This is a genomic window from Type-D symbiont of Plautia stali (genome assembly GCF_001485335.1).
Classification (GTDB): Bacteria; Pseudomonadota; Gammaproteobacteria; order Enterobacterales; family Enterobacteriaceae; genus Pantoea; species Pantoea vagans_C.
The window spans coordinates 1-54,175 of the sequence record NZ_BBOC01000032.1; the positions used below are offsets into that span (position 1 = coordinate 1).

General features: G+C 51.2%; 51 protein-coding genes, 1 tRNA gene and 3 pseudogenes. 19 read left to right on the forward strand and 36 right to left on the reverse strand.

Going from position 1 to position 54,175, the window contains the following annotated elements; translation table 11 throughout:
- Positions 1-157 precede the first annotated feature (157 nt).
- The 8 genes from PSSD_RS11940 to PSSD_RS26570 form a co-directional block, all read right to left on the reverse strand.
- Positions 158-1,045 (reverse strand): hypothetical protein, encoded by an 888-nt coding sequence (locus PSSD_RS11940; RefSeq protein WP_058972391.1) that lies wholly within the window; start codon positions 1,043-1,045, stop codon positions 158-160.
- Between the two features lie 443 nt (positions 1,046-1,488).
- The gene (locus tag PSSD_RS11945) at positions 1,489-2,049 is read right to left on the reverse strand and encodes a pentapeptide repeat-containing protein (RefSeq protein WP_058972392.1); all 561 of its coding nucleotides are present in this window, start codon (positions 2,047-2,049) and stop codon (positions 1,489-1,491) included.
- Between the two features lie 221 nt (positions 2,050-2,270).
- Positions 2,271-3,503 (reverse strand): ATP-binding cassette domain-containing protein, encoded by a 1,233-nt coding sequence (locus tag PSSD_RS28415; protein ID WP_304949833.1) that lies wholly within the window; start codon positions 3,501-3,503, stop codon positions 2,271-2,273.
- Between the two features lie 101 nt (positions 3,504-3,604).
- Complete coding sequence (locus PSSD_RS11960; protein WP_235589220.1) at positions 3,605-4,708, reverse strand: YcaO-like family protein; 1,104 nt, start codon at positions 4,706-4,708, stop codon at positions 3,605-3,607.
- Complete coding sequence (locus PSSD_RS11965) at positions 4,692-5,228, reverse strand: SagB/ThcOx family dehydrogenase (protein WP_235589221.1); 537 nt, start codon at positions 5,226-5,228, stop codon at positions 4,692-4,694. Before PSSD_RS11965 ends, PSSD_RS11960 begins: the two co-directional genes overlap by 17 nt.
- The gene (locus PSSD_RS28115) at positions 5,182-5,499 is read right to left on the reverse strand and encodes a hypothetical protein (protein WP_235589222.1); all 318 of its coding nucleotides are present in this window, start codon (positions 5,497-5,499) and stop codon (positions 5,182-5,184) included. The genes PSSD_RS11965 and PSSD_RS28115 overlap by 47 nt, the downstream gene beginning before the upstream one ends.
- A complete protein-coding gene (locus tag PSSD_RS11970; RefSeq protein ID WP_058972393.1) occupies positions 5,500-6,354 on the reverse strand; it encodes an McbB family protein in 855 nt (284 codons plus the stop codon).
- Between the two features lie 58 nt (positions 6,355-6,412).
- Entirely contained in the window at positions 6,413-6,625 is a 213-nt protein-coding gene (locus PSSD_RS26570) for a microcin B17 family TOMM (RefSeq protein WP_072214973.1), read from the reverse strand.
- Positions 6,626-7,376: 751 nt separating this feature from the next.
- Here PSSD_RS26570 and PSSD_RS27160 point away from each other — a divergent pair.
- Positions 7,377-7,978 (forward strand): annotated as a pseudogene (locus PSSD_RS27160) (DUF4113 domain-containing protein); the annotation flags it as partial.
- A 45-nt stretch (positions 7,979-8,023) separates the two neighbouring features.
- Here the strand turns inward: PSSD_RS27160 and PSSD_RS26580 are convergent.
- The 6 genes and pseudogenes from PSSD_RS26580 to PSSD_RS11995 all read right to left on the reverse strand — a co-directional run bounded on the left by PSSD_RS26580 (position 8,024) and on the right by PSSD_RS11995 (position 11,641).
- Positions 8,024-8,557 carry a hypothetical protein gene (locus tag PSSD_RS26580; protein WP_072214975.1) on the reverse strand — a complete coding sequence of 178 codons (534 nt, stop codon included), beginning with the start codon at positions 8,555-8,557 and terminating at the stop codon, positions 8,024-8,026.
- Between the two features lie 45 nt (positions 8,558-8,602).
- Positions 8,603-9,811 (reverse strand): annotated as a pseudogene (locus tag PSSD_RS11980) (conjugal transfer protein TraF).
- A gap of 196 nt (positions 9,812-10,007) precedes the next feature.
- Positions 10,008-10,487 (reverse strand): hypothetical protein, encoded by a 480-nt coding sequence (locus PSSD_RS11985; protein WP_058972395.1) that lies wholly within the window; start codon positions 10,485-10,487, stop codon positions 10,008-10,010.
- Positions 10,477-10,686, reverse strand: a complete 210-nt coding sequence (locus PSSD_RS11990; RefSeq protein WP_058972396.1) for a hypothetical protein — start codon at positions 10,684-10,686, stop codon at positions 10,477-10,479. Before PSSD_RS11990 ends, PSSD_RS11985 begins: the two co-directional genes overlap by 11 nt.
- A 54-nt stretch (positions 10,687-10,740) precedes the next feature.
- Positions 10,741-10,905 (reverse strand): hypothetical protein, encoded by a 165-nt coding sequence (locus PSSD_RS27735; protein WP_167347670.1) that lies wholly within the window; start codon positions 10,903-10,905, stop codon positions 10,741-10,743.
- Positions 10,906-11,080: 175 nt separating this feature from the next.
- Complete coding sequence (locus tag PSSD_RS11995; RefSeq protein WP_058972397.1) at positions 11,081-11,641, reverse strand: hypothetical protein; 561 nt, start codon at positions 11,639-11,641, stop codon at positions 11,081-11,083.
- Positions 11,642-11,845: 204 nt separating this feature from the next.
- On the opposite strand from PSSD_RS11995, the gene PSSD_RS12000 reads away from it, so the two are divergent.
- On the forward strand, positions 11,846-13,408 hold the full coding sequence (locus PSSD_RS12000; protein ID WP_058972398.1) for a TraI domain-containing protein: 1,563 nt from the start codon (positions 11,846-11,848) through the stop codon (positions 13,406-13,408).
- 33 nt (positions 13,409-13,441) lie between these two features.
- Entirely contained in the window at positions 13,442-14,386 is a 945-nt protein-coding gene (locus PSSD_RS12005) for a tyrosine-type recombinase/integrase (RefSeq protein ID WP_058972399.1), read from the forward strand.
- 290 nt (positions 14,387-14,676) lie between these two features.
- On the opposite strand, the gene PSSD_RS12010 is transcribed toward PSSD_RS12005, so the two are convergent.
- The 5 genes from PSSD_RS12010 to aspA all read right to left on the reverse strand — a co-directional run bounded on the left by PSSD_RS12010 (position 14,677) and on the right by aspA (position 20,321).
- A tRNA-Phe gene (locus tag PSSD_RS12010) sits at positions 14,677-14,752 on the reverse strand.
- A gap of 135 nt (positions 14,753-14,887) precedes the next feature.
- Positions 14,888-15,466: a division control transcriptional repressor DicD gene (gene dicD, locus PSSD_RS12015; RefSeq protein WP_058972400.1), complete on the reverse strand. Its 579-nt coding sequence runs from the start codon at positions 15,464-15,466 to the stop codon at positions 14,888-14,890.
- Positions 15,467-15,532: 66 nt separating this feature from the next.
- Entirely contained in the window at positions 15,533-17,233 is a 1,701-nt protein-coding gene (locus tag PSSD_RS12020; protein WP_058972401.1) for a protein-disulfide reductase DsbD, read from the reverse strand.
- Between the two features lie 83 nt (positions 17,234-17,316).
- Positions 17,317-18,618 (reverse strand): anaerobic C4-dicarboxylate transporter, encoded by a 1,302-nt coding sequence (locus PSSD_RS12025; RefSeq protein WP_039337152.1) that lies wholly within the window; start codon positions 18,616-18,618, stop codon positions 17,317-17,319.
- A 266-nt stretch (positions 18,619-18,884) separates the two neighbouring features.
- Positions 18,885-20,321 (reverse strand): aspartate ammonia-lyase, encoded by a 1,437-nt coding sequence (gene aspA, locus PSSD_RS12030; protein ID WP_058972402.1) that lies wholly within the window; start codon positions 20,319-20,321, stop codon positions 18,885-18,887.
- Between aspA and PSSD_RS27740 the strand changes: the two genes are divergently transcribed.
- The 5 genes from PSSD_RS27740 to PSSD_RS12050 all read left to right on the forward strand — a co-directional run bounded on the left by PSSD_RS27740 (position 20,320) and on the right by PSSD_RS12050 (position 23,994).
- A complete protein-coding gene (locus PSSD_RS27740) occupies positions 20,320-20,742 on the forward strand; it encodes a hypothetical protein (RefSeq protein WP_167347669.1) in 423 nt (140 codons plus the stop codon). The genes aspA and PSSD_RS27740 overlap by 2 nt on opposite strands.
- Positions 20,696-21,148 (forward strand): FxsA family protein, encoded by a 453-nt coding sequence (locus PSSD_RS12035; RefSeq protein ID WP_039327422.1) that lies wholly within the window; start codon positions 20,696-20,698, stop codon positions 21,146-21,148. The genes PSSD_RS27740 and PSSD_RS12035 overlap by 47 nt, the downstream gene beginning before the upstream one ends.
- A gap of 192 nt (positions 21,149-21,340) precedes the next feature.
- On the forward strand, positions 21,341-21,634 hold the full coding sequence (locus PSSD_RS12040) for a co-chaperone GroES (RefSeq protein ID WP_021507766.1): 294 nt from the start codon (positions 21,341-21,343) through the stop codon (positions 21,632-21,634).
- A gap of 45 nt (positions 21,635-21,679) precedes the next feature.
- On the forward strand, positions 21,680-23,332 hold the full coding sequence (gene groL, locus PSSD_RS12045) for a chaperonin GroEL (RefSeq protein ID WP_039327426.1): 1,653 nt from the start codon (positions 21,680-21,682) through the stop codon (positions 23,330-23,332).
- 314 nt (positions 23,333-23,646) lie between these two features.
- Positions 23,647-23,994, forward strand: coding sequence for a DUF4156 domain-containing protein (locus PSSD_RS12050; RefSeq protein WP_039327428.1), 348 nt, complete (start codon positions 23,647-23,649; stop codon positions 23,992-23,994).
- A 43-nt stretch (positions 23,995-24,037) separates the two neighbouring features.
- Here the strand turns inward: PSSD_RS12050 and epmB are convergent, their stop codons facing one another.
- The gene (epmB, locus tag PSSD_RS12055) at positions 24,038-25,066 is read right to left on the reverse strand and encodes an EF-P beta-lysylation protein EpmB (RefSeq protein ID WP_058972403.1); all 1,029 of its coding nucleotides are present in this window, start codon (positions 25,064-25,066) and stop codon (positions 24,038-24,040) included.
- 41 nt (positions 25,067-25,107) lie between these two features.
- On the opposite strand from epmB, the gene efp reads away from it, so the two are divergent.
- From efp to epmA, 4 genes are all read left to right on the forward strand, one after another.
- Entirely contained in the window at positions 25,108-25,674 is a 567-nt protein-coding gene (gene efp, locus PSSD_RS12060) for an elongation factor P (RefSeq protein ID WP_039327432.1), read from the forward strand.
- A gap of 56 nt (positions 25,675-25,730) precedes the next feature.
- A complete protein-coding gene (locus PSSD_RS12065; protein ID WP_039327661.1) occupies positions 25,731-25,865 on the forward strand; it encodes an entericidin A/B family lipoprotein in 135 nt (44 codons plus the stop codon).
- A gap of 105 nt (positions 25,866-25,970) precedes the next feature.
- Complete coding sequence (locus tag PSSD_RS12070) at positions 25,971-26,105, forward strand: entericidin A/B family lipoprotein (RefSeq protein ID WP_058972404.1); 135 nt, start codon at positions 25,971-25,973, stop codon at positions 26,103-26,105.
- A 157-nt stretch (positions 26,106-26,262) separates the two neighbouring features.
- The gene (epmA, locus tag PSSD_RS12075; RefSeq protein WP_058972405.1) at positions 26,263-27,240 is read left to right on the forward strand and encodes an elongation factor P--(R)-beta-lysine ligase; all 978 of its coding nucleotides are present in this window, start codon (positions 26,263-26,265) and stop codon (positions 27,238-27,240) included.
- A gap of 23 nt (positions 27,241-27,263) precedes the next feature.
- On the opposite strand, the gene degS is transcribed toward epmA, so the two are convergent.
- The 3 genes from degS to zapG form a co-directional block, all read right to left on the reverse strand.
- Entirely contained in the window at positions 27,264-28,343 is a 1,080-nt protein-coding gene (gene degS / locus PSSD_RS12080) for an outer membrane-stress sensor serine endopeptidase DegS (RefSeq protein WP_039327438.1), read from the reverse strand.
- Between the two features lie 86 nt (positions 28,344-28,429).
- Positions 28,430-29,800 carry a serine endoprotease DegQ gene (degQ, locus tag PSSD_RS12085; protein WP_039327440.1) on the reverse strand — a complete coding sequence of 457 codons (1,371 nt, stop codon included), beginning with the start codon at positions 29,798-29,800 and terminating at the stop codon, positions 28,430-28,432.
- Between the two features lie 102 nt (positions 29,801-29,902).
- A complete protein-coding gene (gene zapG, locus PSSD_RS12090) occupies positions 29,903-30,307 on the reverse strand; it encodes a Z-ring associated protein ZapG (protein ID WP_039327442.1) in 405 nt (134 codons plus the stop codon).
- 184 nt (positions 30,308-30,491) lie between these two features.
- On the opposite strand from zapG, the gene zapE reads away from it, so the two are divergent.
- From zapE to sspB, 5 genes are all read left to right on the forward strand, one after another.
- Complete coding sequence (gene zapE, locus PSSD_RS12095) at positions 30,492-31,619, forward strand: cell division protein ZapE (RefSeq protein WP_058972406.1); 1,128 nt, start codon at positions 30,492-30,494, stop codon at positions 31,617-31,619.
- Positions 31,620-31,856: 237 nt separating this feature from the next.
- Entirely contained in the window at positions 31,857-32,285 is a 429-nt protein-coding gene (gene rplM / locus PSSD_RS12100) for a 50S ribosomal protein L13 (RefSeq protein WP_039327446.1), read from the forward strand.
- Between the two features lie 15 nt (positions 32,286-32,300).
- A complete protein-coding gene (gene rpsI, locus PSSD_RS12105) occupies positions 32,301-32,693 on the forward strand; it encodes a 30S ribosomal protein S9 (protein WP_034826648.1) in 393 nt (130 codons plus the stop codon).
- A 326-nt stretch (positions 32,694-33,019) separates the two neighbouring features.
- Positions 33,020-33,661, forward strand: a complete 642-nt coding sequence (sspA, locus tag PSSD_RS12110; protein ID WP_039327450.1) for a stringent starvation protein SspA — start codon at positions 33,020-33,022, stop codon at positions 33,659-33,661.
- A gap of 3 nt (positions 33,662-33,664) precedes the next feature.
- Entirely contained in the window at positions 33,665-34,150 is a 486-nt protein-coding gene (gene sspB, locus PSSD_RS12115) for a ClpXP protease specificity-enhancing factor (RefSeq protein WP_039327451.1), read from the forward strand.
- A gap of 134 nt (positions 34,151-34,284) precedes the next feature.
- Here sspB and PSSD_RS12120 read toward each other — a convergent pair whose 3' ends face one another.
- The gene (locus PSSD_RS12120; protein WP_039327453.1) at positions 34,285-36,039 is read right to left on the reverse strand and encodes a sulfite reductase subunit alpha; all 1,755 of its coding nucleotides are present in this window, start codon (positions 36,037-36,039) and stop codon (positions 34,285-34,287) included.
- Between the two features lie 66 nt (positions 36,040-36,105).
- A complete protein-coding gene (locus PSSD_RS12125; RefSeq protein ID WP_058972407.1) occupies positions 36,106-41,637 on the reverse strand; it encodes a glutamate synthase-related protein in 5,532 nt (1,843 codons plus the stop codon).
- 886 nt (positions 41,638-42,523) lie between these two features.
- On the opposite strand from PSSD_RS12125, the gene arcB reads away from it, so the two are divergent.
- Together arcB and mtgA are read left to right on the forward strand one after the other, a co-directional pair.
- Positions 42,524-44,860 (forward strand): aerobic respiration two-component sensor histidine kinase ArcB, encoded by a 2,337-nt coding sequence (arcB, locus tag PSSD_RS12130; protein ID WP_058972408.1) that lies wholly within the window; start codon positions 42,524-42,526, stop codon positions 44,858-44,860.
- 897 nt (positions 44,861-45,757) lie between these two features.
- Positions 45,758-46,480, forward strand: a complete 723-nt coding sequence (gene mtgA / locus PSSD_RS12135) for a monofunctional biosynthetic peptidoglycan transglycosylase (protein WP_039327459.1) — start codon at positions 45,758-45,760, stop codon at positions 46,478-46,480.
- Positions 46,481-46,486: 6 nt separating this feature from the next.
- On the opposite strand, the gene npr is transcribed toward mtgA, so the two are convergent.
- From npr to PSSD_RS12190, 11 genes and pseudogenes are all read right to left on the reverse strand, one after another.
- Positions 46,487-46,759, reverse strand: coding sequence for a PTS phosphocarrier protein NPr (gene npr / locus PSSD_RS12140; RefSeq protein ID WP_039327462.1), 273 nt, complete (start codon positions 46,757-46,759; stop codon positions 46,487-46,489).
- Complete coding sequence (gene rapZ, locus PSSD_RS12145) at positions 46,756-47,610, reverse strand: RNase adapter RapZ (protein ID WP_039327464.1); 855 nt, start codon at positions 47,608-47,610, stop codon at positions 46,756-46,758. Before rapZ ends, npr begins: the two co-directional genes overlap by 4 nt.
- 52 nt (positions 47,611-47,662) lie before the next feature.
- Positions 47,663-48,145 carry a PTS IIA-like nitrogen regulatory protein PtsN gene (gene ptsN / locus PSSD_RS12150; RefSeq protein WP_197063293.1) on the reverse strand — a complete coding sequence of 161 codons (483 nt, stop codon included), beginning with the start codon at positions 48,143-48,145 and terminating at the stop codon, positions 47,663-47,665.
- Positions 48,146-48,307: 162 nt separating this feature from the next.
- Positions 48,308-48,595 carry a ribosome hibernation promoting factor gene (gene hpf, locus PSSD_RS12155; protein ID WP_039327466.1) on the reverse strand — a complete coding sequence of 96 codons (288 nt, stop codon included), beginning with the start codon at positions 48,593-48,595 and terminating at the stop codon, positions 48,308-48,310.
- A gap of 21 nt (positions 48,596-48,616) precedes the next feature.
- Entirely contained in the window at positions 48,617-50,050 is a 1,434-nt protein-coding gene (gene rpoN / locus PSSD_RS12160; RefSeq protein ID WP_058972409.1) for an RNA polymerase factor sigma-54, read from the reverse strand.
- A 48-nt stretch (positions 50,051-50,098) separates the two neighbouring features.
- Positions 50,099-50,824: an LPS export ABC transporter ATP-binding protein gene (lptB, locus tag PSSD_RS12165; RefSeq protein ID WP_039327471.1), complete on the reverse strand. Its 726-nt coding sequence runs from the start codon at positions 50,822-50,824 to the stop codon at positions 50,099-50,101.
- 5 nt (positions 50,825-50,829) lie between these two features.
- The gene (gene lptA / locus PSSD_RS27965; protein ID WP_201023812.1) at positions 50,830-51,378 is read right to left on the reverse strand and encodes a lipopolysaccharide ABC transporter substrate-binding protein LptA; all 549 of its coding nucleotides are present in this window, start codon (positions 51,376-51,378) and stop codon (positions 50,830-50,832) included.
- Positions 51,364-51,930, reverse strand: a pseudogene (gene lptC / locus PSSD_RS27970) (LPS export ABC transporter periplasmic protein LptC); the annotation flags it as partial. The pseudogene lptC and the gene lptA, both read right to left, overlap by 15 nt.
- Positions 51,927-52,493, reverse strand: coding sequence for a 3-deoxy-manno-octulosonate-8-phosphatase KdsC (kdsC, locus tag PSSD_RS12180; RefSeq protein WP_039327477.1), 567 nt, complete (start codon positions 52,491-52,493; stop codon positions 51,927-51,929). The gene kdsC and the pseudogene lptC, both read right to left, overlap by 4 nt.
- Before the next feature lie 13 nt (positions 52,494-52,506).
- On the reverse strand, positions 52,507-53,487 hold the full coding sequence (kdsD, locus tag PSSD_RS12185; RefSeq protein WP_039327479.1) for an arabinose-5-phosphate isomerase KdsD: 981 nt from the start codon (positions 53,485-53,487) through the stop codon (positions 52,507-52,509).
- Positions 53,488-53,500: 13 nt separating this feature from the next.
- Positions 53,501-54,175, reverse strand: a 675-nt coding sequence (locus PSSD_RS12190) for a calcium/sodium antiporter (protein WP_058972411.1), incomplete at its 5' end; no start/stop codon positions are given.

Sequence of the window (54,175 nt, forward strand, 5' to 3'; positions counted from 1 at the left end):
GGTCAAAGCAGTACTCACTGACTCATCCTCAACGGTTTCAAGTATGGGAAGGGGTTTATTTGCTGTGTCATTTCGGTTGTGGGTTTTAACGGTGAAAAGCTCGACTTCTTTCTTAACATCTTCATTAATATAATCGAGTGTCATTGAAAGTAAACAGTCATGCATCTAAGTACCCCTTATTTAAATGATAATTGTACATGCAGTTGCAGCGCGGAGAAAAAGGAACAGTAATGTCGCTCTTTCTAAGGGAATGAATATTAAATATTCGTGACTTATTGACATCACAACCCGTAAATGCGCAGCGGCCATCTCCTGTCAAAGTCAGTATGTATTGCTTGAGTTCCCTCATAAGGTAGTAGAAATCCAGTTCATCAGTTTTGGCAAGAGGGCAAGGAATGTTGTAATTGCTGTTGATATAGTCAATCACACTGGAAAAGCTATTGTTTTTACTATTATGATCCGAGAAAACTCTCTCATTTATGTAATCGTGTAAACATAAAATACAGGGCTGCAAAATTTTCTTTGTGTAAGAATGACTGATAACAAAATGATCGGCTATCTGGAAAAGGAAAATTACCACGCAATTGGGATTAATGGCATTCAGAATTTTTTCGATTCCCTCAGTCGTTGACTCATTGATATAGTCTATAAAGTATATTTTATTTACGTCACTGTTAATCCTGTCAAGAAGATTTCCCTTGTCAATAATGGAACTTCTGTCAAAAAGCGCGGTAACAATTGTTAAAGGCATGCTTCCTGATGTCACAAAACAGGGTTCAGGAACCGCAAATCCTTGTCGTAATTCAATTAATATCATCGTTTCTTCGGTGAGATAAAGAATTACGTCCTCTATGCTGAAGTCTCTGCTACCGTGTGTCTCCCAAAGATCATTTAACTTTTTATCGTCTGTAAAAGAAACGCCATCCAGAATTCTGAGCAACCTAATCATACTGTCATTATCGACAATAAAAATTCCCTTTTGGCTGTGTAATATTGTCTCTTCTACGGCGTAGGTTAAGCTATATGGTGCCTTGGTGTATTGCATTACCATCTTCCTTTTAACTGAACGGCCGTAGTTCATACGGCCGTGAGCAGAAAACAGAGTTAATATTTCAATGGTTATGCTTCTGAGCGAATACAGTTCGGACCTGCGCAGGTTGAGCAGTTTGCACAGTTTGCATTTGCACATGAAGTTGATAAATGATAAATCCCTTTTTTCATTGGGGATTTGAATGTGGCAAGTTTAGAGCCAAAAGATTTTTTTACTTTAGACATGGTTTATTCTCCATTAATCAAATGTTGATTTATCTCATTTAAAACGCCCTTGTCGAGCTTTTAAATTATCAATAATCATTTACGGTAATGCAATAGTTTTTTGTTTAAAATGTTCTGTATAAATTTAATATGCGTATTCCAGCCTATTCGATCACCATTTTGCATGGCCGCTCGATCACTGTTTTGCATCGGCTTTGTTGAATTTAATGAATTTCACGTAAGTGTTATACCCATCCTCTTTAGAATACGCTCACCCGCATCCTGAGGTATTTTCAATGATGTTATTTTATTAATCTCATGATTGAGGTCAAGCCCTTCTGTCAATGAAAAGTCACAATTTGAAAGATCATTGCGTCTGAATTCAGTATTAATGAAATCCGAACCAGAAAAGTCTGATCCCTGCAGATTGGTTTCTTCGAAAAGACAGTCATTAAAACTGCTTAAAAGGAAACTCGATTTCTGCAAGCGCAGACCAATAAAATCAACAAATCGCAACTTGCATTTGTTAAGTGAAAATGTACAGGGGAACATTATATCTGATACATTGATGCCCTGAAGTAAGCAGTTTTCAAACTCACAGTCTATAAGTTTGAAAAAATTTAAATTTATATTTCTGAATGAACAATTTATAAATCTGCACTGCTCAAATTCACATTCGCGAAAATTCATGCCGTCAAGTTGAATTTTGTTAAAAGTACAATAACTAAAATTCGTGCCGGAGATGTTATCTTCAGAAATTTGGCGCCTAGATATTTTTTTATTGTATACTTCCATAATTAAAATACCTTACTTTGTTAATTCTCTGAGGAAAGCTTGCTCAGGCGTGCTTTCGTTGTTGGTTTTCATAAAAGCGTTCATGTCTGAATGCCGACTGATACCAGATTTTGACAGCATGTAAAATGGAATTTCCCCTCTGGTGAGTTCGTCAAATATATGTGTGGAGAAAAAAACAGTTTTATCCTCACTGATTATTTTTGTGACAAGTTCCCACAGCATCATCCTGTACTGTATATCAATACCAACAGTCGGCTCATCAAGTAAAAAAAACGTGCGTTTTTACAAAGGGTAAGCATCAGAGATATTATAAGCCAACGCTTCTCTCCATAACTTACTGTATAAGTTCTTTTATGTCTGATTTTTTCATACCGGATAAAAAACTCATCGTTCCATTTTTCATTAAGTAGTGCCCACGCATGTTTTTTTGTGATTTTGTTAAAACAGCAAACAAGATCTAAAACTTCTTCACTCTTAAGAGTACCAGAAAGATTGATAATCTGCGGCAGACATACCATTTCAGCATCAGAAAAGTGACGTTTTACAGAGCCCTGATAGTTTTTTACCCCCCCCCTTATAATGTTGAAGAGTGTTGTTTTTCCCGCGCCATTCTCTCCAAGGAGGCCAATAAGCCTGCCCTGTTCAATTTCAAGGGATAGGTTGCTAAATACAGGATTTTGACCTTTGTATGAAAATTTAAGGTCTCGAATTTCAATAAGAGATTCCTTCATTGAGAACTCCACACCGGCTCTGTCCGGAATGTCATAGCTGAAACCAAGCTTAACATTAGCATCATGCCATAGAAGATAAATGTCAAAAGAGATAAGCTTTTTTTCAGCACCAAGAAGAGTTGAATATACGACAATCGGATTTATCTGGTTAAATATGTTGATAAACCCGTGGTCATATTTTAAAGAAACTATTCCAAATACCATGCATACTGTTATCAGCACAGAATAAATTGTACTTGCTGTCTGGAAGGTAATACGTAGTGATGACATAGCCGTCATAGAAATCATCATTAATGCATTTATGCACAACGTTTTAATAACCATAATTATCGTGAGAGTGTCAGGCTTAGCCTGAAAGCCCGCATAAACCACACCAACAAAAAAGCACACATATACAACGGACATCGTCAGAGAAGCTATTAACTGAGAGCGGATGAATAATAAACGTCCGGACATGTCGTGTACAAAAGTTGCTATAAACCCACTCTCTCTTCTACCTGTCAGATAAAGGCAATAATTAAAAAGAACAACAGAAAAAGAAATGTATCCCAGAAACCATGAAACCTGCCCACGGATCCATGACGAATCACCAGCATGAATCCCAATTTCATTGAAATGAAGGAAGAAGAATAGAACTGTAGGAGACATAATTGTCCAGACCAAGCTAAACGGCATTCTTATCTGTTCCAAGAAAAATATTGATGACATTTTAAATGTGGCCACTTGCTGTCCTTATGGAAATGGTACCATCACGGATTCTCTTTGCACTAACCCGATTCCCCGTTGATATATTTTATTATTGAAATTAAGTGAGCCTGAGCCATTCATATGCAGAAAAAAATCCGGACTGAGGATTTTCGTATACCATACAAGCCCTTCTCGCACTCTCTCTCTTGCATAGTAGACGAAAATATTATCTGAAATATTCTCGAGATATGAGTAAATGTCATGATTTTTTTCAAAAGGTCTAAGTCTGATACTAAACCTGAATTTTTTAAAATCGTGTTTTTACAAAGATCGAGATAAGTATCATAACTGTTACAGGACAAAAAATGACGTTGATAGCTGTCAATAATATCATTATCAGAATAGCCGCCATTAATAAAGTTATGGAGACAAATATATGATTGCCACAACTCTGTAACCGATTTAGATAACGCTTTTCTCAGATTTACTGAATAAGATAGTCCGGTGCTGTATTTTATCTCACTGTTTTTCCCTTTCGTGCCGTAAAGAGTCAGTATTGCGTGTCCTGGTGCTCCGGGAAGAGTAATGTCGAAGATCCTGAGCTCCCCTTCGACTCTGAGTGATGATAAGATTTCATCAACAAAGCTGATGCCGCTCACTATATCTTGAGAAATCTCAAAATTTGCCTTGCCGCTGAGCCAGTAGAGCAATAGAGACTGCCGCTCCATAAACTCATAAAGTGCGCCTTCTACAGCATTCTCCAAATTTCCGTGAAAACTGCAGCCACAGGTATCCCTGTCTGGATAAAATTCAAGATCTTGTGCAGCCGTTATGTTATCTAGAGCGACCAGAACCGCAGGAATTTCGATCTTATCAAGACTTAACAGGTTGTAAGCACGAACAGTTTTAAACTGGTGTTTTTTTACTCTGCTCTCACTCTTAGAGGATGTCTGCAATAAAGCTTCTGCAAAAGCACCTGCAGACTCAGGTGGCATCATCTCATAAAGTGTTTTTTCGGGACCCGCGACAATTTCATTGAAAAAGTGTCGCCGCTCAAAGTATTCCCCTATTGCTCCCTGTATGGATTTCATAGTTTCACCAGCTGCGCTGGCTGGTGTAATACGCTCATAATCCCATACCTGTGAAAAAGCAGGCATATTTCTATTTAGCTTAGGACTCATCACCATTGTGGCAGGCCAGGCTGACATGAGGTTGCTGTAAACATTAATCATCAGCGACATCTCCGAAAAATTGAATAATCACCGGGGCTGCTGTCCTCAAGTCGATGTTCATGGTCTTTGCCACATAGGTATCAGTAAATCCTGCCCAGACGCGATTCCTGAGACCAATCCGATCTGCGACCAGCCCGGCATTGTGATACATTGAACCTGTTTCCATTAATGCCATTCTGTAACCTCTGTATCTGTATTTGAACAGCGCTTTTTCAAATATGATGCAATAGACTAAAGCAAAATGAGGCCGGCCCAGTCGCTCAGCATCTCCTCCTGATAGACACCGGTAAAGCTCTTCCGTATCACCTACGGTAACGGGCTCTACTGCCCTACTTAGTGGAAGATAGTGATAAACGTTATTTCCTGAACGCCAGTTTTCAGTGTTTTCAGATAACCGGCACAAAAAAACCTCAATAGGATACTGGGCTCCACCAGAGGGATATGGACGCCTTACTGAAGCCAGATCATGTGGGCTGAATGCATTAAGAAGGAGTTTCTCGGTTTTCTTTAGAGCGAGTTTTTTTTTCATCGCAAAAAGCAATTCCTGATGGTAACCGGTCGTAACCAAAATTGCCGTCCATTGATATTTTTTCAGATAAATTAAAACCCGGTCTGAAAAGAATCTCTTTATTCTCAAATTTATCAAGCCTAGTAACTGGAACTGCAGATACAAATGTCCTGTCTGCGAATTCGGGAAGTGATGCAAAGTTGCCTTTTACATGAAAACTTTTTACATCATCAAGAACCTCAGGATCTGAATAATGTGTAACTTCTAGCAGTGAAAGTTCATGCTTAGACATTTATCTCTCCACGCAGTCACAAGCTTGCCAATGTATGACAGGTTCTTTATTTATAACGCAGGTAATGAGGTCTGTATTTATAGAAGACATGAATGTGTCCACATGGCTCTTGACCAGTGAAATGCCAATCAGTTCCTGGAGGCGACGTTTGATGAGATGCTGACTGAATCCCCTTTCTGAATTGCTCAGAGCCACGGCAGGCAGGGCTATTTGATGGTTTCTGAGTATTTGGAGAAGATTAGCCCAAGACATTTCGTTTCGCCTGAAGCTCTTTTCTTCTCTATTTAGCCATCGTTCAATGTGGCAGAAGTGGCAGGGTGTACCCAGTTCGGGGGAATAGACACCGTCTATCCGGAAACATTCTTTCAGATAGTAGCTTTGTATAAATCCTGCGCCAGTCGTCTTCTCAAATTTATTATATAGAGAGCTAATTATCTCTGGTTGATAATTCTCAAAATGGATCCAAGTAAGCGTATTAACTGGCATTTCAAATTCTGGAGCTTTTACATCCATTATCGCGTGAATATTAATGCCGTCTGCCTTCCACTGCTCCGAAATATCCTTAAAAAGGTGAGGGGTATCGCTAATTATCACCGCACTTTTCCAGAGAGATGAAGTGTTTGTCTGGTTTAATACACCGGTTGCAATAAGAAACTCTTTACCCCTTTCGACTTCAATTTTTTCTCTGCCCAGCAGCTCTTTGAGATTTAGCTCAGAAATTATCCCCCTGTTTTCGTTTAGCTTTTTAAGTACATTTTTCATTCCCTCATGCGCAACATCCACCGAGGATAGATATGTTATCAATAAGGTTTTATTCTTTCTGGATACGATTTCAAATGGCAGAATGTTCAGCATATTCATCCCTTTTTTTAAACAGGGAGCCTTTGGCCCCCTGAACGGTTACTTCAGCTCATCAGATATGTGATCCGCTTCCGCCACTTCCACCGTTTCCGCCACTGCAACCATTACTGCAGCCGCCACAGCCTCCGCCCTGACCACCAGAGCTACCGCCGCCACCGCCGCCTCCACTTCCACCACCTATTCCTACGCTTAGCGGGGACTGACGCGACATCTTAAGCGCATCAACGGACAGCACTACACCAAACTCATTAGCTTTTAATTCCATAACTACTCCTGTAATGAAAATTAATGCTTTGGTTAAGTCATGTATGTTGGCCAACACTGGTTTTTTGCCGTAATTAATTAATTTGATCAATGTAAATAAGTCGCGACTTTTATCTCTTGACTTTAAAATAAACCCAAATTTCATGCAGTTATGTTTTTCTGTGTGTTTATTACGCATAAAATTGTTACATAAAGTTATTCATTGAAATGTTTTTTTCGATAATTTTATTATTGGAGGGGAACTATTTGGTACCGGTATCAATTAGATTTACACCTATACTTGTTGAAGTTGGTCACGGATTTGAAGAATGATAAGTACTTAATATCGTCTTTAGTTAGGCGATTGATTATCCGGCTGCGCTTACACTGCACGTCTTCAAACCACCCTATCCTCATGCGCAGTTTGTCAAGCTGAAGCAGCGCGGTGAAACAGTCGCTGACGGGTTGGAACTCACGCCGTTGCGCATAGTCCCCTACTGGCCAGTAAACTACTGAGGTCTATACAAAAAAAGCTTGCCTTCAACGTTGTGGGCCAGGCTCGAGGTGCACGTTCATATGACCGAAACGGATGCAGTAACAATGCTGAAAAATATGTTAATCAGTACAAATTATAAAAATCATCAGTTGTGAACATATACCGGGATCACCATTCTAATGATTCAGTCATCCCGTATGAGCATTGAGCAACTAACGATCTGGCCACTTAATTACACTTAATACTCAGGAAAATCGATACTGACTAATCTGTGGACTCTCCATTCCACATAAATCATAGTCTTAGTCAGAGGGTGATGACTGCGCTGGAAGAGATAACGCCTCGCGTAGAACAGTATTCAATCGATGAGATGTTCTTGGCTCTGACTGGCATAGACGGATGCGAAGGATTTGAGCCTTTTGGCCGGCGGTTGCGCGCGCATGTTTTGTCCACAACAGGTCTGACAGTTGGGGGCGGCATGGGACTGACAAAACTTTAGCCAAATCAGCACAGTGGGCAAGCAAAGAGTGGCCGCAGTTTCGAGGAGTGCTCGCGCTGACGCAGGATACGCGAGATATTATTGAGGTGACCATGCGATCGCTCGACAGGTTCTGGCTAGATGGGCAACGTTACATGAAAGCGGGGGTTATGCTTGATGACTTCACGCCTGACGGCGTCAGCCAGTTAAACCTGTTTGATGAGGACAAGCCGCGGGCTAACAGCGCGAAACTTATGAAGGTCATGGACCGCATCAACCAGTCCGGGCTCGGGCACATGTGGTTTGCGCGTCAGGGATTCAGTAATGAGTGGCAGATGAAGCGGGAATTACTATCACCTGCCTGGACTACTCGCTGGAGTGATATTCCTCTGCCCGAATACTTTAGATTCGAGTTAAGTTTTGAGCTTAAGGATAATTTGATTCTTTTATTCAAGAGACCCGCTAGCGACGTCCGGAATTTGTTTCCACAAACGCGAGGTCCAAGTTTTTTTAAGATGCTCCGGATTAGAAGATGTATAAGTTGATTTAATAAAGCTCTCTTTGCTGTTCCCCCGAACTTCTAGCGTCAAACGGTCATCTACTGCCCAGTTCCGGCTCATACGATAGTAGCTGCCCGATTGTGCATCCCAGCTGGTGCCTTCCGAAATGGCTGATGCTGACCAGCCTGCATTTCCCTGACCGCTATTACGCGCGGCAGTGACATCGGTGTCCGATACAAAACCATAATGCAGTTTCAGGCGCACTGCAGCCGTATCGACAGGGACTGAAAGAGTGGCTGAGGTCCAATTCACAGAGTCACGCTGTGTCAATTCTGCGTTTTTACTAACAGGTTTTTGACTTTCAGGGTTTAAGAGCGAATTCAAATTGCCAATACCGAATTCGTTCAATGTGTTGTTGCCACAGCCTGAGAGCATTAACAGGAAAGTTGTGAGGGAGAAAGCAGTTAGCAATTTTTTCATTGTGTTGACCTTTAGGTTAGGGCTACCTGTAGCAGCCCGGAATTATCAGAATGTAAAGGTAAGCTGGGCAGCCGCTCCATATGTGCGGTCGGCGCCGGCCATACCTGTCAAGTCAAGATGCACGACGTTGAATGGTGAAATGCCAACACCGGCTGTAAAGACGTTATTCTCACCGTTTCGCATATCAGCCCGATAACCCGCGCGAAGCTTGGCCCAGTCCCAGGCATTGAGTTCGGCACCGATACCGGCATACTGTGCTTTTTCATCGGAGGCAAAGCCGCTGGCTGGGGTCAAATCAACATCTGTTGCCAGCGTGATGAAGCCATTGCTCCAGGAGGTACCAGCCGTGGCCTGCGGGCGGATTTGGAAAGTGTCTTGGAGACCATTCACTTCACGGGTGCTCACATTCCGTGAGACCAGGTTCTGTCCGGTCAGGCCCACCGTCCATTCAGGTGTCAGCTGCGCGGCTAAACCGATATCCATGTTGGCGCCACTTTCCGAGCGTTTCCATTCACCGCTGTGAAAGTCAGAAGTGCTGTAGTTATTAATGGCCACGTTATAGTTCCAGCTATCGACCAGCTGAAATTTTGGCGTGATCCCCACCGAAACCGGAGTGACGACCAGCGTGAACTGATGGGCCATGGCGAGGCCTTATTCACTAACCAGTGCCGCCACCCCTTCTGCACGAGAGGTCAGCTGGTCCAGATCGTCCTGCGTGGCCGAGAAAATGCCGGTCTGCGCGGCATCGAGATACTTCAGATCGTGATCGGTCACTACTGCACGGGCCTTTGCCTGTCCCCAGCCTTTCGCCACCAGGGCAAAGGGCAGCGTGTCGTTCGGAATGGCAATCACGGCCGACACGCCAGCGCTGGCGTGACCACTGTCACCTGAAACGTCCTGCAGAGATTTTTTGAGCGCTGCGGACTGTGCTGCACTGTTACCACTGCCGGCAGAGTCACTGAGGCGTTTCCAGTTGTCTTATACACGATCAAGGCCGTCCTGCAAGTTATCCGGATCGCTGACCTGTGCCCCGATGCCCGGAAGGATAATGCCCACATCGTCACTGGCATCATGGCGCGTCATCAGCGCCGGGTTGGCCAGCGCGGCCGCCGTGTAGCTGGATGAGGCCACGCCAGTACCGCCCATTGCGTCTTTACGCGCCTCGGTCCAGGAATCTGCTGCCTGAGCCGCCGGCAAAGCAGTCGCAAACAGCGCCAGTGTTATTCCGTGTGTAATTATGGATACTTTCATCATTTATTTTCTTTCATCGGTTATATTTTTGGGTAAAGCGAATCCCTGGTACTGACGCACCAATAAATAAGGGTAAATTCTGTTGCCGCCATTTAATAATGAGGGATGAAACAGCAATATATCGTTAAGAGTTAATCTTTTCCTTACGCCTGTGAGCTATTCAAGTGAGCGAGATTTTCCGGTCAACTAATTATTTTTTTCATTCCCAAGTCCACTGACAGTTAATACCCTTGTCTTTCTGTTCTTCAACAAAAGTTCTGAGTATTGAAAGCAATGAAACGGGTAATTCATTCCCTCGAATAAACTGAGTAAAGATATGCTCAGGTACTGATGCCGTTTCAATATCTCCCAGTCGGGATATTTCCCTTATCGTTTCGCAGAAAGTCAGAAAATCGTTTGTCTTATAATTATCTACAACCTCATGCGGAATAATGCCACTGCAGGTTACGACTCTCAGGGTTATTCTGTTAATCTGTTTCAGCTGACGGATAAAGACGACCGTTTCCATTTTACCGCCGATATGGTCAATACTACTGTCCTGACGAACAAGTGTAATGGCAGGAAGTACGGTTCCGGGGCAGACCTCAGGCAGGAGGCGATCTGCGACATCCTGCCAGCTGGTGAACGTCACCTGTTTGACAGTCTGTTTCTCAGCACCGTTAAGCCAGTCAGTAGACACGCCGAACCTGATGGATTACTGACGCCGTCAGATAGTCCAGCGTGCGCTCACGGCTCTCCAGTACGCTGAGCCCCATGTTCATCCCAGACAGCAGCGTGGCCACCCCGGTCACGCTCAGCCGGTGCGCGTCCATCAGCTGCAAGAAACGTTCATAAATCCGCGTTACCGTGGCCTGACGTGGGGCGAGCGTTTCCAGCATTATCCCCTCCATCAGAACGTTGACCAGTTCGGCGGTGGAAATACCCAGTCTCTGCTATACCCGCGAGATGAACTCCCGTACGGCAGGACGAAAGCTGATGGCCATGGGCGTGCCCGCTGTTTTTTTGCCTTCGACAAACTGTCGGACCAGCTGCTGCATTTCTTCATCCTGCTCCAGCGCAATACGGGAGAGGATGGTTGTCATAGTATTTCGCTTCATAAGTTCCCTGATGCTGGCTAACGTCATGATTTGACTTATGTCAGGCTCATCTGTAGCCGCTGTGATTACGTTACCTGGCTGTGCGGCACCTGTATAACGGATAAAATCGATCGTTCAGATCGAATACACGCATGTAGCCAGTGTGAGCTGCTGCGCAGGCCGGTGACAGGGGAAATTATTTCTGCCCATCAGAAGATTTTCGTTTCAGAACCAGCACAGGCCAGACACTTCGAAATTCCGTGCGCCAGCGCCATTGCCGGAAAAGGATTTCCAGCTGCATCACTGCCTTCCTGGCCGGGGTAAAGGGAATACTGTATGTCCGGCTGCGAACATCAAAGCCGCATTTCTCCAGGTGAGCCATCACCCTGCGGGCGCGGATGCCGGTCAGGAGATGGGAGGAGATGATGACGGTCTGGTGAGTTTGCAGCGCCTGACAGGCAGAAGTGTTAACGCTGTTCCAAAACTGGCCGACCTTCTCCGGCGTCAGATTCGTGGTGGGCTGCCAGGGAGCAAGATGCACCCAACCTCGCGTGCGTCTGTGGCTTATAAGCGTTAACGCCGGCCTGAACTGGCGTTCTACGCGGGCAAGTGGTTTCAGCATGAAAGGTATGCAGGCTAGCAGCGCCCAGACCGTGACAAAAACGCCATGTCTGCTGCCGCCAGTAAAGTTGCTGCTCATAAGACTGGAGAGGACCAGCCATGAAGTCAGAGTGATAAAGACAATCATCTGCTGCATAAATGAAACTCTGCACGATAGAAGGAAAGAGGGGACATTAGAACAGTAAGGTGAGTGGTTGACAGTCAGAAACCGTGAACCGGTTATGAAGATTTTTAGCAAGTGAGATTTCTGCTCCGGCTAATACCGGTTTTTTCATTGCAATTGTGGCAGGGGCTTTTAGCGTAACGTCATTTTATCAGGCTGAAACCTGAGGAGGTAACGGTGCGCGGACTAAACTGGTTAACAGGCAGGAACAGACAGCAAAACAGTGCTGATGCTTCGGCTGACTCTGATAACAGAGAGCAAATAAAGACATCAGAGGCGGGCTGGCATCCTGCCCAAAGCGCTGCAGCCTGTTTGGCATCAAGGGATCGACGTCAGCTCATCAAAGTATTGTCAGAAAACAGTCCGCTTTCGAAAACCGTAACAGACGCATGGTGGCTAAGTCCCCTTGAGCAGATGGCTGCCCGCGTTCAGGCGTGCCCGGCAGCATGGAACGGCCCCTTTTCAGGCCCCGGGGGATTTACCGACCTGAGTCTCACGGTGGCCACGCGCGCCGTCAGGCTGGTGCGCGGTATGATGCTGCCACCGGGAGCCTCGCCTGAAGAGCAGTCAGAGCAAGCCCCTGGCTGGGTTTGTGCTGTGTACTGGGCCGGACTATTTCATCACCTCAACTGGCTGTCGCAAATGGAAGGGGGGCTTGAGAACGGACGCGTCTGGTATCCGGGAATGAGTGTCCCCGACGTAGCCTGGCGGGTTCGTCCTGTGAAAAAAAAGGGGGGAGAGATGAGTGGTTTGTATATGGCTCTCAGCCTGCTGCCGGACGTCGGCATGCTGTGGCTGCAGCGCTGGCCAGTTCTGTCAGACAGCCTCCTGCTTTACCTGTCAGGAAGACGAAAGGAATCGGGGATACTAAACAGCATCATCAGTGATGTCATTATCAGCTGTGGCATGCCAGCAGGGCTCACCATGGCCGGAGTATTGTCATCTGAGTTGTCACCATCACCGGTGTCATCAGGATCAGATGATACGTCCCCAAAATTATATGAAACCGAAGCGATCCCGTTGTCCAGTCAGGGTACAGAAATCGCTAAATCAGTACCAATTGAAAGTGCGGTTGTTTCCTATAGTGCTCAGCACGTAGAAACGACAATGTCTGTAGCTGTGCCGCTACCTGAACTCAGGCTGGGGCTTGAATCTGCACTGAACAGGAAAGAAACAGAGGCCGAGCCTGAAGGGGAGATTTCGTCAGATGGAGCAGACCACCAGGCCTCTGCAGAAAACCTCATGTCAATGCTGGATCTGATGGCACATGGCCAGTCTCCAGCAGCGGGAGCGGTTCACTCCTTAACTCCCGGGTTGGCTCCTTCAACAGACGAGCTGCCTGCAGGTAAATCCTCGGACAGCGAAGCCCTCCCCGGGGAAATCTATCTGGAGTGGCTCAGGGACAGCGTTGAGGATGGCACGATAAGCGTTAATGAAAGAGACAGTGTTTTACATGTACTGGCGCAGTTTGTATTTCTGGTTTCTCCAAGCTGTTTTTACCGATACATGTCAGCAAAGGGTGAAGAAGCAGCTGATAAGGATCGGCTTCAGAAAAGCTTTGAGTCGCTGAGCATACATCATTCACGAAATGGTAAAGGGCTGTTCCATTACCATCAATACGATTCGCCGGATAAAAGCGGTCGTTTTACGAAAGTGTCAGGCTACATGATTAAAGCCGACATTATCTTCAAAAAAGGGTGCTGCCCTCCGGACAGCGTATGGCTTTCAGCCAGAAAATAACAAGCTTCAGACTAATTTACTAATGAGGGCGTAATGAAAAAGACATGTTCGTTTGAAGAACTGATTGAAGGATATTTTTTCAGTAAGACTCTGCGAGCTGCAACAGAATGGAGTTATAAAAAGGTGTTAAAGACCTTCCTTAACTTTGCGGGTGAGTCAATTAATCCTGCGGATGTTGATGATATAATTGTCTTAAATTGGAGAAGGCATGTAATAAATGTGGAGGGACTTACCAAAACAACATGGAATAACAAACTTACTCACATGAGAGCATTGTTTAATTTCGCGATTGAGGAAGGACTCGTTTCAACTAATAAGAATCCATTTAATGGAAAAATTGCCCGACCTGATGTGAAGCGTAAGAAAACGTTGACTGATACTCAAATAAACAAAATTTATCTTTTGATGGAGTCAAGGGAGTATGATGAACAGTTTGGGAAAAATTTTATCCAAAGGTCAGCGTTGAGGCCTGCATGGTTTTGGCTTACGGTACTTGACGCCTTACGAAGAACAGGAATGAGGCAAAATCAACTTCTGCATATTAGATTATGTGACGTCAGTTTTGAACATAACTGGATAAGCCTTCGTCCAGAAGGAGCGAAAAATCATAAAGAGCATTTAGTTCCAATTACACGTCACCTGAAACCAAGACTTGAAAGGCTTTATAACCTTTCTCTTGAGAAAGGTGCAAAAATGGAAGAGCAGCTTTTCAATTTATCGCGCTTTGATGGACGCAGAAATGAGATCAGTGAAAACATGGATAATCCCCCTCTTCGTGCATTTTTCCGACGTCTTTCAAATGAGTGCGGATTTGTTGTGAGCCCTCATCGGTTCCGCCACACAATAGCGACTAACTTGATGAGTATGCCTGATAGAAACCTTAAAATGGCTCAGGATCTTTTGGGCCATTCCACGCCAGCCGTTACTCTACAATACGTAGAAAGCGACATAAACAAGGTCAGAAGTGTATTGGAATAACTGGAAGTTGCCTAAGATTAATCTTAAGTCAAATCTTAACGATATGATTCTTAACGGAGAAAAAAACCGAGTTAAACCTTTACAAAAGATTGACAGAAAACGTTTCTAAAGGTAAATACGTTGCTGAAGTTTTTTTTAAGGACGTGAGAAATCCAGAGGATGCTCGAACATCCTCCGGACTTAAGTCCCGTGTTCAACTATGGTGCGGTAAGTAAACTACCAACATCATGCTGGGGACCACTGTCATGCCCGTTAAGGATCTCAACCCCTAACGAACAGGCTCTGAAGAGTGGTGCCCGGAGGCGGAATCGAACCACCGACACGGGGATTTTCAATCCCCTGCTCTACCGACTGAGCTATCCGGGCAACGGGGCGCATTAAACCTTAATGGCTCACAACCGTCAACGGCTTTCGTCAAAAAAACGGTGCAATCGTGACTGATTGCTTGCTTTTCAGGCAGGCTGACCAAAATATCACCCTGCGCTTTACCTCGCCCGTGGATCAGCTCAGTGCGCCGTTTTGGCGACACAACGCTATGCTCAGCACATCCTCGGCCAGGCGGCGAGCGGTCGCTACGTCCTGTACGTTACGCTTTACCAGCAGCTTGCTGAGGCAGCCCTCAAGGATCAGCTCCATTTGATCGGCCACCATGCTGGGGTTATCCAGCGCCAAATCCACCAGGATCTCATGAGTAAACTGCCATGAGCTGCGTTTTTGCTGCTCGGCAAGTTGATGCACCGGTTGATCGGGTTGCGGATAGAAACTACAGGCAGCGATAAACAGGCAGCCGGGGAAGCGCCCTTTATTGACGTGTTCACTCAACACTTCATAGCGCGCCAGCAGTTTTTGAGCGGGAGTGAGATGTTCATTGAGCTGCACCTGACGGCGCCAGCTATCGATTTGCTGGCCGTGATAACGCAGGGCGTCATACAGCAGGGCATCACGGTCGGGCCAGAAACGCTCAAGCTGTTCCTTTGTTAGCTCGGTCTCGCCGGCCAGCTGTTGCAGGGAAGTGGTGGCGGCTAATCCGCTCTGCTCAAGCACATTCAGCGCATGCTCAAGAATCTGTTCACGTTGCAAGTGACTCTCCTCTGGAGTGCGGGCCCGTTCGCGGGCGAACGGGCAGTGTCCTGCAACCAGTGTCGTTTAACGCGGCAGATTGTGCAAATGCGCGCTGAAGTCTGCGGCACTCAGGAAACCGGTCACGCGCGAATCAGGGATTTCTTTACCCTGCGCATCAAAAAACAGGATGGTCGGTAATCCGAGCACCTGTAAATGCTGTAGCAGTGCATTGTCTTCCGCACTGTTGGCGGTGACGTTGGCTTGCAGCAGCTGTATCTGGCTCAAATCGTTTTGCACGCCTTGGTCGCTGAAGGTGTATTTTTCAAACTCTTTGCAGGCCACGCACCAGTCGGCGTAGAGATCAACCATGGTGATGCGGCCCTGTGCCTGCTGCAAGGCGCTATCCAGTTGTTCGCTGCTGGCAATGGTTTTGAACGGCAGATGGGCAACGGATTGCACACTGTTGCTGCTGCCAAAGGCCCAGTCTTGCAGCGGACGCGCCGCCACTAGTGCCGCCGCCAGCATCACGATTTGCAGGATGCGCCATTTGCCCTGCGCACGCAGGCTGAGGCTGAACGCCCAGGCAAAGAAGGCCACGCCAAGCATGCTCCAGAGACGCAACCCCCAAGTATCGCCGATGACGCGCTCCAGCAAGAACACCGGCAATGCCAGAATCACAAAGCCAAAGCCCTCTTTGACGCTTTGCATCCAGGGGCCACTTTTTGGCAGCAGCCTGTTACCAAACATCGTGACGGCAATCAACGGCAGGCCCATACCGAACGCGTATAACCATAGCGTGCCGGCACCGGCCCACAGATTGCCGCTTTGGGCGATATACAGCAGGATGGCGCTGAGCGGCGCGGTGGTGCAGGGCGAGCAGATCAATCCTGCCAGCGCACCCATCATAAACACGCCAGGCAGCGAGCCACCTTGTTGGCGGTTACTCCAGAGCGTCAGGCGGGTTTGCAGGCTGGAGGGCAGTTGAAAAGAGAACAGGCCAAACATCGACAGGGCCAGGACGATAAACAGCACCGACAAGCCAATTAACACATACGGATGTTGCAGTGCAGCCTGGAAACGTAAGCCCGCCGCCGCAACGACCATGCCGAGCAGGGTATAGGTCAGCGCCATCCCTTGCACATATACCATTGCCAGCGCAAACAGGCGGCCCACCGAATAGCGACGTGGCCCACCCAGAATGATGCTGGAGATCAGCGGGTACATCGGCAACACGCAAGGCGTGAAGGCGACACCGATACCAATCAGCAGCGCCCACAGCGGTGAAAAGGGCAGTGGCGTTGAAGAGGGGCCAGGCTGAGCCGTGACCGCTGGCGCAGCAGAATTCAGCGCGACAGGATTCAGCGGCACGGAGCGGGTTTCGGGTGGATAGCAGAACCCGGCAGCAGCGCAGCCTTGGTAGGTGACCGTGAGCGTCGCACCTGCATCGGCCTGACGTAGCGTGATCGGCAGTTGCAGATCCTGCGGATAGATTTCGCTTTTGCCGTAAAACTCATCTTCATGCGGCTTGCCCGCTGGCAGGGCAAGGGGGGCTATCTGCGCCTGTTGCGGGGTGACGTGAATTTGCTGGCGATACAGGTAATAGCCATCCTTCACCTTCCAGCTCAGCGTCAGCTGATTACCTTGCTGGCTGAAATCAAAGCCAAAGGCCTGGTCGACCGGCACAAAGCGGCTGTTGTTATTGGGTGAGAAAATATTCGCGTGCGCGGAAAGGCAAAACAGCAGCGCAAAGCAAAGGCCCATCAGGCGGGAGAGTCGTGCAGCCATGACGATGTAATCAGCTCCGTTGGCAAATAGGCCGCGATGATAACACGGCCGCCTCGCCTCGAGGTTTTCAGGATGTAACGGCGCTACAGAATCAGGCTACCAAACAGGAAGCCAAACGCCACCGAGAAGGCGATTGCCAACACGCCGGGAATAATAAAGGAGTGGTTAAAAACAAACTTGCCGATTCGGGTGGAGCCGGTGTCATCCATCTCTACTGCCGCTAACAACGTGGGATAGGTTGGCAAAACAAACAGCGCGGAGACAGCGGCAAAAGAAGCGATGGCTGCCAGCGGTGACACGCCTAACATCAGGGCGGCGGGCATTAGCGCTTTGGTGGTGGCGGCCTGTGAGTAGAGCAGGGTAGCGGCGAAGAACAGCACCAGCGCCAGCATCCAGGGATAACTTTGCAGCATATCGCCCGCGACGGTCTGGATATCGGTCAGATGTGCTTTAACGAAGGTATCACCGAGCCAGGCGACGCCCATCACACAGATACAGGCGCTCATGCCAGATTTAAAGGTGCTGGCACTGAGGATCTCACCGGTATCCACTTTGCACGTCAGGCAAATCAGGGTCGCGACGGTCAGCATAAAGACCACAATCGCTTCGTTACGCGGCAACACTGGGTTGCTGATCAGTCCGACGCTGTCACTGATTGCTGTGGCGTACAGCACTACGGCTGCAATCCCCAACAGGAACAGCAGCACAGAACGTTTGGCGCCCGGTTTGATGTCATAAACACGTTCGCCGCGTAGTGTGACTTCCCCCTTGGCCAGACGCGCCTGGTAAACCTCGTCCTCTTGCAACTCTTTGCCGAGGAAGCTGGTGATCACCGCCGCACAGAAGATGGCGGCCATGGTGGCGGGGATCGACACGGCAAGCAGCGCCAGATAGCTGACGCCGCGCGGTTCAAGAATCGACGCAAAGAACACCACGGCGGCGGAAAGCGGGGAAGCGGTAATGGCGATCTGCGAGGCGACGACGGCAATCGACAGCGGGCGCGAGGGACGAACACCTTGTTCTTTAGCGACTTCAGCAATCACCGGCAGGGTGGAGAATGCGGTGTGCCCCGTGCCGGCCAGTAACGTCATCACATAGGTGACCAGTGGCGCAAGGAAGGTGACATACCGTGGGTGTCGACGTAATAACCGTTCGGCCAGACCCACCATATAGTCCAGCCCACCGGCAATTTGCATCGCGGCAATCGCAGCGATCACCGCCATGATAATTTCGATCACATCGAAGGGAATGGCGCCGGGTTTCATGCCGAAGAAGAGTGTCAGCACCAACACGCCAAATCCGCCAGCAAACCCAATTCCAATGCCGCCTAAACGCGCACCGAGCCAGATTGCCAGCAGAACAATCAATAACTCCACACCTACCATTCATTCCGCTCCTGAGCCATGGGGGGAAATCCAGACTCTTAAAATTGTATACCCTTAATACTTAAAGGTGCAGGTGCGTTGGATACGTGCATTCACCTCAGTCACTGACTTCAGTAAGCTCCTGAGGATTCATGCACTTGCCGCCTTTCTGAACCAAGAGTAGGCCCCATGAGGGGGCTCGAATTATTTTGGGTATGGTCGCCATAAGAAAAAAAGCACGCCGTATTGTATACAAGCGTGCTTTTGGCGATTTGATCCGGAACGGATTACTGTTCGTTTTCGTCGGTGTAGCGTTTGGCTTTATAAGTCGGATGCATCAGGTTCTGGATGGAGAAAATATCATCCAGTTCTGTTTCGGTCAGTAGGCCGCGCTCCAGCACCACTTCACGTACGCTCTTACCGGTTTCTGCACAAATCTTGCCGACGATATCGCCATTGTGGTGGCCGATGTAGGGGTTCAGATAGGTGACGATACCAATCGAGTTGAATACGTAAGCTTCACACACCGCTTTGTTGGCGGTAATGCCGTTAACGCATTTTTCCAGCAGGTTGAAGCAGGCGTTGGTCAGAATGCTGATCGACTCGAACAGCGCCTGGCCGATGACCGGCTCCATGACGTTCAGCTGCAACTGACCCGCTTCTGAGGCCATGGTGACGGTAATATCGTTACCGATGACTTTGAAGCAGACCTGATTCACCACTTCTGGCACGACCGGGTTCACTTTGGCTGGCATGATCGATGAACCTGCCTGCAGTTCAGGCAAGTTGATTTCGTTCAGGCCCGCACGTGGCCCGGAGGAGAGCAGGCGCAGGTCATTACAAATCTTCGACAGTTTCACCGCCAGACGTTTCAGCGCTGAGTGCACCATGACGTAGGCACCACAGTCCGAGGTGGCTTCGATCAGATCTTCTGCAGGCACCACCGGCAGGTTGCTGACTTCAGCAAGGCGCTGTACCGCCAGTTGCTGATAGCCATCTGGGGTGTTGAGACGGGTACCGATTGCGGTCGCGCCAAGGTTCACTTCCAGCAGCAGTTCTGCGGTGCGCAGAATACTGCGTGTTTCTTCATTCAACAGTACGTTGAAGGCGTGGAACTCCTGACCCAGCGTCATCGGCACCGCATCCTGAAGCTGCGTACGGCCCATCTTCAGAATGTTTTCGAACTCGACCGCTTTACGCTGGAAGCCTTCGCTCAGCTGGCTAATGCCGTCCAGCAGTTTCAGGATGGAGGCGTAAACCGCGATACGAAAACCGGTGGGATAAGCATCGTTAGTCGACTGACACTTATTCACATGATCGTTGGGGTTGAGGTACTGGTATTCACCTTTCTGGTGGCCCATCAGCTCAAGGCCGATGTTCGCCAGTACTTCGTTAGTGTTCATGTTAACCGAAGTCCCCGCGCCGCCTTGATAGACGTCAACCGGGAACTGATCCATGCATTTACCGTTATTCAGCACTTCATCACAGGCCTGAATAATGGTGTTAGCAATGTTGCGAGGGATTGTTTGCAGCTCTTTGTTGGCGAGCGCGGCTGCTTTTTTTACCATCACCATACCGCGAACAAATTCCGGTATGTCGCTGATTTTATTATTACTAATGTAGAAGTTCTCAATCGCACGCAGAGTATGAACACCGTAGTAAGCGTCTGCCGGAACTTCGCGCATGCCTAACAGGTCTTCTTCGATACGAATGTTGTTCGCCATGATTACCTTCTTATTATTTCTGCGGTGTGGCTGCCAGGCGACCGGGATGGTCGGCGGCAATCACTGTGCAGGTGAAGCAATTATATTGTCGTGGAATACCCGCACCGACATTTTATCCATCTTCGGGCTGGCGGGCACGATCATATTCTGTTGTTACAGAATTGTTTGTGCACAGATCACTTTACGGGCATTTGCTGGCCCAGCGGTAATAACGATATGTGATGTAGTTCGCAATTTTAAGTCAGTGGGAAAAATTTGGCAGGATCGGTTGAAATCATGGGTTCAGATGCCCATCTCTATCAATACGGTCTTACAGACCATCCCATTCTGCTGCCTGGCAAATAGCGAGGCAGCTCTACTCACAGGAGATATCGGTGCGCTGGATACCGTTCGTGATTTTTTTTGTTCTGGCCTGGATTGAGATCTCAATTTTCATTCAGGTCGCGCATGCGCTGGGCGTGCTGCTCACCATGCTGCTGGTGATTTTCACCTCCTGCATTGGTGTTTCGCTGGTGAAAAACCAAGGCATGAAGAACTTCCGCCTGATGCAGGAGAAGCTGGCGCGTAACGAAAGCCCAGCAGCGGAGATGACCAAAAGCGTTTCACTCATCATCTCTGGTTTCTTATTGCTGCTGCCGGGATTCTTTACCGACTTCCTCGGTTTACTGCTGCTGTTGCCGCCGGTGCAGAAGCATCTGACGCTGAAATTGATGCCACATTTACGTGTGTGGCGGGGGCCGGGCGCGGGGCCAGACAGTGGTTTCACCATGGATGGTGAATATGAGCGTAAAGATCAGGATCGTATCGGCCACGACAAAGATCACTGAGTTATCGAAGGCGGCGCAAGCCGCCTTTTTGCTGTCTTTTTCGTCAACGGTTACAAAAACGAAAATTTTTTATTTTTTGCCCCTTGAAAGCCGTTTTTCCTGACCCTATCTCTCTCTCCACGAGGCCGGAAGCCATGCAGTCCGGTTCAACCCCAAAATGAATGATTGGACTTCTCAAAGGAGAGCTACCAAATGAAAATTCGTCCGTTGCACGATCGCGTTATCGTCAAGCGTAAAGAAGTTGAAGCTAAATCTGCTGGCGGTATCGTTCTGACCGGCTCTGCAGCTGGTAAATCCACTCGCGGTGAAGTCCTGGCTGTCGGCAATGGCCGCATCCTGGAAAACGGCGATGTTAAGCCACTGGACGTGAAAGTTGGCGATCTGGTTATCTTCAGCGAAGGCTACGGTGCTAAAACTGAAAAGATCGACAACGAAGAAGTTCTGATCATCTCTGAAAGCGACATCCTGGCGATTGTCGAAGCGTAATTACGCGTAATTCACTGAACGAAACGAATTTAAGGGATATTTGAAATGGCAGCTAAAGACGTAAAATTCGGTAATGACGCACGCGTAAAAATGCTGCGTGGCGTGAATGTACTGGCAGATGCAGTAAAAGTTACCCTGGGCCCGAAAGGCCGTAACGTGGTTCTGGATAAATCTTTTGGTGCACCGACCATCACCAAAGATGGTGTTTCTGTTGCGCGTGAAATCGAACTGGAAGACAAGTTCGAAAACATGGGTGCACAGATGGTGAAAGAAGTCGCCTCTAAAGCTAACGACGCTGCAGGTGACGGTACGACCACTGCAACCGTACTGGCGCAGGCTATCGTCAACGAAGGTCTGAAAGCGGTTGCGGCTGGCATGAACCCAATGGACCTGAAGCGCGGTATCGATAAAGCCGTTGCTGCAGCCGTTGAAGAGCTGAAAACCCTGTCTGTACCTTGCCAGGACACCAAAGCGATTGCACAGGTTGGCACCATCTCTGCTAACTCTGATGAAACCGTCGGTACCCTGATCGCTGATGCGATGGAAAAAGTGGGTAAAGAAGGCGTTATCACCGTTGAAGAAGGCACCGGCCTGCAAGACGAGCTGGACGTGGTTGAAGGTATGCAGTTTGACCGTGGCTACCTGTCTCCATACTTCATCAACAAGCCAGAAACCGGCGCTATCGAACTGGATGCACCGTACATCCTGCTTGCTGATAAGAAAATCTCTAACATCCGTGAACTGCTGCCAGTACTGGAAGCGGTTGCGAAAGCCGGTAAACCACTGCTGATCATCGCTGAAGATGTTGAAGGCGAAGCACTGGCGACTCTGGTGGTGAACACCATGCGCGGTATCGTGAAAGTGGCTGCTGTTAAAGCACCTGGTTTCGGCGACCGTCGTAAAGCCATGCTGCAGGATATCGCTATCCTGACCGGTGGTACCGTGATTTCTGAAGAGATCGGTCTGGACCTGGAAAAAGCCACCCTGGAAGATCTGGGTCAGGCTAAGCGTGTTGTGATCAACAAAGATACCTCTACCATCATCGATGGTGTAGGCGATCAAGGCGCAATTCAGGGCCGCGTAACGCAGATTCGTCAGCAGATCGAAGAAGCGACCTCTGATTACGACAAAGAAAAACTGCAGGAGCGCGTAGCGAAACTGGCAGGCGGCGTGGCCGTTCTGAAAGTGGGCGCAGCCACTGAAGTTGAAATGAAAGAGAAGAAAGCGCGCGTTGAAGATGCCCTGCACGCAACCCGTGCTGCGGTAGAAGAAGGCGTGGTTGCTGGTGGTGGTGTTGCACTGGTGCGTGTTGCGGCGAAAATCGCAGCATCTGGCCTGAAAGGTCAGAACGAAGATCAGAACGTGGGTATCAAAGTTGCGCTGCGCGCAATGGAAGCTCCACTGCGTCAGATCGTGTCTAACGCCGGTGAAGAGCCATCTGTGGTTGCTAACAACGTGAAAGCAGGCGACGGCAACTACGGTTACAACGCGCAGACTGAAGAGTACGGCAACATGATCGACTTCGGTATCCTGGACCCAACTAAAGTGACCCGTTCTGCGCTGCAGTACGCCTCTTCTGTTGCCGGTCTGATGATCACCACCGAAGCGATGGTGACCGACCTGCCTAAAGGCGATGCACCTGATTTAGGCGCAGCTGGCGGCATGGGTGGCATGGGCGGAATGGGCGGCATGATGTAATTTGCCCCTGACTGCTTAAGTCATGTGAAAAACCCTCGATTGGAAACGGTCGGGGGTTTTTCTTTTGGCGGCGAACAAGGTATAAGTAGGAGCGCAATATTGCGGGTTTTACCCGTCATATTTCTGGCTGCAGATGCGTTGGCTGCGTTCATTCACCCCAGTCACTTACTGGAGTAAGCTCTTGGGGATTCATGCCCTTGCCGCCTTTCTGCACCTGGAACTATTTAGGGTAGGTGGCAATGAATGTTCAGAAAAAATGTGCGTTTTTCTGCTACGCTGCCGCCCGACACTGATGATAATAAATGGGGATTACAATGCGGATTAACCTCTTGCTCGGACTGGCGGTAGGGACTTTACTGCTGGCGGGCTGCAGCAGCTCCAATCAACTGAGTTCAGGCGGCGAACGTGTGACCTTCGTCGACCAACAGCCTGGCAGCCAATGTCAGCTTCTGGGTAACGTCACCGGCTCACAGAGCAACTGGTTGAGCGGTTCAGGCGGTGAAGGCAGTTCTCTGCGTGGCGCAGCCAATGACCTGCGTAACCGTGCGGCAGAAATGGGCGGCAACGTGATTTACGGTGCAACCAGCCCAACGCAGAACCTGCTGTCTGCTTTTGCACCGCTTGACAGCAAAATGTCTGGTCAGGTGTATAAGTGCCCTTAATGGCACGGAATGAATATGAAAAAAGCCGCTGATGCGGCTTTTTTTATTCCTGACGGAGCTGTAAATCCAGCGGCGTTTTGCTGGGTTCACCACCAATCTCACGCGCCAGCTTCGGCACCATGTAGCCTGACACCATCGTCAACAATTGACGCACAAGCGCACGGGCTTCATCGTCGGAAACAAAGAAATGGGCGGCACCCTGCACTTTATCCAGCACGTGCAGGTAGTAAGGAAGAATGCCTACATCAAATAACGCATTACTCAGGTTGGCCAGTGCTTGCGCATCATCGTTGATGCCACGCAGCAGCACACTCTGATTGAGCAACGTCACGCCCGCGCGCTTCAACATCTGCATGCCATAGCGCAGCTCGTCATCAATCTCCTGCGCGTGGTTGATATGACTGACCATTAACACTTGCAGGCGCGTCTCAGCCAGAATCTGACACAATCCTTCAGTGATGCGAGCAGGGATCACCACCGGCAAGCGGCTGTGGATACGCAAACGTTTCAGATGCGGAATTTTTTCCAGCGCGGCAACCAGCCACGCCAGCTCATGATCTTTCGCCATCAGCGGATCGCCACCGGAGAAGATGATCTCATCCAGTTCTGGATGTTCCGCAATGTAATCAATCGCAGCCTGCCAGTTGCGTTTATTGCCCTGGTTATCCTGATAGGGGAAATGGCGGCGGAAACAGTAGCGGCAGTTGACGGCACAACCGCCTTTCACCAGCAGCAGCGCACGGTTTCTATACTTATGCAGTAAACCCGGCACCACGCTGCTCTGTTCATCCAGCGGGTCGGTGCTGTAACCTGGCGCATCAACAAACTCCTGACGGCTGGTCAAAACTTGCAGCAACAGAGGGTCTTGCGGATCACCGATAGTCATACGCTGAATGAAGGCGCGAGGCACGCGTAGGGCAAAAAGCTTGCGCGCATCGTGGCCTGCGGCCAAATCTGCATGATGATCGAGAGCTAAAAGTTGCAGTAATTCAGCAGGATCGGTGACAACATCAGCAAGTTGCTGCAACCAATCTTCTCTGATGGGGGGATTTAGGGTTACAATGTGTGCCATTTTTTTGGCTATTACCAGTTCAATATTTACAGAGGGCCTTTATGGCGACTTATCTTAGCAACGATTTCCGTCCCGGTCTTAAAATCATGTTCGAAGGCGAGCCATATGCCATCGAAGCCAGTGAGTTCGTCAAGCCGGGTAAAGGCCAGGCATTTGCACGCGTGAAAATGCGTCGTCTGCTGACCGGTTCTCGCGTTGAGAAGACCTTCAAATCTACTGACTCTGCCGAAGGCGCAGACGTTCGTGATATGACGCTGCAGTACTCTTACAATGACGGCGACTTCTACTACTTCATGCACCCAGAGTCTTTCGAGCAGTATCAGATCGAAGCTAAAGTGCTGGATGACGTGACCAAATGGTTGCAGGACAACGCTGATTGTATCGTTACCCTGTGGAACGATAAAGCGATCGCGGTTCAGCCACCGAACTTCATCGAAGCTGAAGTGACTGAAACTGACCCTGGTCTGAAAGGTGACACCGCAGGTACCGGCGGCAAACCTGCTACTCTGTCGACTGGCGCAGTGATCAAAGTTCCACTGTTCGTGCAGATTGGCGAAGTCGTTAAAGTGGATACCCGCTCTGGCGAATACGTTTCTCGCGTAAAATAATCGTCAAATCAGGCGCATCATCGATGCGCCTTTTTTCATTCTATGAGTTCAGAAAAATGAAAAAGATAGCGAAGTTGGCTGTTTTTGCGTTGCTGGTCTCCTCCGCTTTGAGTGCCTGCAACACTTTCCACGGCTTTGGTGAAGATGTCTCCCATTTGGGTGGCGCGATCTCACACGCAGCTGACAAATAAATTGCGACGACATCACCTTTTCTCCGTGGCTTAGCCGCCGAAGTGTCTTATCAGGTCTATGCTTGAAGGGCTGTACTTTCTACTGCAACCAACAAGGATATGGCTATGTTAAAGAAAAGTATTGTCGCGATTTTCTCAGTCTTGGTGCTTTCAACTCTGCTTTCTGCCTGCAACACCACCCGTGGTGTAGGGGAAGATGTCGAAGCAGGTGGCAAAGCCATTCAACGCAGCACGCAGTGATGAAGACCGGTGCGAAACCTGATTTCGTACCGGCTTTTTCTCTTACGCTTCCTTATCTGAAAAAGCACTGTTAACGCCTGTCACCCCGTTACGCCGTTGTTTGCCTTAATCAATACGGGTAGACTTCTCCCCCTTATCTGTATACGGAGTCACCAACATGAGCGAAACGGCAAGCTGGCAGCCGAGCGCACCCATTGCCAATTTGTTGAAACGCGCCGCCATTTTGGCGGAGATTCGTCGTTTCTTTGCCGATCGCGGCGTGCTGGAGGTTGATACCCCGGCGATGAGCCAGGCGACCATTACCGATATCCATCTGGTACCCTTCCAGACGCGTTTTGTTGGGCCTGGCGCAGCAGAAGGGCGAGATCTTTGGTTGATGACCAGTCCGGAATATCACATGAAGCGTCTGCTGGCGGCGGGCAGTGGCCCGATCTACCAGATGGGACGTTGCTTCCGTAATGAGGAGGCAGGACGTCATCACAATCCAGAATTCACCATGCTGGAGTGGTATCGCCCACACTACGACATGTATCGTCTGATGAATGAAGTGGACGATTTAATGCAGCAAGTGCTGGAGTGCGATAGCGCCGAGTCACTGTCATACCAGCAAGCGTTTATCCGTCACCTGGAGCTCGACCCGCTATCGGCGGATAAAGCGCAACTGCGTGAAGCGGCAACCAAACTGGGCGAAGGTGAACTGGCTAACCGCGAAGATGACCGCGATACGCTGCTGCAGCTGCTGTTTATGCTGGGGGTTGAACCGAAGATTGGCAATGACAAGCCATGCTTCGTGTATCACTTCCCGGCAAGCCAGGCGGCGCTGGCTGAAATCAGCACCGAAGATCATCGCGTCGCAGAGCGCTTCGAGGTCTATTACAAAGGTGTGGAGTTGGCGAACGGATTCCGGGAGTTAACCGATAGCCGTGAACAGCGTCAGCGTTTTGAGCAAGATAACCGCCGCCGTGCCGCGCGGGGTTTGCCGCAGCATCCGATTGATACTAACCTACTGGATGCGCTGTCGCACGGCATGCCTGCGTGCTCAGGCGTGGCGCTGGGTGTCGATCGTTTGATTATGCTGGCGTTGAAAGCGAATGCGCTGAGCGACGTGATCGCTTTCCCGGTCGATCGCAGTTAAATCAGAAGGGCGCATCAGCGCCCTTATTGCTGTGGCGTGGTCGTTGCCGGTGCTTCCGGGAACTCCTGAATGGTCACGGGCAACATCATCTTCTGTTCGTTACGTAACACCTGCACCTGAATCACCGACCCGGGGCGAATCTCCGCCACCTGGTCCATGGTTTCCTGCGCCGACAAGGCCGGTTTGCCGTTTACCTGCAACAGCACATCATTAGCCTGAATGCCCGCACGATCGGCTGGCCCTCCCGGTGTCACTTCACTGACGATAATGCCTTGCGCGCGATCGAGGCTGCTGCCCTGGCCGTGCAGCGGGGGAAGTTCACGTCCGGTTATCCCGATATAGCCGCGAATCACGCGACCGTCGCGAATCAGCTTGTCCATAATTTTGGTCGCCAACGCGGTAGGAATGGCAAAACCAATGCCCTCCGGCGTTTCACCGTCATTACTTTTATCAAAGGTGAGCGTGTTGATGCCCATTAACTCACCCAACGAGTTGATCAGCGCACCGCCGGAATTCCCCTGATTGATGGACGCATCGGTCTGCAGGAAGTTTTGACGGCCAGAAGAACTCAAACCTACGCGCCCGGTGGCGCTGATGATGCCTTGGGTGACCGTCTGACCGAGGTTGTAAGGGTTACCGATGGCCATCACGACATCACCAATGTGAGCGATACGCTTGGCATTGATGGGAATGGTCGGCAGATTTGTGGCGCTGATTTTTAGCACGGCAAGATCGGTCATGGCATCTGAGCCGACCAAAGTGGCTTCAAAGAAACGGCCATCCTGCAGCGCGACGATAATCTGATCGGCGTTATTAATCACATGCTTATTGGTCAGGATGTAGCCTTTCACGTTCATGATCACGCCGGAACCCAGCGTGGTAATGCCACGATTGTTGTTGCCGTGAGCACTGCGGTTATACACATTGACCACCGCAGGCACAGCACGACGCACCCCTTGATTGAAGCTCACGGGGGATTCATCATCGCTGTTATCATGATCAAAGGTGACGTTGCTGCCCATACGCAGCGCAGGAATCGCAACAAGCAGTAAGCCCGCTACGATCAGGCCCATCACCACAGAACGCAAAAGTTTAAGAATCATGGTGTTATTTCAGGAAAGGTTTGATCGCAGGGCAGAATAGCATGAGAAAGGCGGACAAACACCTGCTTGTCCGCCGTTTGCGAGGTTTAACGCATAAGTAGGTAAATGCTCTCGTCACCGCGCACCACATTCAGTGCCAGCACCGGCGGTTTACCTTCCAGCGCTTTGCGCATTTCAGCCAGCGACGTCACGCGATCGCGGTTTACCCCGACAATCACATCATCTTTTTGCAAGCCAGCCTGCTCAGCCGGAGTACCCTTCTCGATGGCATCGACTTTCACGCCTTTATCGCCGCTTTTTGCCGTTCCATCACTCAAGGTAGCACCTTGTAATGCTGGCGACATGAGCTGGGCGCTGGCGGTGGTTTGCGCGCTCTGCTCCAGCGTCACGGTCACGGTAACTGGTTTGCCCTGGCGCAACAGACCAATCTTCACCTGCTGACCTGGCGGTGTGGTGCCCACTTTGACACGCAGTTCGGCAAAGCTGGTGATCGCTTTGTCGTTAATCGAGGTGATGATATCACCCGCCTTGATACCGGCTTTTTGCGCGGCAGAGTTTGGCAGCACTTCGGAAACAAAGGCACCACGCTGCGCATCGACATTAAAGGCTTTGGCGATATCCGCCGTCATTTCCGTGCCTTTGATACCGAGTTGCCCGCGTTTCACTTCACCTGACTGAATCAACTGCTGTGCAAGATTCATTGCCATATTGCTCGGGATGGCGAAGCCGATACCAATGTTGCCGCCGCTGGAGGCCAGGATGGCGGTGTTGATGCCAATCAGCTCACCATTCAGGTTCACCAGCGCACCACCGGAGTTACCGCGGTTGATCGCCGCATCGGTCTGGATGAAGTTTTCCAGCCCTTCGAGGTTCAAACCACTGCGGCCCAGCGCGGAAATAATGCCGGACGTGGCTGTCTGCCCCAGGCCAAACGGGTTACCAATCGCCACGGCAAAATCGCCGACTTTCAGGGAATCGGAATCGGCGATTTTTACCTGTGTCAGATTCTTAGCCCCTTCGATCTGAATCAGGGCGATATCGGTCTGCTCATCGTGACCAATCAGCTTGGCGTCATACTCGTTGCCATCGCTCAGTTGCACACTGATTTTATCCGCACCGTTAACCACGTGATTGTTGGTGAGGACATAACCTTTAGCGGCATCAATGATCACGCCTGAACCTAATCCTTCAAACGGCTGCGGTTGGGATTGTCCCGGCGCCTGACCAAAGAAGCGTTTCAGAGGTTCAGGAATATCCTGTGCTTGCTGGCCGCTGTCGGTGCCTTCTACATGCACACTGACCACCGCCGGCAGAACTTTTTCCAGCATCGGAGCCAGACTCGGCAGTGCTTGTCCCTGAACCTGTGCGGGCAGCGTGGCCATTGCGCCGGGCGTTGCGGCCAGACTCATACCAATGCTCAAGGCTAATGCGCTTAACAGTCGTGCTTGTTTTTTCATTGCAAACGCTCTCACTGCGAAAAGAGGATAAAAAGTGTGACCGTAGTTTGGGGCAAGTGTTCGGAAACAAAAAGGGCACAGCTAAGCTGTGCCCCAAAAGGATTATTTGCGTGGAGTGCGATCGCTACCGCGCAGCAGACCGGATGCGCCGTCTGAATAATCACGCGGAATTTGCACCGGTGCCTGATCGTTATCCGCTTCGGCTTCCGTCAGTTGGTAAGCAAACGGATTCTTTTCGCCCGGCAGGTTTGGCAGCAGGTCGTTAGAGCCTTTTGCCATATGCTGGTACAGCTGGCGATAATCATGTGCCATGTTGTCCAGCAGCTCTGCGCTGCGAGCAAAGTGGTTGGTGAGCTCTTCGCGATAATCTGCCAGCTCCGCCTTCGATTTTTCCAGTTCATACTGCATGCTACGCTGCTCACGCAGCTTTTTGTTGCCAAAACGCATCACTACCGCGCCGACAATAATGCCAATCACTAAACCAATCAGCCCGTATTCCCAGGTCATAATGACTCCCGTGTAATTTCCGTTGCTTCGTAGGGCATTGCTTCTGTTTCAACTTCATTAGCAGCCACTATACCCAATAATCTATTGGAAGTGGAACTCTCGGGCTGCATCGCTTAGTGTAGTGCGGCCTAATTTTCGCCAACCGACCCGTGAATCGGACTTTTTCAGGGATTCTGAGAGAACCATGCAAACCTTATCTCCGCTTGCCCGTTATGAGCAGGCGCTGTCACAGGGCGAGTTTCGCCCGGACGACGTACAACGCGAAGCGATAACCCGCTTAGATGCTATTCAGCAAGGATTGATAGCGCGCAAACCCGCGCCAGAGCCGGCAGCGAAAGGGCTGTTTGGCCGTTTATCTAAGCTGATGACCAAAGAGAAAAGCAGTAACGAAACGCCGGTGCGTGGTCTTTACATGTGGGGCGGCGTTGGGCGGGGTAAAACCTGGGTGATGGATTTATTTTTTCAGTCTATTCCTGGCGAACGCAAGATGCGTCTGCATTTTCACCGTTTTATGCTGCGCGTCCATGAAGAGTTAACGCAGCTGCAAGGGCACAGCGATCCGCTGTTGATTGTGGCTGACCGTTTTAAAGCTGAAACCGATATTCTCTGTTTCGACGAATTTTTTGTGTCCGACATTACCGATGCGATGCTATTGGGAACGCTGATGGAGGCGCTGTTTGCGCGGGGTATCTCGCTGGTGGCCACCTCAAACATTCCACCGGATGACCTGTACCGCAATGGCTTGCAACGTCCTCGCTTCCTGCCCGCGATTGAGCAGATTAAGCGCCATTGTGACGTGATGAATGTCGATGCCGGCATCGATTATCGCCTGCGTACCCTGACCTCGGCACATCTGTGGAATTTTCCGCTCAACGAGGCCACGCACGCAGAAATGGAGCGTATGTTCCGCGCGCTGTCAGGAAAAGCACGTGAAGATGCGCCCGTTCTGGAGATTAACCACCGCCAGATGCCAACGCTGGGTGTCAATGAAGGCGTGCTGGCGATTGATTTCCTCGCATTATGCGGAGAAGGGCGTAGTCAGCATGACTATATTGAGCTATCGCGCCGCTTCCACAGCGTATTGCTGTATGATGTGCCGGTGATGATTTACAAGACGGAAGATCAGGCTCGGCGCTTCCTGGCGCTGGTCGATGAATTCTATGAACGCCACGTCAAATTGGTTGTGGCAGCGGAAACGTCACTGTTCGAAATTTATCAGGGCACACGCTTAAAGTTTGAGTATCAACGCTGCTTATCGCGTTTGCAGGAGATGCAGAGCGAAGAGTATTTGCGTCTGCCGCATCTGCCTTGATAGCGGGGCAGAAATCGCAGGATTTAGATGCAAAAAGGTTCGATCTTTGAGTTCGACTTCTCTATAATCTTGCGACCCCACGTTACAGCATCGATTTTCTTTCCCAGAATCCGATGTGATCCGGTAACTCACTTGAAGGGGTGGCTTGCTGGGCAAAATGGTCGTGTGAGCCTCATTCGTTTACTTAGCGTTTGGGATTTCACCAACGTGTAACTTTTTATTTGGGTAAGCTTTTCAATGAAAACTTTTACAGCTAAACCAGAAACCGTACAGCGTGACTGGTATGTTGTTGACGCAACGGGCAAAACCTTGGGTCGCCTGGCGACTGAACTGGCGCGCCGTCTGCGTGGTAAGCATAAAGCGGAATACACTCCGCACGTTGATACCGGTGATTACATCATCGTTCTGAACGCTGACAAAGTTGCTGTAACCGGCAACAAGCGTACTGACAAGATTTACTATCACCACACTGGCCACATCGGTGGTATCAAGCAAGCGACCTTTGCAGAGATGATCGAGCGCCGTCCTGAGCGTGTGATTGAAATCGCGGTTAAAGGCATGCTGCCGAAAGGCCCACTGGGTCGTGCTATGTACCGTAAACTGAAAGTTTACGCAGGTAACGAGCACAACCACGCGGCGCAGCAACCGCAAGTTCTTGACATTTAATCGGGATTATAGGCAATGGCTGAAACTCAAAACTACGGCACTGGTCGCCGCAAAAGCTCTGCTGCTCGCGTATTCATCAAGCCGGGTAGCGGTAACATCGTCATTAACCAGCGCTCACTGGAGCAATACTTCGGTCGTGAGACTGCACGCATGGTCGTGCGTCAGCCGCTGGAGCTGGTTGATATGGTTGGTAAATTTGACCTGTACATCACTGTTAAAGGTGGTGGTATTTCTGGTCAGGCTGGTGCGATCCGTCACGGTATCACACGCGCTCTGATGGAATACGACGAGTCTCTGCGTCCTGAACTGCGTAAAGCGGGCTTCGTTACCCGTGACGCACGTGAAGTTGAACGTAAGAAAGTCGGCCTGCGTAAAGCACGTCGTCGTCCGCAGTTCTCTAAGCGTTAATTGTTGCTGCTTCGGCAGACACGATTTGCTCAAAAAACCCGCTTCGGCGGGTTTTTTATTGCCTTCATTCACGCTTTCTCACGCTAAAAACGCGAGCTTTACCCGCATTTTGCCCGCAAATCATTATCCCTGCCCCACAAGCTGCTTAAAATCTGGTAAACTCACTGACACTTTGCGCCCGCAAGCTGGAGCGTTGTGCGCGTTATTCCTGTCGGGATGGCAGAATAATGTGATGAACGCTGGCTGTGTGCGATCTGATGAATCGGTGAGTCGCCGTGTGGTTGGCTATTCGCAGTAACTTTTTGTGAACAAACTTGGAGGTTTTCATGGCTGTCGCTGCCAACAAACGTTCGGTAATGACGCTGTTTTCGGGTCCGACTGACATTTTTAGCCATCAAGTACGTATCGTACTGGCCGAAAAGGGCGTCAGCGTGGAGATCGAGCAGGTTGAAACGGATAACCTGCCACAGGATCTGATTGACCTCAACCCGTATCGCACCGTACCTACGCTGGTCGACCGTGAACTGACGCTGTATGAATCACGCATCATCATGGAATACCTTGATGAGCGTTTCCCGCATCCACCGCTGATGCCGGTCTATCCGGTTGCACGTGGCGAAAGCCGTCTGATGATGCATCGCATTGAGCAGGACTGGTATACCCTGATGCGTACCATCGAAACCGGTAACAATGCAGAAGCAGACGCTGCACGTAAGCAACTGCGTGAAGAGTTACTGGCGATTGCACCGCTGTTCTCACGTACGCCATTCTTCATGAGCGAAGAGTTCAGCCTGGTGGATTGCTACCTGGCACCGCTGCTGTGGCGTTTGCCGCAGATGGGCGTAGATCTGCTTGGCGCGGGTTCTAAGGAGCTGAAAGGCTACATGACGCGCGTATTTGAACGTGACTCTTTCCTCGCTTCATTAACGGAAGCGGAACGTGAAATGCGCCTGCAAGCCCGGGGCTAATGTATGGAAATGTCGCAACTAACGGCTCGTCGTCCCTATCTGCTGCGCGCGTTTTATGACTGGTTGCTCGACAACCAGCTGACGCCGCATCTGGTGGTCGACATCAATCTGCCTGGTGTGCAGGTGCCGCTGGAGTATGCGCGGGATGGTCAGATCGTTCTGAACATCGCGCCACGCGCGGTGGGTAATCTGGACCTCGCTAATGATGAAGTGCGTTTCAATGCGCGCTTCGGCGGCGTTCCACGCCAGGTTTCTGTCCCGATGGCAGCCGTTCTCGCCATATATGCGCGAGAGAATGGTGCAGGTACCATGTTCGAACCTGAACCGGCTTACGAGCTGGCAACGGACGAGCAAGAGGGCGGCCAGGAAGAGACGATGATGTCTGTGATTGATGGCGATCGTCCAGACGATGCGGCTGATGATGATCACTCGCCGGATGATGAGCCGCCACCGCGTGGTGGACGTCCTTCATTACGCGTGGTGAAGTAAATCGCATGCATTAAAAAACGGGCCGTTTGGCCCGTTTTTTTATATCTGCACATTTGTGTGGGCGCGTTCTGGCGCAACCGTTGCTCACATCGGGCGGCCTGAAGGCCGCACCCTACAAATCGCTACGGCGGGTCTTAGTAGACGTCGCGCAGATAACGCTTATCTTTCTTCAACTGGTCGATGTAAGCCGCAGCACGTTCACTGGAGAGGCCACCAAACTGGCGTACCACTTCATACAGCGCAGCGTCGACATCTTTCGCCATGCGTGAGGCATCGCCACACACATAGAAGTAAGCCCCTTCTTGCAGCCAGGCATACAGCTCGGCGCCTTTTTCCAGCATGCGGTTCTGCACGTAAATCTTCTCTTCCTGATCGCGTGAGAACGCCAGGTCGAGGTGCGTCAACAGGCCACTCTGCTGCCAGCCACTCAATTCATCTTCGTAGATGTAATCGTGTTCCTGATGCTGGTCGCCAAAGAACAACCAGTTTTTACCGTCTGCACCAGTTGACTGACGCTCTTGCAGGAAGGCGCGGAACGGAGCGATACCGGTACCTGGGCCAACCATGATCAGTGGCGCATTGCCATTCGCTGGGACGCGGAACGCTTTGTTCGGCGAAATGAAGATCGCTGGCTTCTCGCCACGACGCACACGCTCAGCCAGGTAAGTGGAGCACACACCCTTACGCTCACGGCCGCCGCTGTGATAGCGCACAGAAGCAATGGTCAGATGCACCTGATTTGGATGAGTCTTCGAGCTGGAAGAGATGGAGTACGCGCGGTGTTGCAGCGGACGCAGCATCGCAACCAATTCCGGCACGGACAGATTACGCTTCAGCTCCAGCTGCAGCAGGTCCAGGGTGTCTTTGCCCCACAGCCAGTTCGCCAGGGTGTCTTTATCATCGTGCTGCAACACGTGCAGCAGTTCCTGATTCGCGGTGTGCTGTCCAACCCACTCGATCAGCTTGCGTGACGGCTCAGAGATCTCGAACTGATAGGTCAGCAGATCGCCGAGGTTGCGGTCAAAGCCCGGTACCGGCGTTTCGTAATCGGCTTTCAGCTCACTCAGCAGCAGAGTCACCAGCTCAGCGTCGTTGACGGGGATCACGCCCAGCGCATCACCGGCTTCGTACTTCAGGCCACTGTCGGTCAGGTCGAATTCGAAGTGACGAATATCTTTCGCTGAAGACTCGCCAGACAGACGCTTATTGGTCGCCAGTGCGGCGGCATAAGGGTTCTGTTTGTTGCTACCTGGGATCACAGGGGCTTCAGGCGCGCTTTCTAACACCGTGCCGCTGCTGCCTGCACTGGCCGCAAACTGTGGCATCGCATCGCCAATCCATGCACTGGATGGCTCTTCGTAGTCGATATCGCAATCGATGCGGTCAAAGACGCGTTTCGCGCCCAACTGTTCCAGACGCATGTCGAAGAACTTACCTGCCTGGCAGAAGCCGTCGTAGCCGGTATCGCCAATTGCCAGGATGGCAAAGTGCATCTGCTCCAGACGGGGCGCGGTGCTGGCAGAAAGCGCCTGCCAGAACAGCTGTGCATTGTCCGGCATTTCGCCTTCGCCGTAGGTTGAGGTCACGATCAGCACATGGCGCATGGTCGCAAACACATCCAAATCGACTTCGCCCAAGGCCTGAACCACAGGAACCAAACCTTTGGCACGCGCGGCTTTGGCAGCGGTCTGTGCCAGCGCTTCTGCGTTGCCGGTTTGCGAACCGAACAGAATGTGCAACTGCGTATTGGTGGCGCCACCGGCCGCAGGGGCAGTCTGCTTATCTTCTAATACCAACAGGCGCGAGTGGAGGCCGGCGAGAAAACCCGCCAGCCAATATTTCTGTTCGCCGTTAAAGGGCGCATCTTCAGGAATGTAAGGAATCTTCATGGATATCTGTACTCAAACCCGTCTCGTGATGTTCAGTCAATATACACACATTCATTGGTGCTGCTATCAGGAAAGTTTCCCGACGGCAGCGGCGATTTCTGGCAGTGCAGCACGCGCAAACAGCTCTTCGAAATCAGGCAGATGGCCAAGCACCTCGCGGTTACGGGCATCCTGATAAATGATCCAGCCATAGGTTGCCAGGCTGTCCATCGAGCGAATGTTACGTTGCGTCAGCGCCGCTTTATAATCCGACATACGTTTTGCCGCGATCAGGCTAGCCAGTTCATCATCGCTGTAGCTCTCAATCGCTGAACGCGCATGGCGTTGCAGCTTGCTGATCAGGGCAAAGTCTTCGGTCATCAGTAGATTACGCACGGCTTTTTCCACCGCAGGATCTTCCACTGAGGTGCCTTTCGGCAGTTTGCCCAGCGCCAGTTGCTGCGCGAAGCTCAGCACGGTGTAGTTATTCAGCAGGACAAACATCTCCAGCGTATCTGTGGCACCGTAAGCCGGTACTGCACCATCAGCGATGGTTTTGCCGGTACGCCAGGCCGCCTTGAATTTCGCAACCTGATGCGCAGCCAGTGACGTTGACAGCTCTTCGAGCAGATCCTTACGTGACTTCGCCTTCAGGATCTCGCCACCGTCTTGATACAGCAGCAGCGAACGTGGCATCACGTAGACAAAGTGATGGCACTCGGTTTCCCAGTTATCCAACAGCCAGGCTGCACGAGGAGACTGAGTGGCTTCCAGATGCCAGTTCAGCATGGTCAGCACCGCTTGCTTGTGCACCTGCGCCATTTCATCTTCGTCGGTGATAGAACCGAACAGCACGGAATCTCCCGCTGCGTGGCCTGCCAGTGCACCATACGGGTCATACTGGTAAGCGAAACCGCCGCTCATGCCGTTACCGAAACCTTTACCGAAGGTGCCCAGGTTCAGAATCGCGCCGTTGGTCATGTATTCGCAGCAGAAATCACCCACGCCTTCAACAACCGCCGTTGCGCCAGAGTTACGCACGGCGAAACGGTCGCCCGCCTGGCCTTGTACGTATAGACGACCACCGGTTGCGCCGAACAGCGCGAAGTTACCGATCAGCACGTTGCCATCGCTGTCTTGTGCGCCGCCGCCTGGTGACATCACCACCAACTCGCCACCACACTGGCCTTTGCCTACGCCATCGTTACAGGTGCCGTAATGCTTCATCTGCATACCATCGTTGCAGAAGGCACCGAATGACTGGCCCGCAGAGCCACTGGTGTGGATGTTCACGGTGCGCGGTGCCAGATAATGGCGGCCACGATCGTCTTTGAACACCGCTGGCAGAGCAGCACGTTGTTCAGCTGATAATTCGTGGTTGAGCATACGCTCGATGTCGATGGCCAGCTGGCCGCCCACGCTCTTATTACGGTTGTTCAGGGGGATGCCGGCACCGAGCGAGATATCGCGGCTCGCCTGGCCGATAAGCTGCGTTTTCAGCTCTTCGACCCAGCCGTTGTCCAGTTCAAAATCTTTTTCCAGATAAACCGGCTTAGCGATTTTCTGCTCTGGCACCACGGTCAACATGGCACGCAGGTCCAGTTTGCCCACTTCCAGCGGGTGATCCATCAGGTGCAGAAGATCAGAACGTCCACGCGCTTCACGCAGTGAACGCAAGCCGAGGCGTGCCAGGAACTCACGGACTTCTTGTGCGACGTTGACGAAGTACTGCGCCAGCTGACGCGGATCACCATCAAAAGCTTCGGCGTTGGTGGTCAAACCGGCCGGGCATTTAACGTTACAGTTTTTCGCCATCACGCATTTCAGCATCATCAGCGCGGTGGTACCAAACTCGAAGCTGTCGCCGCCGAGCAGGGCGGATTTGATCACATCGCTACCGGTTTGTTGTGCACCGGAGCAGCGCAGCTGCACTTTGTCACGCAGGCCGTTAGCACACAGCGCCTGGTGCACTTCAGCGATACCGATTTCGGCAACGCGTCCGGTGTACTTCAGGCTGGTGACCGAAGCCGCACCGGTACCGCCGGTGTTACCTGCCACGTTAATCACGTCAGCGCCGGCTTTGGCCACGCCGACAGCGATGGTGCCGATGCCCTCAGAAGACACCAGTTTGACAATAACGCGCACACGTGCCGCTTTACAGTCGTGGATCAGCTGAGCCAAATCTTCGATCGAGTAGGTGTCGTGATGCGGTGGCGGTGAAACCAGCTCAACACCCGGCGTACCGCCACGTGCTGCGGCGATTTCTACCGTCACTTTCGGTGCCGGCAACTGACCGCCTTCACCCGGTTTCGCACCCTGACCAATTTTGATCTCCAGCTCTTCCAGCATCGGATCGGCCAGATAGGCAGCCCAGACGCCAAAACGACCTGACGCCAGCTGTTTAATACGTGAGGCGCGGATGGTGCCGTGACGTGAATAGTGCTCGCCACCTTCACCACAGTTACTCATGCCGCCCACCATGTTGGTGCCGTGTGCTACGGCTTCATGCGCAGGGGCGACCAGCGCACCGTGGCTCATCGCACCAGAGGCGAAAGTACGGGTAATTTCGTGTGCTGGCTGAATCTCTTCCAGCGGCAGCGAAGGCAGAGCGGTAAAGATCAGGGACAGATACTCTGCCGCTTTACCGTAAGCGGTAATTGTCAGTACACCGTTTGCCACGTTGCTGCTTTCGATATCGTCGCTGAAGCGGGTTTTCAGCGCGCGCGACAGTGCTTCCAGACGCTCGTTTTCTGGCTTCAGGCCAGCGATAGAATCAATCAAACGCAGTTCGAACTGGTTCAGGCTGCCGCTGACGGCTTCGCACTTCAGCCCGCGGGTCGCAAAACCGTTGTTGACCAGCGAGTAGCGCCCCAGCTTGCGACCAAATTCGGCTTCACTGTCAACGTGAGTCAAATCACATGGCAGCGCGAGAATGTCACGCAGGGCCGCAGGACGACGCTTACGTTCTGCGTGCATCAGGCTGGAGAACTGACGGTAATCCGGCGTGATCGCCAGTGAATCAATCACCTCGTTCGGGATGCGTTCGAAGCTGCTGTCTTTAAAGGCGTCCGCTTTGATGTTGAAGGCGTTGTCCAGCTTGGCTAGCGTCATCAGACGGATAAAGTTGTCTTCCTCGCGCGCTTTGTCCGCGAAGCGAATCGGCTGCTCAGTCATATCGATAAAGGTACGCACGGCAATGGTGCCGTAGGAGTGACCCGCACCCTCTGCGCGCTCTTTAAACAGACCCAGCAACGGCACTTCTGCCTCGCCCTGAATTTTCAGCGCGCTTTGATGCCAGTCAACCGCCATCTGGGCGATAGCCGGGAAGCCCGCGCCACCCACCGGCGTTTTGATATTCGGGAAGTACTTCTTCAGTACCGGATCTTCGGTATCGAGGAAGTTTGGCTCAAAGAACTCACCACAGCTATAGCTCTCCACGGTACAGAGACCCACTTTACCCATGGTTTTCATCAAGGCTTTTTCAGCCGCTTTGGCATAGCGCTTAAAGGCTTTATTGCCTTCTTCGCCCTCACCAAACTTCTCTTCTGCACGCATCTGCACGCCCAGCGGATAGACCGCTGACGCACCGAAGCCCAGGGTGGCAGCAATATGGTGTGAAGAGATGCTCTGGCCACTCTCGACCACCAGAGAAACGTCCAGGCGCAAACCTTCCTGCACCAGGCGCTGGTTGATGGCAGAAACCATCAGCAGCATCGGAATCGCCGCATGAGTCGAAGAGATATGGCGGTCAGTGATGACCGCGATGCCGCCTTGCTGGCGTGCGAAATCCACTACCTGCTGTGCCAGGTTATCAATAGCGTTTTCCAGCGCTTTGGCGTTGGCTGCACGGCTAACGATATCTTTGCCGATCACCGGCTCGTAGAGCATCTCAAAGCGCGCGTAAGGCGCGACGTCTTGCTCACGCAGGCGCAGCATGTCGAGGTGAGTCAGGATCGGCGTCGGCACGATAACCTGCTGGCCTTTGCTGCGGCCCAGATGCGGTTTTGCGCCCAGCGCGACGCGCAGCGTCATGCCGTCCGCTTCACGGATGGAATCCAGTGGCGGGTTGGTGACCTGAGCAAAACGTTGCGAGAAGTAGTGCGCCATGCCGCCTTCATGGTCGGACAGGCCATTGATGGCGTTGCCGTAACCCATTGCTGAGATCTTCTCAGCGCCGGTTTGCAGCATCGGGTCCATCATGAATTTGAAGCTTTCCTGGTTGTAGTAGTAGGCCACAAAACGCTGATAGGTTTTGAGGTCACCACGATAACGCAGCGGCGAACCGAGCTTCTCCGCCTGAATTTCTGGCAGGTCGTGCAGGTCAACACGCGCGGCGCTCAGCAGTGAAAGGTAATCTTTCTCTGCTGCCAGTTTTTCCAGCGCTTCCACGGTGGTGTAAGAGCGTTTTTCTTTGTGATCGTAATAGAGCATGCCGCCCGCTTCGATACGGCCACGACGCAGGACGCTTTCCGGTGGGAAGGCAATCTGGCCTGCTTCGGACATCGCACCGATATATTCTGCCGTTTCTACCGAACGCAGCGGACGCAGACCCAGGCGGTCAAGACGCGCACCGATCACTTCACCGTTGCCGAAGATCAGGGCTGCCGGACCATCGTTCTTCTCTTCATAAAGAGAGAAGTATTCCAGCATGGCGCGTACTTCATTTGACAGTGAGGTGTCGTTTTCCCACGCAGGCGGCATCATGGAGACCACGGCGTTGATCAGGTCGAGGTTATCTTCCATCAAACGGCTGTGGATGCTCTGATCGAGGCGTGAGCTGTCAGACTGGCCTTTCGGACGCACGATTTTTTTGCCGCGCGCTAACATCAGCGCCGCTTCCGCGATACGGTTTTTACGGTCGGTGTTCAGCTCACCGTTGTGCGCCATCAAACGGAACGGCTGCGCCATGGTGGTGTGCGGATCGGTGTTGGTTGAGAAGCGGGTATGGAAGAACAGCCCGCGCACCTGGTGATCCGCATCGGTCAAATCTTTGAAGTAAGGAATCACTTCGTTGGAGTTCAGGCGTGCTTTAAACACCTGGGTGCGCGAAGAGAGCGACAGCGGATAGAGCCCGCCGAATTCGCTTTCCGTAAAGGCGCGCGCTTCAATATCCAGCAGCGCACGATAGATATGGCGCTCGAATTCAATCTGTTCAGTCACTTCTTGTGGCGCGGCGAAGACCCACTGCACAATCGGTAACTGGAATTGCAGCGCAGCAGGGCGCGTCACGCTGCCGTCCAGCGGCATATCGCGTTTCACCAGCACGGCAAAGTTATGTGCGGCCAGAGTTTCTTCAACCAGACGCTCGGCGTTTGCACGCAGTTCGGCATCTTTAGGGACGAAGAAGTTACCCACACCAAAGCGACCGGCTTCCAGCGGCTGGCCCGTCACTTTACGGAAGAAATTCAGAGAAAGATCGACGTTGACACCCGCGCCATCGCCCACGCCTTCAGCAGACATACCGCCACGGTGTGGCACCGTGCACAGTGCGCTATGCGCCATCTGCAGGATCTCATGGGTCTGCTCGCCGTCCTTACGGGTAATAAACCCGACACCACAGCTATCACTGCCTGCTGAGGGATCATACAAACCATATGGATGAGGTTTTTGAGTGGACATTGAGGGTCTCCTTAAACTGCTTTTGACATTACCTGCATTATTTCGAGCACAGAGCACCGCTGCGTGCTGTATCAATTCGTTTTCGCCGCGCTTAAACGCGGACGTCGCAATACTGAGCAAAGGCTCTCAAGAGAAGAGTTTCACGTCCTTGATGAGCTGCTCTTACTTCCGGTCTCTTACAGGAGATAACTTGCATCCAGAGGGAGTTTCTTGCTGCATAGATATGCCGAGACACAGTCCCGACTGGAAAGCATCCAGCGGAATTCCAACTTATCGGGAAAGCGAACTCAGGTCAAATAGCCAGCTTTATTGCGGTTAATTGGCTTTTTTGTGATTTAACTTAATGATTATGAAGGATTTATTACGTAAATATATGTCAATCTGAGGATTCTGATTCCCCTATGAAGTGTGAGCCGTCTCACTGTGATGAACGCCTCAGATATCCAAACAATGCTGAATAACCCGCACCTGTCAGCATAAAATTCTGTTGGTGCGGTTTCGGACACTTCATGTATCTGTTTTTCTTATGGCGTCATATTTGAATCAAAATCCGGCTGCCATTAGTAAAATTAATCATGCGTGACGTGATTAAAACAGCACTTAAGTTGAATGGATATGCAATAAAGAAACGCAACCACCAGGCGCAATGGCTGCTGACATGCTGAATAGCACGGGATGTAATGAAAGGGCCGCAAAAGTGCGGCCCTCCAGATTATTCAGTTGGCAGAATTAGTCAAGCGATTTGCGCATAAAGACCCGAACGTCGGCGAAATGGCATTGCGATGCACCAGAATGGGGCGAAGTCTGTGTAGTCAGGTAAGGGGAAGCGGCGCAGCGCGGCGATAATTACGCTATTATGGGCCAGATTTCGTTCAGGGAGTTCGACATGAAACAGATTCGTCTTTTAGCGCAGTACTACGTTGATTTGATGGTCAAGCTGGGGCTGGTGCGCTTCTCACTGCTGCTGGCTTCGGCGCTGGTGGTGCTGGCCATGGTGGTGCAGATGGCGGTCACCATGGTGCTGCGTGGCCATGTAGAGAGCATTGACGTGGTACGTTCGATATTCTTCGGTCTGTTAATTACCCCCTGGGCGGTTTATTTCCTGTCGGTGGTGGTCGATCAACTGGAAGAGTCACGCCAGCGGCTCACCAAGCTGGTGGACAAGCTGGAGGAGATGCGCACGCGCGACCTCGAACTCAATCAGCAGATGAAAGAAACCATTGCTCAGCTTAATCAGGAAATTAATGACCGTATCAAAGCTGAGCAAGCGCGCGAACAGGTGATGGATAAGTTGCGCGAAGAGATGGCACGTCGCGAACAGGCGCAGATTGAGCTGGAGCAGCAATCTTCCTTCTTACGCTCTTTCCTCGATGCCTCACCGGATTTGGTGTTCTATCGCAACATCGACAAACAGTTCTCTGGCTGTAACCGCGCGATGGAGCTGCTGACGGGGATGAGCGAGAAACAGTTAATTGGGCTGACACCGCGCGATATCTACGACGAAGATGCCGCCTCCAAGGTACTGGAAACTGATGAGAAAGTGTTCCGTCATAATGTCTCTCTGACTTACGAACAGTGGCTGCAATATCCTGACGGGCGCAAAGCCTGCTTTGAAATTCGTAAAGTGCCCTACTATGACCGCGTGGGGAAACGCAGTGGCTTGATGGGCTTCGGACGCGATATTACTGAGCGCAAGCGCTATCAGGACGCGCTGGAGAACGCCAGCCGTGAGAAAACCACCTTTATATCCACCATCAGCCACGAGCTGCGTACGCCGTTGAATGGCATTGTGGGGCTGAGCCGCATTCTGTTGGATACCGATCTCAATCAGGAACAGCTTAAGTACCTGAAAACCATCCATGTCTCCGCCATCACCCTCGGCAACATCTTCAATGATGTGATTGAAGTGGACAAAATTGAGCGCCGCAAAGTGCAACTGGATAATCAGCCGCTCGATTTCACTGGCTTCCTGGCGGATCTTGAAAACCTCTCTGGTTTGCTGGCGCAGCCGAAAGGGCTGAAGTTTGTCATGGCCCCGGAACTCCCGCTGCCGCATAAAATTTCGGCGGATGGGACGCGCCTGCGTCAGATTTTGTGGAACCTGATTGGCAATGCGGTGAAATTCACCCAGCAGGGTGAAATCGTGGTGCGTGTGGCTTATCACCCGGACGAAACGCTGCACTTCGAAGTACAGGATTCCGGCATGGGGATTCCGCAGGACGAGCAGGATAAAATCTTCGCCATGTATTACCAGGTGAAAGATCAGCAGGGCGGTAAGCCCGCAACGGGAACCGGGATTGGCCTGGCCGTTTCACGCCGCCTGGCACAGGCCATGGGCGGCGATATCAGCGTCCGCAGCGCGCCGGGTCAGGGTTCATGCTTCAGGGTTGATATCAAAGCACCGCGCGTGGCGGATGAAGTAGAAGATGAGAACGTAGACGACAGCATGCCGTTGCCGGCGCTGCACGTGCTGCTGGTGGAAGATATCGAATTGAACGTGATTGTCGCCCGTTCGGTATTGGAAAAACTGGGATGCAGCGTGGAAGTGGCGATGACCGGCAGTGACGCGCTGGCGATGTTCGATCCGCAGGAGTTTGATCTGGTGTTGCTCGATATCCAGCTGCCCGATATGACCGGGCTGGATGTCTCGCGTGCCATACATCAGCAGCACGCCGGCATCTCGTTACCGCCGTTAGTGGCGCTCACTGCCAATGTCCTCAAAGATAAAAAAGAGTACCTCGATGCGGGTATGGATGATGTGTTGAGTAAGCCGCTGGCCGTGCCAGCCCTGACCGCGATAATCAAAAAGTTCTGGGATTACCAGGGAGACGCGTCAGAGTCTGTTATGAGCTCATCAGACGAGCATTCCCGCACGCTACTCGATGTCGAGATGCTGGAGCAATACATTGAACTGGTCGGCCCGGGTTTGATTAAGCAAAGCCTGACGATGTTTGAGCAAATGATGCCGGGTTATCTTGAAGTGCTGGATTCCAACATGATGGCGCGTGACCAGAAAGGGATTGCGGAAGAGGGGCATAAGATCAAAGGTGCGGCAGGTTCGGTGGGTCTGTTGCATTTGCAAAAGCTCGCGAAGCAGATTCAGTCCCCGGAATTGCCAGCCTGGTGGGATAACGTGCAGGAGTGGATCGACGAATTAAAACATGAGTGGCAACATGAAGTTAACGTGTTACGCGAATGGGTAGCAGAGCGGGAAAAATCGTAGTACGCCAGAAAAAAATGACCCCAGTCGAAACTGGGGTGCGCGAATACTGCGCCAACACCAGGGAAATGGGTACTGCTGCTATCGTTAGTGGTCGATTGAATCAGCAACAGTTTGGTATTGGATGACGCTTCAAAATCACCTTAACAAATTCGCCAACGCTTGTGACAAGATTCATTAAATTGTGTGATGTTGAGCAGCGTTTAAATACAGAAAACATTAATTTGCTGACACAGTCAAGTAAGGAATTAATTTCTTTGCCGTATTGCACTATTTTTGACCAAATGTTCTGCTTTTTGCCTGGATTTCCTTCAGCCAGAAGCAGGAAAAGCCTGTCGGCAGCGTTGAAAATCTTATTCCGCTAAAAAAATCGCAGTTAAATAAGCTTAACATGCTGATATTAGACAAGAAATATGAGGTTTTTGGCGGGTTATCCAAAACGTTTTGGAAACCCTCTTTAGAAAGTTCCAGTTTAGGGTTTAACGCCGTAATGTAAACCAAAATGAGGGTGAGGTGCTTTACCTCAAAACAGGGAGTTGGCTGAGTCGGCGATGCTATTTTCGCCACGTTTTTCAGAATGGTCTCGCTTATCAATGAACATATTCAAATGCTTTGAAAGTTTAATGTTAAGTATTGTGAAAGTTTAATTGTGATCTTAATCACATCGGTTTAAGTGTTTGACGGTAAAGATTCTGATGGTTTTTTCACCATGGAACCGATTCCTTGTTGGCGGAAGTGCTTGATGTAATTGGCTCTAATAGAGGAACGATGGTTGCGCAGGTAATAACTTTCCTTCTAAGTGACTGGCAATGAGGGATAAAGGTTAGGCTTGAATCGCAGATATATGAAATCGTGACTTGAGTGATTGATTAACTCAGGGAACAGGTAAGAGAAAATTGCATGAGTAAGAGTAAAGGGAAACTGGGACAACGCATTAAAGTGCTGGTAGTAAAAGTGCTACTGGCTTGGCTTGGGGTTTGGCTCGCAGGAATTGTGATCTTTGCCTTCCTGCCTGTACCGTTTTCAGCGGTGATGGTAGAGCGTCAGCTTGGGGCCTGGATGAGTGGCCGCTTTGATTATGTCGCCCATTCCGATTGGGTGGGGATGGATGATATTTCCCCGTGGATGGCACTGGCGGTGATTGCCTCTGAAGATCAGAAATTTCCGGAACACTGGGGATTTGATGTCGACGCGATTCAACAAGTATTGGATAACGATGGTGGCGAACGGATGCGCGGTGCCTCCACCTTATCTCAGCAGACGGCTAAAAACCTGTTTTTATGGGATGGCCGCAGTTGGGTGCGTAAAGGCCTGGAAGCCGGGCTGACGGTGGGCATTGAAACCGTCTGGACTAAACGCCGTATTTTGACGGTGTACCTGAATATCGCAGAGTTTGGCAACGGTGTGTTTGGTGTGGAAGAAGCTTCGCAGCGCTACTTTCATAAACCCGCCAGTCGCCTGACGATCTCTGAAGCCGCGCTGCTGGCGGCGGTGTTACCTAATCCTATTCGCTTCCGCGCGGATGCGCCTTCAGGGTATGTCCGTATGCGTCAGCAGTGGATCATGCGACAGATGCGACAGCTTGGGGGCGAAGGCTTCCTTGAACGCTATAAGCTGCATTAATCGCTTCTAGTCCTCGTCAAAGCCCGCTTCAAACAGCTCAATGACGGCTGCCAGCGCCTGGACTTCCTCTGGTCCGCTGGCCTCAATCTCAATATGGCCGCCTTTTGCCGAGTCCAGCATCAGCAATGCAATCACACTGCTGGCCTCGGCTTCCGTTCCCGCCTCGTTACGCAGCAGCACTTCAGCATCAAAACTCTGTACCAACTCAAACAGCTTCATGGCCGGACGAGCGTGCATACCCAGCTTATTTCGAATCTCAACGGTTTGCTTCACGGTCATGATTTGCGTTTTTCCAGAGTGCGATGACGAGACTGCACATTTTTACCGCGTGAACGGAAGTAATCCGCCAGTTGCTCAGCGATATACACTGAACGGTGTTTTCCGCCGGTACAGCCAATGGCTACGGTCAGGTAGCTGCGGTTGTTGGTTTCCAGCATCGGCAGCCACAATTCCAGATAGCTGCGCGTTTGGTAGATGAAGTTATGCACTTCGGTATGACGATCCAGGAAGGCGGCGACGGGGCGATCCAGACCCGTCATCGGACGCAGTTTAGGATCCCAGTGCGGGTTCGGTAAGAAACGCACATCGAACACGTAATCTGCATCAATCGGAATGCCGTGTTTAAATCCAAAGGATTCAAACACCATAGTCAATTCACGCTCGCGCTTGCCCAGCAGGCGTGTACGCAGCATCTCTGCCAGCTCGTGTACCGACATCTCTGAAGTGTCGATGATCAAATCAGCACGCGATCGCAATGGCTCCAGCAGATCGCTCTCTTCATCGATGGCACTTTCCAGCGACAGATTCTTGCTGGAGAGGGGGTGCAGGCGGCGCGTATCGCTGTAACGGCGGATTAAGGTATTGCGATCGGCATCCAGGAACAGCAGCTGCGGAGAGAACGACTCAGGCAGATTGTTGAGAGCCGTTTCGAATACTTCGGGTGATTCAGGCATGTTGCGCACATCAATGCTGACTGCAGCCGAAATGTTGCGCTCCGTTAAGGTGTTCGCCAGCTCCGGCAGCAATACCACCGGCAGGTTATCAACACAGTAGAACCCCATGTCCTCCAGGGCGCGTAGTGCAACCGACTTTCCTGAGCCTGACCGACCGCTAACGATCATCAGCACCATCACAATTCTCCCGTTTTAAACCGGCGATAACGCCGGTAAAAGTGTCTGTCGCTTAAGAGTGTTCTTCCTGAGCTTCTGTGATAATCGCATAGAGCTCTTCATCACTCTGTGCGGCGCGTAAACGGCGGCAGACGGTTTTGTCCGCCAGGCGTTTCGCGACCAGCGACAGCGTATGCAGATGGGTTTTACACTGGTCTGCAGGCACCAGCAGGGCAAACAGCAGGTCAACCGGCTGGTTATCGACGGCATCGAAGGCAATCGGTTGGTCGAGGCTGATAAACACGCCAACAGCACGCAGTGTATCCTCCTCCAGCTTGCCATGTGGAATAGCGATGCCGTTACCAATGCCGGTACTGCCCATGCGCTCACGGGTCAAAATGGCTTCAAAAAGCGTCTGGTGCGGCAGATTGAGCTGCTTTGCTGCCAACTCGCTGATAATTTCCAGCGCGCGTTTTTTACTCTGGCAGTGTACGCCGCTTCGGGTACAGTCCAGTGTGAGGACCGAGCTCAATTCCAGTGTCAGATCGTTGTTCATCATCGTTTCACTTGCGAGTTCACATAGCCATAAGGGTAACGCCATTCATACCGCAATGGCGAGTTCCCCGTTGGCGCTTGCGCAGATGACAAAACGGGGCGGTCATCCCGCCCCATTTGTGCTCTGAGTGCCAAACCGATCGGCACTCTGCAAGCATGAAGGTTAGTGTTTTTTCAGTTTGTCTTTATGTTTGGTCAGCTGACGGGAAAGCTTATCGATTAACCCGTCGATGGCCGCGTACATGTCTTCCGCTTCCGCTGTGGCGTGCAGCTCCCCGCCGTTGACGTGCAGTGTTGCATCCGCAATCTGCGTCACCTTCTCCACTTTTAGAACAATATAAACCTGATTGATACGATCAAAGTAGTGTTCTAGTTTGGCAAATTTGCTGTTTACAAATTCACGCAGTGGCTCGGTAATCTCAACATTCAGTCCGGTTAGGTTTAGCTGCATAGGTCTTCTTTCCTCATTCGGTCAAACCAGCTGTTTACGCTGGTTTGATGGCGGTATAGACAAAGACTCGCGATATTTAGCAACCGTACGTCGCGCCACCATGATGCCCTGATCGGATAACATGGAGGTGAGTTTGCTGTCGCTCAAGGGTTTTGCGGGATTTTCCGCGGCAATCAATTTTTTCACCAATGCACGAATCGCCGTGGACGAAGCTTCGCCACCGCCCTCGGTGTTGACGTGGCTGGAGAAAAAATATTTCAGTTCGAAAATGCCACGCGGGCTATGTAAGTACTTTTGCGTGGTCACACGAGAAATCGTGGATTCATGCATATCGACGGCCTGCGCGATATCCGCCAACACCATCGGGCGCATGTACTCTTCGCCCTGTTCAAAGAACGCCTGCTGTTGCTCAACGATACAGCGAGTGACTTTGAGCAAGGTATCGTTGCGGCTCTCGAGGCTTTTAATCAGCCACTTGGCTTCTTGTAAATTGCTGCGGATGAACTGGCTATCGCTGTCATTGCGCGTCGAACCGCCCATCGCAGCATAGTGCTGGTTAATCTTCAGGCGTGGCAGGCTGTCCGAGTTGAGATCCACCGTCCAGCGCGCACCGTTCTTGCGTACCAGAACGTCAGGGATGACGTATTCAGGTTCACTGGTGTTCACTGACTGGCCAGGACGTGGGTCAAGTGACTGAATCAGCAGCATGACGTCTTTTAACACCTCTTCTTTCAGACGTGTGACGCGCATCAGGCTGCGGAAATCGTGGTTGGCCAGCAGATCAAGATGTTCACTGACGATCAGGCGCGCTTCGGCCAGCATCGGTGTATCTGCAGCATACTGTGAGAGCTGCACCAGCAGGCAATCACGCAAGTCACGTGCGCCGACACCCACGGGATCGAAACGCTGGACGCGCTTAAGCACGGCTTCGACTTCTTCCAGCGTCAGCTCTTCGTCGCCAATACTGTCGCAAATGTCCTGAACGCTTACTGTGAGATAACCGGTTTCGTCGATGGCATCAACAATCGAGGTGGCAATGGCGCGATCGGTATCCGTGAACGGCGTTAACTCCACCTGCCACATCAGGTAATCCTGCAGTGACTGGGTGGTTTCGCCCTGATAGACCGGCAGCTCATCATCCTGATAATCCGTACCGGTGCCAGAAGGCGTGCCTGCGGTGTAGATCTCATCCCAGGTGGCGTCGAGCGGTAACTCTTCCGGCATCTCTTTCTGTTCGAGCGCTTCGCGTGTATCTAACGCATCACTTTCCTGATGTTCACGCGCATCGACTTCTTCATGCAGATCAGTTTGCTCAAGCAGCGGATTGCTTTCCAGCGCCAGTTGCAGTTCCTGCTGGAGTTCAAGCGTCGAGAGTTGCAGCAGACGAATGGCCTGCTGCAACTGTGGGGTCATTGCCAGCTGTTGGCTGAACCTGAGTTGCAAACCTTGCTTCATAATCCGGCCAGAATTTCCTAAGCAAATGTCGGGTATTCCGACACCTTATCAGAGTCTGAACTCTTCGCCCAAATAAACACGCTTAACCTGCTCATCTGCAAGAATTTCATCAGGGGTGCCATGTGCGATCAGATGCCCCTGGCTGACGATGTAAGCGCGTTCACACACGGCGAGGGTTTCACGCACGTTGTGGTCGGTAATCAGCACGCCAAGGCCGCTGTCACGCAGATGTTCGATGATTTTCTTGATATCAATAACGGAGATGGGGTCAACACCGGCAAAAGGTTCATCCAGCAGGATAAATTTCGGGTTGGCCGCCAGCGCCCGTGCGATTTCCACACGACGTCGTTCGCCTCCGGAGAGCGCCTGACCCATGCTGTCGCGCAGGTGTTCGATATGGAACTCTTCCATCAGCTCGTTTGCACGATCCTGACGCTGTTCTTCCGTTAAATCATCGCGAATCTGCAGTACGGCCATTAAGTTGTCATACACGCTCAGGCGGCGGAAGATCGAAGCTTCCTGAGGCAGATAGCCGATACCGCGACGCGCGCGTGCATGCAGTGGCAGGATACTGATATCTTCATCATCAATGACAATACGGCCAGCATCGCGCGGGACAATGCCCACGACCATATAAAACGTGGTGGTTTTGCCAGCACCGTTCGGGCCGAGCAGGCCAACAATTTCACCTGATTTTACCTGCAGGCTGACGTCTTCTACCACGCGGCGGCCTTTATAGGCTTTCGCCAAATTTTCAGCGACTAATGTGGCCATAGCGATCAGTTACTCTTTTTTGGGCTCGCAGTTGAGCCGTTTTTGTCTTGCAGCTGCGACGGCACCAGCACGGTGGTCACGCGTTTGCTGTCACCCTGGCTGAAAGCCTGCATTTTCTGTTCTTTGACCAGATAGGTGATGCGATCGCCTTTGATATTGCTGTCCAGCTGCTGAATGAAGGCGTTGCCCGTCAGCTCAACAAAATCGTTCGCCAGCTCATAGTGCAGCTTTGAAGCGTGCCCCTGAACCGGTTTGCCGTTATCTTGCATCTGATAGAAGGTCGCGGGAGTTCCGTAAGCATCGACGATGGTTTTTTTGCTGTCGCCGCCTGGACGCGTGACCACCACTTTGTCTGCGGTAATCTTGATTGAACCCTGGGTAACGATGACATTGCCGGTGAAGGTCGCCACGTTGCCTTGTAGATCAAGCGACTGGTTAACGGAATCGATATTGACGGGTTTGTCTGAATCACCCGTCAAGGCCAGCGCAGGCAGGCTGGTGGCCAGCAGTGCACTTACCAGCAACAACTTGAGGCTATTTTTTTCATTTTGGATTTCATAGGAAGTTTTGACCTTTTCAAGCAGCTGGGCATTTTTTGTTCGTAAATTGCCGCGCATCTTCATGCCAGTGGAATTAAAACTGCGGCCAAATAGGGTGACCTGATCGTCAGATGTCACATCCTGGGTGACCAGATTAACCTGAGCGGTATCGGTGATGATGCGCTCAAGCTGTGAATCCTGGGTCAGCGTATTCACTTCAACGTGGCCGTATAGGTAAAGCATACGATCTTTGGTCAGCTTTGCCTTATCAGCGCGAATGGTCCAGGTCGGCACTTTGTTTTCATCATAAGTGGTCGCCACAGGATTTTCGAACCAGCTAACTTCATCGGCCGCAAAGTAGGTGACTTTATCCGAGATCAGTTTATAGGCTAACGCCCCCGTGGGGTTATAAACCACAGAGTGAGATTTTTCGCTGGTGTACGTTGGCTCTTGGGTATTGGTTGCCACCGGCGCTTTGCTGTCATCCTGGTTGGTGAGATTCCAGCCGATCAGCACCACGGCGATCAAGGCCAGAATCAGCGTTATCCAACGCCTGCTCTTACTCATACTGATTGCCCTTTGGCATCCTCAAATTTGTTCTGCGCCATCAAGATCAAATCGCACAGTTCACGCACCGCACCCCGACCGCCAGCGATACGAGTCACGTAGTTTGCACGTGGCAGTAAAACCGGATGGGCATCGGCCACGGCCACACTTAAGCCGGCTTGTGCCATCACGGGCCAGTCGATTAGATCGTCGCCAATATAGGCAACCTGATCGGCAGATAAAGACAGTTTATCCAGGAGTTCGCGCCACGCCAAAAGCTTATCAGATTGTCCCTGGTAAAGATGCGTAATGCCCAACGTCTGGCAGCGGTCCTCCAGCAGTTTCGCTTTACGGCCGGTTATAATAGCCACTTCGACGTCTGAGGTCAGCAGGCAGCGGATGCCGTAGCCATCGCGCACGTTAAACGCCTTCAACTCTTCACCGCTGTTGCCCATGTAAATGACACCATCTGACATCACGCCATCAACATCACAAATTAGCAGGCGAATCTTAGCCGCGCGCGCCATAACATCGGCACTGACCGGACCGTAGCAGGTATCAACCATTGTGGATTCAACACTCATTATTTGTTCCTGTTCAAACTACGCCAGCGCGCAGCATGTCATGCATATGTACCACACCAAGAAGACGATCGTCATCGGCGACCAGCACTGCAGTGATGTTTTTGTTTTGCATTAAGTTAAGCGCATCCACCGCCAGCATATTGGGACGCACACGAATCCCACCGCGCGTCATCACATCCTGAATACTGGCGGACTGAAAATCGATGCCCATATCGAAGATGCGGCGCAAGTCACCATCGGTGAAGATGCCTTCAATTTTCATCAGGTCATCAACGATCACCGTCAGGCCAAGATTTTTACGCGTGATCTCCAGCAACGCATCACGCAGCGAGGCATCACGGCTCACGTGCGGGATCTCATCACCGCTGTGCATGATGTCGCTGACATGCAGCAGAAGCTTGCGGCCCAGTGCACCGCCGGGATGTGACAATGCAAAATCTTCCTGGGTAAAACCGCGCGCTTCCAGTAGCGCCACGGCGAGGGCATCGCCCATCACCAGCGTTGCAGTCGTGCTGGAAGTGGGGGCTAATCCCAGCGGACAGGCTTCCTGTGGTACTTTCACGCACAAATGCACATCTGCGGCACGCCCCATCGCGCTTTCTGGGCGACTGGTGAGGCAGATAAGTGGCACTTTCTGGCGCTTCAGTACCGGAATCAGGGCGAGAATCTCATTCGACTCTCCGCTATTCGAGATAGCAATCACCACATCATTCGGTGTGACCATACCGAGGTCACCATGGCTGGCCTCACCTGGGTGAACAAAAAACGACGAGGTGCCGGTACTGGCGAAGGTTGCCGCCATTTTCGCACCAATATGCCCGGATTTACCCATTCCCATCACCACCACTTTACCGCGGCAGGCAATAATCATCTCGCAGGCGCGGCTGAAGTCGGCGTTAATATACTGATCGAGTTGCTCAAGTCCTTCACGTTCGATGCGCAGTACCGCTTTGCCCGCCTGCTGGTAATCAAAATCCGGTTGCTGATGTGACATGGTCAGTCCGTCCTTAATAACTTGAGATAAGCGCAGGGCTGAGCCACAGCCACAGTACCCACGCGATAAATCCACCTAACAGTAAAGTGCCCGCTACGCGACCAATACGGCGCTTGCGCAGCAGGCAGAGCAGGGCAAACAATACGCTCACGCCCAGCATCACCCAGTAATCACGCGCGAAGGCATGCGCATCAATGCTGCCGGGATGAATCAGTGCAGGCAGGCCCAGTACGATCGCCAGATTAAAAATATTCGCGCCAATCAGGTTACCGATGGCGATATCGTCTTCACCTTTCAGTGCGCCTGCCACGACGGTGGCGAGCTCTGGCAAGCTGGTGCCCACCGCAATCAGCGTCAGACCCATCACCAGTTCACTGACACCAAAGTAGTCGGCAAACACGGTGGCATTGTCGATCACCATACGGGTCGACATCGGTAAAATTATCAGCGCCACCGCCAACCACAGAAAGGCCACGGTGTTGCCGACTTCATCGCGCGGTAGTTCGGCCAGTTGCTCACGCGTTAACGTATCATTGTTATCACGTTCCGCGCGGCGGGCGATGCGAATCGCAATCACCAAATAGCCCAGCGCGATCAGCAGCAGTGCTGCCCCATCCAGTCGACTAAGATGATTATCAAACAACATAATGCCGCTCAGCAGTGAGACCAGCAGCATTAAGGGGAGTTC

Excerpts from the sequence above, each read along its gene's own strand:
- PSSD_RS11965 (WP_235589221.1), bottom strand. The coding sequence starts at position 5,228 with ATGAAAAAAAAACTCGCTCTAAAGAAAACCGAGAAACTCCTTCTTAAT.
- kdsD (WP_039327479.1), bottom strand. The coding sequence starts at position 53,487 with ATGTCACATCAGCAACCGGATTTTGATTACCAGCAGGCGGGCAAAGCG.
- npr (WP_039327462.1), bottom strand. The coding sequence starts at position 46,759 with ATGACCGTGAAGCAAACCGTTGAGATTCGAAATAAGCTGGGTATGCAC.
- rpoN (WP_058972409.1), bottom strand. The coding sequence starts at position 50,050 with ATGAAGCAAGGTTTGCAACTCAGGTTCAGCCAACAGCTGGCAATGACC.
- PSSD_RS11970 (WP_058972393.1), bottom strand. The coding sequence starts at position 6,354 with ATGCTGAACATTCTGCCATTTGAAATCGTATCCAGAAAGAATAAAACC.
- degS (WP_039327438.1), bottom strand. The coding sequence starts at position 28,343 with ATGATTCTTAAACTTTTGCGTTCTGTGGTGATGGGCCTGATCGTAGCG.
- PSSD_RS12125 (WP_058972407.1), bottom strand. The coding sequence starts at position 41,637 with ATGTCCACTCAAAAACCTCATCCATATGGTTTGTATGATCCCTCAGCA.
- PSSD_RS12005 (WP_058972399.1), top strand. The coding sequence starts at position 13,442 with ATGAAAAAGACATGTTCGTTTGAAGAACTGATTGAAGGATATTTTTTC.
- PSSD_RS12065 (WP_039327661.1), top strand. The coding sequence starts at position 25,731 with ATGAAAAAGATAGCGAAGTTGGCTGTTTTTGCGTTGCTGGTCTCCTCC.
- epmA (WP_058972405.1), top strand. The coding sequence starts at position 26,263 with ATGAGCGAAACGGCAAGCTGGCAGCCGAGCGCACCCATTGCCAATTTG.
- degQ (WP_039327440.1), bottom strand. The coding sequence starts at position 29,800 with ATGAAAAAACAAGCACGACTGTTAAGCGCATTAGCCTTGAGCATTGGT.
- sspB (WP_039327451.1), top strand. The coding sequence starts at position 33,665 with ATGGAAATGTCGCAACTAACGGCTCGTCGTCCCTATCTGCTGCGCGCG.
- PSSD_RS12040 (WP_021507766.1), top strand. The coding sequence starts at position 21,341 with ATGAAAATTCGTCCGTTGCACGATCGCGTTATCGTCAAGCGTAAAGAA.
- mtgA (WP_039327459.1), top strand. The coding sequence starts at position 45,758 with ATGAGTAAGAGTAAAGGGAAACTGGGACAACGCATTAAAGTGCTGGTA.
- PSSD_RS28115 (WP_235589222.1), bottom strand. The coding sequence starts at position 5,499 with ATGTCTAAGCATGAACTTTCACTGCTAGAAGTTACACATTATTCAGAT.
- PSSD_RS11940 (WP_058972391.1), bottom strand. The coding sequence starts at position 1,045 with ATGCAATACACCAAGGCACCATATAGCTTAACCTACGCCGTAGAAGAG.
- zapG (WP_039327442.1), bottom strand. The coding sequence starts at position 30,307 with ATGACCTGGGAATACGGGCTGATTGGTTTAGTGATTGGCATTATTGTC.
- PSSD_RS12120 (WP_039327453.1), bottom strand. The coding sequence starts at position 36,039 with ATGAAGATTCCTTACATTCCTGAAGATGCGCCCTTTAACGGCGAACAG.
- PSSD_RS12020 (WP_058972401.1), bottom strand. The coding sequence starts at position 17,233 with ATGGCTGCACGACTCTCCCGCCTGATGGGCCTTTGCTTTGCGCTGCTG.
- PSSD_RS11990 (WP_058972396.1), bottom strand. The coding sequence starts at position 10,686 with ATGCTGGAAACGCTCGCCCCACGTCAGGCCACGGTAACGCGGATTTAT.
- aspA (WP_058972402.1), bottom strand. The coding sequence starts at position 20,321 with ATGGCGAACAACATTCGTATCGAAGAAGACCTGTTAGGCATGCGCGAA.
- efp (WP_039327432.1), top strand. The coding sequence starts at position 25,108 with ATGGCGACTTATCTTAGCAACGATTTCCGTCCCGGTCTTAAAATCATG.
- rplM (WP_039327446.1), top strand. The coding sequence starts at position 31,857 with ATGAAAACTTTTACAGCTAAACCAGAAACCGTACAGCGTGACTGGTAT.
- PSSD_RS11945 (WP_058972392.1), bottom strand. The coding sequence starts at position 2,049 with ATGGAAGTATACAATAAAAAAATATCTAGGCGCCAAATTTCTGAAGAT.
- ptsN (WP_197063293.1), bottom strand. The coding sequence starts at position 48,145 with ATGAACAACGATCTGACACTGGAATTGAGCTCGGTCCTCACACTGGAC.
- PSSD_RS11960 (WP_235589220.1), bottom strand. The coding sequence starts at position 4,708 with ATGTCGCTGATGATTAATGTTTACAGCAACCTCATGTCAGCCTGGCCT.
- zapE (WP_058972406.1), top strand. The coding sequence starts at position 30,492 with ATGCAAACCTTATCTCCGCTTGCCCGTTATGAGCAGGCGCTGTCACAG.
- lptB (WP_039327471.1), bottom strand. The coding sequence starts at position 50,824 with ATGGCCACATTAGTCGCTGAAAATTTGGCGAAAGCCTATAAAGGCCGC.
- PSSD_RS12050 (WP_039327428.1), top strand. The coding sequence starts at position 23,647 with ATGCGGATTAACCTCTTGCTCGGACTGGCGGTAGGGACTTTACTGCTG.
- hpf (WP_039327466.1), bottom strand. The coding sequence starts at position 48,595 with ATGCAGCTAAACCTAACCGGACTGAATGTTGAGATTACCGAGCCACTG.
- sspA (WP_039327450.1), top strand. The coding sequence starts at position 33,020 with ATGGCTGTCGCTGCCAACAAACGTTCGGTAATGACGCTGTTTTCGGGT.
- groL (WP_039327426.1), top strand. The coding sequence starts at position 21,680 with ATGGCAGCTAAAGACGTAAAATTCGGTAATGACGCACGCGTAAAAATG.
- PSSD_RS12025 (WP_039337152.1), bottom strand. The coding sequence starts at position 18,618 with ATGGTAGGTGTGGAGTTATTGATTGTTCTGCTGGCAATCTGGCTCGGT.
- PSSD_RS12070 (WP_058972404.1), top strand. The coding sequence starts at position 25,971 with ATGTTAAAGAAAAGTATTGTCGCGATTTTCTCAGTCTTGGTGCTTTCA.
- PSSD_RS26570 (WP_072214973.1), bottom strand. The coding sequence starts at position 6,625 with ATGGAATTAAAAGCTAATGAGTTTGGTGTAGTGCTGTCCGTTGATGCG.
- PSSD_RS11995 (WP_058972397.1), bottom strand. The coding sequence starts at position 11,641 with ATGCAGCAGATGATTGTCTTTATCACTCTGACTTCATGGCTGGTCCTC.
- PSSD_RS27740 (WP_167347669.1), top strand. The coding sequence starts at position 20,320 with ATGATTACCTTCTTATTATTTCTGCGGTGTGGCTGCCAGGCGACCGGG.
- PSSD_RS26580 (WP_072214975.1), bottom strand. The coding sequence starts at position 8,557 with ATGAAAAAATTGCTAACTGCTTTCTCCCTCACAACTTTCCTGTTAATG.
- rapZ (WP_039327464.1), bottom strand. The coding sequence starts at position 47,610 with ATGGTGCTGATGATCGTTAGCGGTCGGTCAGGCTCAGGAAAGTCGGTT.
- kdsC (WP_039327477.1), bottom strand. The coding sequence starts at position 52,493 with ATGAGTGTTGAATCCACAATGGTTGATACCTGCTACGGTCCGGTCAGT.
- PSSD_RS27735 (WP_167347670.1), bottom strand. The coding sequence starts at position 10,905 with ATGAAGCGAAATACTATGACAACCATCCTCTCCCGTATTGCGCTGGAG.
- epmB (WP_058972403.1), bottom strand. The coding sequence starts at position 25,066 with ATGGCACACATTGTAACCCTAAATCCCCCCATCAGAGAAGATTGGTTG.
- arcB (WP_058972408.1), top strand. The coding sequence starts at position 42,524 with ATGAAACAGATTCGTCTTTTAGCGCAGTACTACGTTGATTTGATGGTC.
- rpsI (WP_034826648.1), top strand. The coding sequence starts at position 32,301 with ATGGCTGAAACTCAAAACTACGGCACTGGTCGCCGCAAAAGCTCTGCT.